The organism is Microbacterium sp. ZW T2_14 (genome assembly GCF_044987405.1).
Lineage (GTDB): Bacteria > Actinomycetota > Actinomycetes > Actinomycetales > Microbacteriaceae > Microbacterium.
Map to the genome: position 1 here is coordinate 1 of NZ_JBJDRK010000015.1, position 56,404 is coordinate 56,404.

At 71.3% G+C, this 56,404-nt stretch carries 50 protein-coding genes and 1 pseudogene; 21 read left to right on the forward strand and 30 right to left on the reverse strand.

Features of this window, described 5'->3' with window-relative positions; genetic code table 11:
* The 4 genes and pseudogenes from fbiC to cofC all read left to right on the forward strand — a co-directional run.
* Positions 1-357, forward strand: a pseudogene (fbiC, locus tag ACI3KY_RS07160) (7,8-didemethyl-8-hydroxy-5-deazariboflavin synthase); the annotation flags it as partial.
* Complete coding sequence (locus ACI3KY_RS07165) at positions 354-1,910, forward strand: flavin-containing monooxygenase (RefSeq protein ID WP_404929490.1); 1,557 nt, start codon at positions 354-356, stop codon at positions 1,908-1,910. The pseudogene fbiC and the gene ACI3KY_RS07165, both read left to right, overlap by 4 nt.
* A 10-nt stretch (positions 1,911-1,920) precedes the next feature.
* Complete coding sequence (gene fgd / locus ACI3KY_RS07170; protein WP_404929491.1) at positions 1,921-2,934, forward strand: glucose-6-phosphate dehydrogenase (coenzyme-F420); 1,014 nt, start codon at positions 1,921-1,923, stop codon at positions 2,932-2,934.
* Complete coding sequence (gene cofC, locus ACI3KY_RS07175; protein WP_404929492.1) at positions 2,931-3,707, forward strand: 2-phospho-L-lactate guanylyltransferase; 777 nt, start codon at positions 2,931-2,933, stop codon at positions 3,705-3,707. Before fgd ends, cofC begins: the two co-directional genes overlap by 4 nt.
* Here cofC and ACI3KY_RS07180 read toward each other — a convergent pair.
* The 7 genes from ACI3KY_RS07180 to ACI3KY_RS07210 all read right to left on the reverse strand — a co-directional run bounded on the left by ACI3KY_RS07180 (position 3,682) and on the right by ACI3KY_RS07210 (position 11,108).
* Positions 3,682-4,386, reverse strand: a complete 705-nt coding sequence (locus ACI3KY_RS07180) for a hypothetical protein (RefSeq protein ID WP_404929493.1) — start codon at positions 4,384-4,386, stop codon at positions 3,682-3,684. The genes cofC and ACI3KY_RS07180 overlap by 26 nt on opposite strands.
* A gap of 84 nt (positions 4,387-4,470) precedes the next feature.
* Positions 4,471-6,123: an extracellular solute-binding protein gene (locus tag ACI3KY_RS07185; RefSeq protein WP_404929494.1), complete on the reverse strand. Its 1,653-nt coding sequence runs from the start codon at positions 6,121-6,123 to the stop codon at positions 4,471-4,473.
* Between the two features lie 57 nt (positions 6,124-6,180).
* The gene (locus ACI3KY_RS07190; protein WP_404929495.1) at positions 6,181-7,110 is read right to left on the reverse strand and encodes a carbohydrate ABC transporter permease; all 930 of its coding nucleotides are present in this window, start codon (positions 7,108-7,110) and stop codon (positions 6,181-6,183) included.
* Entirely contained in the window at positions 7,104-8,132 is a 1,029-nt protein-coding gene (locus tag ACI3KY_RS07195; RefSeq protein ID WP_404929496.1) for an ABC transporter permease, read from the reverse strand. The genes ACI3KY_RS07190 and ACI3KY_RS07195 overlap by 7 nt, the downstream gene beginning before the upstream one ends.
* A 59-nt stretch (positions 8,133-8,191) precedes the next feature.
* Positions 8,192-9,253, reverse strand: a complete 1,062-nt coding sequence (locus tag ACI3KY_RS07200) for a Gfo/Idh/MocA family protein (protein ID WP_404929497.1) — start codon at positions 9,251-9,253, stop codon at positions 8,192-8,194.
* Complete coding sequence (locus tag ACI3KY_RS07205; RefSeq protein WP_404929498.1) at positions 9,250-9,978, reverse strand: cupin domain-containing protein; 729 nt, start codon at positions 9,976-9,978, stop codon at positions 9,250-9,252. The genes ACI3KY_RS07200 and ACI3KY_RS07205 overlap by 4 nt, the downstream gene beginning before the upstream one ends.
* Complete coding sequence (locus ACI3KY_RS07210) at positions 9,978-11,108, reverse strand: Gfo/Idh/MocA family protein (RefSeq protein WP_404929499.1); 1,131 nt, start codon at positions 11,106-11,108, stop codon at positions 9,978-9,980. The genes ACI3KY_RS07205 and ACI3KY_RS07210 overlap by 1 nt, the downstream gene beginning before the upstream one ends.
* Before the next feature lie 116 nt (positions 11,109-11,224).
* On the opposite strand from ACI3KY_RS07210, the gene ACI3KY_RS07215 reads away from it, so the two are divergent.
* From ACI3KY_RS07215 to ACI3KY_RS07225, 3 genes are all read left to right on the forward strand, one after another.
* Positions 11,225-12,214: a LacI family DNA-binding transcriptional regulator gene (locus ACI3KY_RS07215; RefSeq protein ID WP_404929500.1), complete on the forward strand. Its 990-nt coding sequence runs from the start codon at positions 11,225-11,227 to the stop codon at positions 12,212-12,214.
* A gap of 101 nt (positions 12,215-12,315) precedes the next feature.
* Entirely contained in the window at positions 12,316-12,747 is a 432-nt protein-coding gene (locus ACI3KY_RS07220) for a cupin domain-containing protein (protein ID WP_404929501.1), read from the forward strand.
* Complete coding sequence (locus ACI3KY_RS07225; RefSeq protein WP_404929502.1) at positions 12,738-13,379, forward strand: class I SAM-dependent methyltransferase; 642 nt, start codon at positions 12,738-12,740, stop codon at positions 13,377-13,379. Before ACI3KY_RS07220 ends, ACI3KY_RS07225 begins: the two co-directional genes overlap by 10 nt.
* On the opposite strand, the gene ACI3KY_RS07230 is transcribed toward ACI3KY_RS07225, so the two are convergent.
* From ACI3KY_RS07230 to ACI3KY_RS07260, 7 genes are all read right to left on the reverse strand, one after another.
* Positions 13,361-14,104, reverse strand: a complete 744-nt coding sequence (locus ACI3KY_RS07230; protein WP_404929503.1) for a sulfite exporter TauE/SafE family protein — start codon at positions 14,102-14,104, stop codon at positions 13,361-13,363. The genes ACI3KY_RS07225 and ACI3KY_RS07230 overlap by 19 nt on opposite strands.
* 1 nt (position 14,105) lies before the next feature.
* On the reverse strand, positions 14,106-15,104 hold the full coding sequence (gene cofD / locus ACI3KY_RS07235) for a 2-phospho-L-lactate transferase (protein WP_404929504.1): 999 nt from the start codon (positions 15,102-15,104) through the stop codon (positions 14,106-14,108).
* A 6-nt stretch (positions 15,105-15,110) separates the two neighbouring features.
* On the reverse strand, positions 15,111-15,956 hold the full coding sequence (locus ACI3KY_RS07240; RefSeq protein ID WP_404929505.1) for a uroporphyrinogen-III synthase: 846 nt from the start codon (positions 15,954-15,956) through the stop codon (positions 15,111-15,113).
* A gap of 184 nt (positions 15,957-16,140) precedes the next feature.
* On the reverse strand, positions 16,141-16,419 hold the full coding sequence (locus ACI3KY_RS07245; protein ID WP_404929506.1) for a hypothetical protein: 279 nt from the start codon (positions 16,417-16,419) through the stop codon (positions 16,141-16,143).
* A complete protein-coding gene (locus ACI3KY_RS07250) occupies positions 16,409-16,810 on the reverse strand; it encodes a phage holin family protein (RefSeq protein ID WP_404929507.1) in 402 nt (133 codons plus the stop codon). Before ACI3KY_RS07250 ends, ACI3KY_RS07245 begins: the two co-directional genes overlap by 11 nt.
* Positions 16,811-16,814: 4 nt before the next feature.
* Positions 16,815-17,204: a hypothetical protein gene (locus ACI3KY_RS07255; RefSeq protein WP_404929508.1), complete on the reverse strand. Its 390-nt coding sequence runs from the start codon at positions 17,202-17,204 to the stop codon at positions 16,815-16,817.
* Between the two features lie 100 nt (positions 17,205-17,304).
* Complete coding sequence (locus ACI3KY_RS07260; protein ID WP_404929509.1) at positions 17,305-18,918, reverse strand: protoporphyrinogen/coproporphyrinogen oxidase; 1,614 nt, start codon at positions 18,916-18,918, stop codon at positions 17,305-17,307.
* A gap of 61 nt (positions 18,919-18,979) precedes the next feature.
* Between ACI3KY_RS07260 and ACI3KY_RS07265 the strand changes: the two genes are divergently transcribed.
* The 3 genes from ACI3KY_RS07265 (at position 18,980) to ACI3KY_RS07275 (ending at position 23,086) form a co-directional block, all read left to right on the forward strand.
* Positions 18,980-19,558: an HhH-GPD-type base excision DNA repair protein gene (locus ACI3KY_RS07265; RefSeq protein WP_404929510.1), complete on the forward strand. Its 579-nt coding sequence runs from the start codon at positions 18,980-18,982 to the stop codon at positions 19,556-19,558.
* The gene (locus tag ACI3KY_RS07270) at positions 19,558-19,980 is read left to right on the forward strand and encodes a DUF1801 domain-containing protein (protein ID WP_404929511.1); all 423 of its coding nucleotides are present in this window, start codon (positions 19,558-19,560) and stop codon (positions 19,978-19,980) included. Before ACI3KY_RS07265 ends, ACI3KY_RS07270 begins: the two co-directional genes overlap by 1 nt.
* Before the next feature lie 64 nt (positions 19,981-20,044).
* Entirely contained in the window at positions 20,045-23,086 is a 3,042-nt protein-coding gene (locus ACI3KY_RS07275; RefSeq protein ID WP_404929512.1) for an ATP-binding protein, read from the forward strand.
* A 91-nt stretch (positions 23,087-23,177) separates the two neighbouring features.
* On the opposite strand, the gene ACI3KY_RS07280 is transcribed toward ACI3KY_RS07275, so the two are convergent.
* From ACI3KY_RS07280 to ACI3KY_RS07295, 4 genes are all read right to left on the reverse strand, one after another.
* Positions 23,178-23,999, reverse strand: coding sequence for an ABC transporter permease (locus ACI3KY_RS07280; RefSeq protein ID WP_194412553.1), 822 nt, complete (start codon positions 23,997-23,999; stop codon positions 23,178-23,180).
* On the reverse strand, positions 23,996-25,012 hold the full coding sequence (locus ACI3KY_RS07285; RefSeq protein ID WP_404929513.1) for an ATP-binding cassette domain-containing protein: 1,017 nt from the start codon (positions 25,010-25,012) through the stop codon (positions 23,996-23,998). Before ACI3KY_RS07285 ends, ACI3KY_RS07280 begins: the two co-directional genes overlap by 4 nt.
* 213 nt (positions 25,013-25,225) lie before the next feature.
* Positions 25,226-29,041 carry a S8 family serine peptidase gene (locus ACI3KY_RS07290; protein WP_404929514.1) on the reverse strand — a complete coding sequence of 1,272 codons (3,816 nt, stop codon included), beginning with the start codon at positions 29,039-29,041 and terminating at the stop codon, positions 25,226-25,228.
* Between the two features lie 291 nt (positions 29,042-29,332).
* Positions 29,333-30,115: an SDR family NAD(P)-dependent oxidoreductase gene (locus ACI3KY_RS07295; protein WP_404929515.1), complete on the reverse strand. Its 783-nt coding sequence runs from the start codon at positions 30,113-30,115 to the stop codon at positions 29,333-29,335.
* A 62-nt stretch (positions 30,116-30,177) separates the two neighbouring features.
* Between ACI3KY_RS07295 and ACI3KY_RS07300 the strand changes: the two genes are divergently transcribed.
* On the forward strand, positions 30,178-30,777 hold the full coding sequence (locus ACI3KY_RS07300) for a TetR/AcrR family transcriptional regulator (protein WP_404929516.1): 600 nt from the start codon (positions 30,178-30,180) through the stop codon (positions 30,775-30,777).
* 154 nt (positions 30,778-30,931) lie between these two features.
* On the opposite strand, the gene ACI3KY_RS07305 is transcribed toward ACI3KY_RS07300, so the two are convergent.
* On the reverse strand, positions 30,932-32,317 hold the full coding sequence (locus ACI3KY_RS07305) for a glycine--tRNA ligase (protein WP_404929517.1): 1,386 nt from the start codon (positions 32,315-32,317) through the stop codon (positions 30,932-30,934).
* A gap of 178 nt (positions 32,318-32,495) precedes the next feature.
* Between ACI3KY_RS07305 and ACI3KY_RS07310 the strand changes: the two genes are divergently transcribed.
* From ACI3KY_RS07310 to ACI3KY_RS07330, 5 genes are read left to right on the forward strand one after another with little or no spacing between them, the layout of a single operon-like run.
* Positions 32,496-32,822 carry a hypothetical protein gene (locus tag ACI3KY_RS07310; protein ID WP_404929518.1) on the forward strand — a complete coding sequence of 109 codons (327 nt, stop codon included), beginning with the start codon at positions 32,496-32,498 and terminating at the stop codon, positions 32,820-32,822.
* Complete coding sequence (locus ACI3KY_RS07315; RefSeq protein ID WP_404929519.1) at positions 32,822-34,141, forward strand: putative T7SS-secreted protein; 1,320 nt, start codon at positions 32,822-32,824, stop codon at positions 34,139-34,141. The genes ACI3KY_RS07310 and ACI3KY_RS07315 overlap by 1 nt, the downstream gene beginning before the upstream one ends.
* On the forward strand, positions 34,138-34,785 hold the full coding sequence (locus tag ACI3KY_RS07320) for a hypothetical protein (RefSeq protein ID WP_404929520.1): 648 nt from the start codon (positions 34,138-34,140) through the stop codon (positions 34,783-34,785). Before ACI3KY_RS07315 ends, ACI3KY_RS07320 begins: the two co-directional genes overlap by 4 nt.
* On the forward strand, positions 34,782-35,834 hold the full coding sequence (locus ACI3KY_RS07325) for a hypothetical protein (protein WP_404929521.1): 1,053 nt from the start codon (positions 34,782-34,784) through the stop codon (positions 35,832-35,834). The genes ACI3KY_RS07320 and ACI3KY_RS07325 overlap by 4 nt, the downstream gene beginning before the upstream one ends.
* Complete coding sequence (locus tag ACI3KY_RS07330; protein ID WP_404929522.1) at positions 35,831-36,850, forward strand: hypothetical protein; 1,020 nt, start codon at positions 35,831-35,833, stop codon at positions 36,848-36,850. The genes ACI3KY_RS07325 and ACI3KY_RS07330 overlap by 4 nt, the downstream gene beginning before the upstream one ends.
* A 43-nt stretch (positions 36,851-36,893) precedes the next feature.
* Here ACI3KY_RS07330 and ACI3KY_RS07335 read toward each other — a convergent pair whose 3' ends face one another.
* Positions 36,894-37,916: a hypothetical protein gene (locus ACI3KY_RS07335; RefSeq protein WP_404929523.1), complete on the reverse strand. Its 1,023-nt coding sequence runs from the start codon at positions 37,914-37,916 to the stop codon at positions 36,894-36,896.
* A gap of 10 nt (positions 37,917-37,926) precedes the next feature.
* Positions 37,927-39,786 carry a substrate-binding domain-containing protein gene (locus tag ACI3KY_RS07340; protein WP_404929524.1) on the reverse strand — a complete coding sequence of 620 codons (1,860 nt, stop codon included), beginning with the start codon at positions 39,784-39,786 and terminating at the stop codon, positions 37,927-37,929.
* A 98-nt stretch (positions 39,787-39,884) separates the two neighbouring features.
* On the opposite strand from ACI3KY_RS07340, the gene ACI3KY_RS07345 reads away from it, so the two are divergent.
* Positions 39,885-40,556 (forward strand): hypothetical protein, encoded by a 672-nt coding sequence (locus ACI3KY_RS07345; protein ID WP_404929525.1) that lies wholly within the window; start codon positions 39,885-39,887, stop codon positions 40,554-40,556.
* Positions 40,557-40,561: 5 nt separating this feature from the next.
* Here the strand turns inward: ACI3KY_RS07345 and ACI3KY_RS07350 are convergent, their stop codons facing one another.
* From ACI3KY_RS07350 to ACI3KY_RS07375, 6 genes are all read right to left on the reverse strand, one after another.
* Positions 40,562-41,947 (reverse strand): alpha-hydroxy-acid oxidizing protein, encoded by a 1,386-nt coding sequence (locus ACI3KY_RS07350; RefSeq protein WP_404929526.1) that lies wholly within the window; start codon positions 41,945-41,947, stop codon positions 40,562-40,564.
* 221 nt (positions 41,948-42,168) lie between these two features.
* Positions 42,169-43,041, reverse strand: a complete 873-nt coding sequence (locus tag ACI3KY_RS07355) for a hypothetical protein (protein WP_404929527.1) — start codon at positions 43,039-43,041, stop codon at positions 42,169-42,171.
* A 132-nt stretch (positions 43,042-43,173) separates the two neighbouring features.
* Positions 43,174-44,307, reverse strand: coding sequence for an o-succinylbenzoate synthase (menC, locus tag ACI3KY_RS07360; RefSeq protein ID WP_404929528.1), 1,134 nt, complete (start codon positions 44,305-44,307; stop codon positions 43,174-43,176).
* A 54-nt stretch (positions 44,308-44,361) separates the two neighbouring features.
* Entirely contained in the window at positions 44,362-45,702 is a 1,341-nt protein-coding gene (locus ACI3KY_RS07365; RefSeq protein ID WP_404929529.1) for a phytase, read from the reverse strand.
* A 176-nt stretch (positions 45,703-45,878) separates the two neighbouring features.
* Entirely contained in the window at positions 45,879-46,043 is a 165-nt protein-coding gene (locus ACI3KY_RS07370; RefSeq protein WP_404929530.1) for a hypothetical protein, read from the reverse strand.
* A gap of 73 nt (positions 46,044-46,116) precedes the next feature.
* A complete protein-coding gene (locus ACI3KY_RS07375) occupies positions 46,117-47,037 on the reverse strand; it encodes a cyclase family protein (RefSeq protein WP_404929531.1) in 921 nt (306 codons plus the stop codon).
* Between the two features lie 153 nt (positions 47,038-47,190).
* Here ACI3KY_RS07375 and ACI3KY_RS07380 point away from each other — a divergent pair, with 153 nt between their 5' ends.
* Positions 47,191-47,997 (forward strand): SDR family oxidoreductase, encoded by an 807-nt coding sequence (locus ACI3KY_RS07380; protein WP_404929532.1) that lies wholly within the window; start codon positions 47,191-47,193, stop codon positions 47,995-47,997.
* A gap of 2 nt (positions 47,998-47,999) precedes the next feature.
* On the forward strand, positions 48,000-48,206 hold the full coding sequence (locus ACI3KY_RS07385) for a hypothetical protein (RefSeq protein WP_404929533.1): 207 nt from the start codon (positions 48,000-48,002) through the stop codon (positions 48,204-48,206).
* 3 nt (positions 48,207-48,209) lie between these two features.
* Here the strand turns inward: ACI3KY_RS07385 and ACI3KY_RS07390 are convergent, their stop codons facing one another.
* Positions 48,210-48,929 carry a GNAT family N-acetyltransferase gene (locus ACI3KY_RS07390; protein WP_404929534.1) on the reverse strand — a complete coding sequence of 240 codons (720 nt, stop codon included), beginning with the start codon at positions 48,927-48,929 and terminating at the stop codon, positions 48,210-48,212.
* A gap of 208 nt (positions 48,930-49,137) precedes the next feature.
* On the opposite strand from ACI3KY_RS07390, the gene ACI3KY_RS07395 reads away from it, so the two are divergent.
* Complete coding sequence (locus ACI3KY_RS07395) at positions 49,138-50,541, forward strand: MFS transporter (RefSeq protein WP_404929554.1); 1,404 nt, start codon at positions 49,138-49,140, stop codon at positions 50,539-50,541.
* A gap of 84 nt (positions 50,542-50,625) precedes the next feature.
* Here ACI3KY_RS07395 and ACI3KY_RS07400 read toward each other — a convergent pair whose 3' ends face one another.
* Positions 50,626-51,879, reverse strand: coding sequence for an FAD-dependent oxidoreductase (locus tag ACI3KY_RS07400; protein WP_404929535.1), 1,254 nt, complete (start codon positions 51,877-51,879; stop codon positions 50,626-50,628).
* A 108-nt stretch (positions 51,880-51,987) separates the two neighbouring features.
* On the opposite strand from ACI3KY_RS07400, the gene ACI3KY_RS07405 reads away from it, so the two are divergent.
* On the forward strand, positions 51,988-53,610 hold the full coding sequence (locus tag ACI3KY_RS07405) for a peptide MFS transporter (protein ID WP_404929536.1): 1,623 nt from the start codon (positions 51,988-51,990) through the stop codon (positions 53,608-53,610).
* A gap of 23 nt (positions 53,611-53,633) precedes the next feature.
* Here ACI3KY_RS07405 and ACI3KY_RS07410 read toward each other — a convergent pair whose 3' ends face one another.
* A complete protein-coding gene (locus ACI3KY_RS07410; RefSeq protein ID WP_404929537.1) occupies positions 53,634-56,360 on the reverse strand; it encodes a family 78 glycoside hydrolase catalytic domain in 2,727 nt (908 codons plus the stop codon).
* Positions 56,361-56,404 lie beyond the last annotated feature (44 nt).

Genomic DNA, 56,404 nt, shown 5'->3' on the forward strand with positions numbered 1-56,404 from the left:
GGGCACCCCCCCGGCCCGGCCGGCGGGGTGCCCCTCGTCCCCGGCCGCACGCCCCTCGACGAGCACCGCGCGATGGTCGCGGTGTCTCGCCTGATGCTGTCGGGCAGCATCCCGCACGTGCAGATCCCGTGGACACGCGTCGGGCGCGAGGCGTCCGTCGTGCTCCTGCAGTCGGGGGGCGACGACCTCGGCGGCACGCTGCTCGACGGCCGCGTCAAGCCCGTGGCGGGCATCGAGCACGGCCTCGAACTGCCGGTGACGGATGCCGCGGCCATGGTGGCGCGCATGTTCCGGCCGTTCCGCCGGCGCACCACCGTGTACGGCGCCGTCCGGCAGGTTCCGGGGTCGAACGGATGACGCGCGTCGAGGTGGCGATCGTCGGCGCCGGGTTCGCGGGCATCGGCATGGCGATGGCGCTGCGCCGAGCGGGCCGCGAGGACTTCGTCGTGCTCGAGCGCGCGGCATCCGTCGGCGGAACCTGGCGCGACAACACCTACCCCGGCGTCGCGTGCGATGTGCCGTCGCACCTGTACGGCTTCGCGGCGCATCCGAACCCGTCGTGGTCGGGCACCTACGCGAAGGGCGCGGAGATCCACGCCTACCTCCAGCACGTCGCCGACGCCGAGGACCTCGGCGACCGGCTGCGCCTGTGCACCCCGATGCGATGGGCCGAGTGGGATGCCGAGCACGAGGTCTGGCGCATCGGCATCGGCACGTCGGGCGCATCGCCGTGGCCGGCCGCGCCCGGTGCCGGGGCTTCCCGCCCCGGCTCCGCGGGCGGCGGCTCTTCCGACGCCTTCCGCGGCGAGGACGTCCTCCTCGCCGACGTGCTCGTGCTCGCGTGCGGGCGTCTCACCGAACCGACCATCCCGCGGGTCGCCGGGCTCGAGACGTTCCCCGGGCCGATGTTCCACTCGGCCCGGTGGGATCACTCCGCCGAGCTCGCGGGCGCGCGCGTGGCCGTAGTGGGTACCGGCGCCAGCGCCGTACAGATCGTGCCCGAACTGGCGCGCACGGCCTCGCACGTCACGCTGTTCCAGCGCACCCCCGCGTGGATCGTGCCGCGCGAGGGCAGCGAGTACTCCGACGCGGACCGCGCCGGTTTCACCGCCGATCCCGCCTCGCTGGAGGCTCTGCGCGCCGAACTCTACGCCGAGGGCGAGGCGCGCTTCGCGTCGCGCGCGGGCGATTCCGACGCGGCCGCGGAAGCGGAAGCCGTCGCCCGGGCGCACCTGGAGCGCCAGGTCCGCGATCCCGGGCTGCGCGCGGCGCTGACGCCCGACTACGCGTTCGGCTGCAAGCGCGTGCTGCTCTCGGACGAGTTCTACCCTGCCGTCGCGTCGGACGCGGTCTCACTCGTGACCGCCGCGCTGTCCGCCGTGGAGGGCTCGACGCTGATCGCCGCGGACGGCTCGCGCCACGAGGTCGACGCGCTCGTGCTCGCAACCGGCTTCGCCTCGACGCGTCAGCCGTACGCCGACCTCATCACCGGCGAGGAGGGGACGACGCTCGCCGAGCATTGGTCCGGCGGGATGACGGCGTATGCCTCGACCGTCGTCGCGGGGTTTCCCGGTCTCTTCGTGCTCAACGGCCCCAACGCCTCGCTCGGCCACTCCTCGTCGGTGCTCATGATCGAGGAGCAGGCGGGCTACGTCGCGCGCGTCCTCGATGCCCGCGCCGGACGGGTGCTGCGGGTCGACCCCGCCGCCGAGCGGGCGTACACCGACGAGATCGCCCGTGCCGCGGCATCCACCCGCTGGATGACCGGCGGATGCCGCAACTGGTACGTCGACGAGCGCTCCGGCCGGCTCACACTCCTGTGGCCGGGCACCGTCGACGCCTTCCGTGCGCGGCTCGCCCGCGCCGACGGCTCGGAGTTCCTGCCCCAACCCGCCCCCCTTGCCCGCTGAGAGGAATCGCATGACCGTTCCGCTGCGCTTCGGATACAAGGCGTCCGCCGAGCAGTTCGGCCCCGCCGAACTGCTCGACTATGCCGTTCAGGCCGAGGAGGCCGGGTTCGACTCGGTGTTCATCTCGGACCACCTGCAGCCCTGGCTCCACGACGGCGGGCATGCCCCGGCATCCGTCCCCTGGCTCGGCGCGCTCGGCGCCAAGACGTCGCGCGTGCTGATCGGCACATCGGTGCTGACCCCGACGTTCCGGTACAACCCGACCGTCGTGGCTCAGGACTTCGCGACGCTCGGCGTGATGTATCCGGGGCGCGTGATCCTCGGTGTCGGCACCGGCGAGGCGCTGAACGAGGCGAACCTCGGCATCGCGTGGCCCGACCCGCCGGAGCGGTTCCAGCGGCTGAAGGAGGCGATCGGCCTCATCCGGCGGCTGTGGTCGGAGGATCGCGTCAACTTCGACGGCACCTACTACCACGCCCGCAACATCACGATCTACGACAAGCTGCCCGAGCCGGTGCCGATCTACATCGGCGCCGCCGGGCCCGCGGCGACCCGCCTCGCGGGCCGCATCGCCGACGGCTTCATCACGACATCCGGCAAGAAGCGCGAGCTCTACACCGACACGCTGCTGCCCGCGCTGCACGAGGGTCTGGAGAAGGCCGGCCGCCCCGCCGACGGGATCGACACGCTCATCGAGGTCAAGGTGTCGCTCGATGCGACGCTCGAGGCCGCCCAGGAGAAGACCCGCTTCTGGGCGCCGCTGGCCCTCACGCCCGAGGAGAAGATGGGCGTCGACGACCCGATCGAGATGCAGCGCCTCGGCGAGCAGCTGCCGATCGAGCGTGCGGCGTCGCGGTTCATCGTGTCGGACGACCCCGACGAGCACGTCGAGCGCATCGCCTGGTACATCGAGCTGGGCTTCCGGCACCTGGTCTTCCACGACCCGGGCCACGACCAGAGCGCCTTCCTGGGGCTGTACGGCGAGGAGATCCTGCCGCGCCTGCGCGCGCGGTTCGGCGCGTGACCCCGCTGTTCGGGCGACGCCGCGAGGCCACGACTCCGCCGGAACCGGGTGTCGCCGGCCGCCGCGTGGGCGAGTCGGCGACACCGGCCGGGGTCGAGGCGGAGTCACGGACCGCCCCGGGAGCACAGCCCGCGCGATGGGTCGTCGTGGTTCCGGTGAAGCCCTCGGCGCACGGCAAGTCCCGGCTCGACGTGCCGGGGGTCGCCCGCAAAGACCTCGCCCGTGCGATCGCGCTCGACACCCTGGAAGCGGCCACCGCGTGCGACGTCGTCGCGCAGGTCGTCGTCGTGACCGACGACGCGACCCTCGCCCGTGAGGCCGCGCGGATCCCGGCGCTCCGGTTCGTGCCGGAGGGCGACGCCGGCGGGCTCGACGCGGCCGTCGCGGTCGGCGTGGCCGCGATCGATCCGGACGGACGGATGCCGCGCGCGGCCCTCCTCGGCGACCTGCCCTCGCTGCGGCCCGACGATCTGGGCGAGGCGCTGCGGGCCGCGGCATCCCTCCCCCGTGCCGTCGTGCCCGACGCGGAGGGCACCGGCTCGACGCTGGTCACCGCGGGAGCGGGCGTGGTGTGGACGTCGTCGTTCGGCGAAGGCTCGTTCGCGCGTCACGTGACGCTGGGGTGCACGGCGCTGGAGATTCCGGATGCCTCGACCCTGCGCCGCGACGTCGACACCGCCGCCCAGCTCGAAGCCGCGCGCGCCCTGGGCCTCGGCCCGCGCACCGCGGCGCTCCTCGCCGGCGGGCTCAGTCGGAGGCACCCTCACGCGTGAACCTGTGGGTGACTTCGTCGATGACGGGCCGGGCCATGAGCGTGAGGAGGACGGCGAACGCCCACAGGAGCAGGAGCAGGACGAGCTCGGATGCGGCGAGGACGACGAAGGCGCCGACCACCAGCAGCGCGAGGATGCCGACGGAGAAGCGCCAGCGCGGCAGCAGTTGGACGAGGGCGATGCGGGCGGAATCGCGGGTGCGGAACCGGAAGACGGCGGTGAGGACCACCATGTGTCCGCACCAGACCACGATGGTCGCGGCGACGAGGAGCATGACCGGCCGGAGCGCCGCCCCGCCGTCGACGCCCCCGAGATGGGTGAGGTTGAAGCTCAGCACGGCGAGGGCGACCGCCGCGGGCACGGCCCAGCGCAGCGTGGGCACCAGATCCCGTCGGTACGCGCGGAGGAAGTGCCGCGCCGGCGCGAGATCGGGACTCGCCGCTGCCGCGCGGACGGCGGCGACGCCGGCGACGAGTGCCGGAGCGACGGGGATGAGCGCGAGCAGGAACAGCGGAAGGTTGGACGCGTCGCGGTCCAGCAGCACGACGACGAGTGCCGTGGGGAGCATCGCGAGCAGCAGCTGCGCCTCGAGCACCAGCATCCGGTAGATCACCGCGGCACCGCGCGACAGCGGCCCGCGTCCGATCTCCGTCGCCGCGTCGTTCTTCGTCTCAGTCATGTGTGTCCTCCTCCCGCTCGCGAGACTTCGCAGATGTCACCCGATCGGTGCGACAACGCGACACCTGCGAAGTCTCGGCCGGTGTCACCTGTTCAGTGCCGTGTTGATGGTGTCGATGAGCTGGGTGGACCCGAGCCCCTCGATCTCAGCGACGTACGCGTCCCAGTCCGTGTCGATCGAGCGCTGGCCGGTGATGAACGCCGCCGTCGCCGCATGCACGGCGTCGGTCAGCTGGGTCTGCAGCAGCGACGTCTGCTCCAGCTCGATCTCGTCGAGCAGCGGGGCGGGAGGGACCGGCAGCTGCTTCTTGGAGTCGAGCTGCTCCGCGGTCCACGCGGCGACCTCCTCCGTCATCAGCGAGAGCAGCAGCTCCTTCGATGAGCCGTTCGCGGGCAGGAAGACGCCGTTGCTGTAGCCGAAGTCGGCGTTCAGCTTCTTCGGTGCGCCGGAGTTGACGGCGCTCCAGCCGATGTCGTCCTTGAGCGTGCGAGTGCCATCGGCGTCCTTCGTGTACGTCTCACCCTCGACGCCCCACTGTGCGAACTCGATGCCCTCGTCGGAGTAGTACAGCCAGTCGACGAACTGCAGCAGCGCCTTGAAGTACGGCTTCTCGGCAGCATCGCTGCTGAGCATGAGTCCGGAGGTGAAGCGTCCGCTCGCAAGGTTCGACCCGGCGGGCCCCGCGGGGATCGAGATCAGGCGGATCGGCACATCCGGCTGGCCGGCGTCCGCGAACTTCGTGCGGTACTCGGTGAGCGTCTGGGTGTTGCTGGAGATCGCTGCCGACTGGCCCGAGATGAACTTCTGGGTCGCCTGGTCGTCGCTCTGCGTGATCTCGGGGTCGAGCAGGCCGTCCTCGACGAGCCCGGCGACATCGGAGACGAGGTCGCGGTACTCGTCGGTGGTGCCGGTGAAGACGTACTCCTCGGCATCCTCGTCATACCAGGTGTTGGCGTACTGCCAGCCGGCGGCGGTGCCGTAGTTGGGGCCCATCACGTTGAGCAGCGAGCCGAGCGGCGTCGAATCGGTCCAGCGATCCGACATCGCGTAGGCGAGCTCGGGGTTGGCCTCCTGCACCTTGGCGAGCTGCTCGGCGAACTCCTCCCAGGTCTCGGGGTCCTCGGTGATCCCGGCCTTCTCCCACAGGTCCTCGCGGATCGCGACGCTGTACTCGACGTTCGGCGTCTCGCGCAGGCCGGGAAGGAGATAGATCTTCTCATCGGCCTGGCGGCGGTTGTCGAGTTCGTCCTTCAGACCCCACTTCTCGACCTTCTCGCTGTAATTCGGCATGTACGCGAAGTAGTCCGAGACCGGCAGGATCGCCCCGCCCGAGACGAACTTCGTCTCGCTGCCGGAGTACGACACCGAGATGATGTCGCTCGCCTCGCCGCTGCCGATCAGCAGCGACTTCTTCTGCTCGAAGTCCGACATGGGGATGTCGGTACGCGAGAACGACACGTTGTGGTCGTCCGCGAGGTGCTGGAAGACGGACCAGTCGTTCTTCACCGGGTATCCGGGGTGGTCGCGGTACATCAGCGAGAACTCGACCGGTTCTGTCGCCTTGAAGGTCGTTCCGGCGTCGAAGTCCTCCATGGCGCCGACCGACTGCGCGTCGTCGATGGTGACGGCGTCGGTGGCGTCGGCGCCGCCGGTCGGTGCGGACGAGCACGCCGTCAGCGCGACGGCGAGAGCCGCGACGCCCGCGAGGCCCGCGAGGCGATGGCGAGTGATGGTCATTGTTGTCTCCTTCGTGTGAACGTCGTCGTTCGACGTGGGTGTTGTGCGGGGGGATGTTCAGCCTTTGACCGACCCGAGCATCACGCCCGAGACGAAGAACCGCTGGATGAACGGGTACAAGCAGATGATCGGGAGCACGGTGAGCAGCATCGTCACGGCCTGGATGTTCGAGGCGATCTGGACCGATTCGCCGCCGGAGATCTCCGACGTCCCGGTGGCCGCGGCGATCAGGTTGCGCAGGTAGATCGTCACGGGGAACAGCGACTTGTCGTCCATGAAGAGGAACGCGTTGAACCATGAGTTCCACAGAGCCACCGCGTAGAACAGGGTCATCGTCGCGAGCACCGCCTTCGACAGCGGCAGCACGATGCGGAAGAAGATCCCGTACGTGGACAGACCGTCGATCGCGGCGGCCTCCTCGAGCTCGACAGGGAAGCTCTCGAAGAAGGACTTCATCACCAGCAGGTTGAAGACGCTCAACGCGCCGGGGACCACGACGGCCCAGATGCTGTTGCGCCAGCCGAGGTAGTTCGCGATCAGGATGTAGTTCGGGATCAGTCCCCCGCCGAAGAACATCGTGAAGACCGCGATCCCGACGAAGAACGTGCGTCCTTTGAGATAGGGCTTGCTGAGGGCGTACGCGTACGTGGTCGTGATGACCATCGCGATGATCGTGCCGACGATCGTGTACAGGAACGTGTTCCCGTAGTTCGTCCAGAACAGCCCGTCGCCCATCACGGCACGGAAGGTGTCGATGTTGAACCCGCGCGGGATCAGGTTCACTTCGCCCGCCGCGATGTAGCCCTCGGAGGAGAAGGCCTTGGCGACGAGGTTCACGAACGGGTAGAGCGTGACCCCGCAGATCAGCACGAGCGCGATCGCATTGACGACCCGGAAGGTGCGGTGGCCCCGCGACTCACGGATCACGCCGGTCTGGCGGCGGACGTGCGCCACGTCGGGCGCCGGGGGAAGGGCTTCGGTCACCATAGCGAGGTTCCAACCAGTCGACGTGAGATGAGGTTCGCGAAGAGCACGAGGACCAGACCGATCAGGGCCTCGAACAGCCCGATCGCCGTTCCGTAGGAGAACTGCGCGGATTGGATGCCGACGCGGTAGAGATACGTCGAGATGACGTCGGCCGTCGAATAGATCAGCGGATTCTGCAGCAGCAGCACCTTCTCGAACCCGACCGACATGAACGAGCCGATGTTCAGGATGAGGAGCACCATCATGGTCGGGCGGATGCCGGGCAGGGTGATGTGCCACGTCTGCTGCCAGCGGTCGGCGCCGTCGATGCGCGCAGCCTCGTACAACTGGTCGTCGATCGTGGTGAGCGCCGCGAGGTAGAGGATCGTGCCCCAGCCGACGGTCTGCCAGGCCTCGGAGGTCACGTAGATGGTGCGGAACCACTCCGGTCGCTGCATGAACGGCACGGGATCACCACCGAATGCCTCGACCACCTGGTTGATCGTGCCGTTCAGCGAGGTCAGCTGCAGCACCAGGCCGGCGACGATGACGATGGACATGAAGTGCGGCAGGTAGGAGACCGTCTGCACCAGCCGCTTGAATCGCCGGGAGCGGAGCTCGTTCAGCATCAGCGCGAGGATGATCGGCAGCGGGAAGCAGATCAGCAGGGTGAAGGCACCGAGGATCACGGTGTTCCAGAACACCGTCCAGAACTGCTGGTTCGTGATGAACGCCTCGAAGTAGTAGAAGCCCACCCACTCGTCGCCGAAGATCGACCCGCCCGGGCGGAACCTCCGGAACGCGATGATGTTCCCCAGCATCGGGATGTAGCGGAAGATCAGCAGGAACAGGATCGGGGCGATCAGGAACGTGTAGATGCGCCAGTCCCTGGCCAACGCCCGGCGCCACGACTGTCGGGCACGCGGGGTGCGGTCGCGTCGGAACGGGCGGCGCGGGGGGCGCGCCGTCGTGATTAGCCGCGTCTCGCTGCTCGGCTGAGCGGTGTCTCTCAGCAACGGGGGCGCTTCGACGGTTTCAGGCATTCAGCTCCACCTCCTCGTGGGTTCTGTGCGGGTCGGCGCTCAGTGCCGGCCATCTCTTGTCAGGGCGTGAGCACTTCCGCGAGCGCCTGGGCCTGCAGGCTCAATTCGGCGGCCTTGAAGGCATGCGCCTGGGTCATCGCGTTCTCGGTCCGGTCCAGGCAGTCACGGATGAGCTGACCGAAGTACGGGAAGCCGGTCATCCCGTTGGCGTTGAATCGGTACTGGCCGTCGTTGTTCACCAGCAGGACCTGCCCGCCGCCGTTGTCGGTGCCGATGTCGGTGTACTTGCGCAGCTCGAGGTAGCCGTCGGTGCCCAGGATGATCGTGCGCCCGTCGCCGAAGACGTCCAGCCCGTCCGGGGTGAACCAGTCGACGCGCACATACCCCGATGTGCCGTTGTCGAGCACGACGTGCGCGTCTCCGAAGTCCTGCAGGCCGGGGGTGTCGGCGTGCGCGTAGTTCGCGACCGTCGAGCTGACGATCCGACCGTCGGAGGCGCCGGTGTACGAGAGGATCTGGTCGAAGTTGTGGCTGCCGATGTCGCAGAGGATGCCGCCGTACTGGGCGGGATCGTAGAACCAGTCGGGTCGCCCGGTGCCGACCCGGTGCGGACCGAACGAAGCCACCTGCAGCGCCCGCCCGATCGCGCCCTGCTCGATCAGCTGACCGGCGAGGATGGCCGACTCGGTGTGCAGGCGCTCGCCATAGTAGACGGCGTACTTCCGCCCGGTGCGAGCGGTCGCCTCCCTCGCGGCCTCGAGCTGGTCGAAGCTCGTGAGGGGTGCCTTGTCGACGAACGCGTCCTTGCCGGCTTCGATGGCGCGCAGGCCGATCGGCGCGCGCTCGGACGCGATGGCGGCGGTCGCCACGAGACGCACGTCCGGGTCGTCGAGGATCTCCTGCTCGTAGGCCGCGACGCGGGCCGTCGGGTAGCGCTTCGCGAATTCGGCCGCCTTCGCGGCATCCCGGTCGAACACCCACGTGACGGTCGCACCAGCGCCGCGAAGGCCGTCCGTCATGCCGTAGATGTGGCCGTGGTCGAGGCCGACCGCGGCGAAGCAGAACTCGCCCGATGCCACGACGGGCTCGGGCAGCGGGTCGAACGTGTAGGGGTGGTTCACTTCTGGTTCTCCTGGTCGGTCACGTCATAGGTGCGAAGGCGGCCGCACATTCCGAAGCCGCGCTCGCCGGTGGATGCCGCGGCCTGATGCACCCTCGCTTCGCCGAGGTGCGCGACGTCGCCGCCCTCGACAGCCAGGGCGAGAGCCAGCGACCGCTCGGCCTGGGCGAGCGGTCGCTCGCGGATGAGGTCGCTCCAGGCGGCCGCGCGATCGCGGACCAGTGCGCCGGCGGCGGTCCGGAACGCTTCGAGCGGGGACGGGTCGCCCGCGATCACCGCGTCGCGCAGCGCCTCGAACCCGGCCACCGCGAGGTCGCGGCGACGCGATGCCCGCTCTGCGCGCCCTTCGGGCTCACCCAGCGATGCCGCCTGCGCGTAGGCCGCAGCATCCGACACGATGTCTGCGGGAAATGTCATCACCGCGTCGCCCGCTTCGGGCAGCCCGGCGTTGCTCATCAGCACGACGACCTTGAGTTCGTCGTGGTTGACCGCACGGTGGACGGTGCCGGGCGTGAACCACACCACCGATCCCGCCGAGAGCGGTGTCTCGCGGAATCCCTCGCCGTCGATGGTCTGGAGCGCGCCGGATCCTGACACCACGACGTACGCCTCGGTCGAGACCAGGTGCATGTGGGGACTGCCCCCGCAGACGCCGTCGGGGGCGGCGTCACCGTAGACGTCAAGGTGAGACAGCGAGGTGCCGCCGGGAAAGGAGGACACGCTCATCAGGCCCCGACCTCCGCGAGCGAGAGGTGCTTCGCGTTGAGGTGCGGCGCGTGGGCGACGAGATGGCCCGCGCGGTAGTACGGGTCGTCGGCAGCGAGCGGCAGCGCCACCAGCTGATGCTCGATGCCCGCCTTGTAGATCGCGGTGACCACCTCGATCGCGTCACGGCCGTCCTGTCCGTCGGCGATCGGCGCGCGGCCGTCCCTGATGGCGGCGAGCAGGTCGCCGATCTGGCCCTGGTGACCCACGTGCGCCAGCGGCTCTCGTGCGGCAACGACCTCCTGGATGGCCGCGACCCGGTCGGGATCGCCGCCCTTGGCGGGGAAGCCGCCGGCGTCCGACCGCTCCGCCACGACCCTCCAGGGCTGCGAGACGCGGGCGTGTTCGCCCTGGATAACGATCTCCTGCTCCTCGCCGTGATGCACCACGGAACTGGTCAACTGGGCGAGGCCCCGCTCGTACCGGAACACCGCCACCGAGATGTCTTCGACCTCGCTGTTGTCGTGCAGCGCGTTGGCGAGCATCGCGGAGATCTCGGTGGGGCTGCCCAGCAGCCACAGCAGCAGGTCGATGTGGTGGATGGCGTGATTGAGCGTGCAGCCGCCGCCTTCCTTCTCCCACGTGCCGCGCCACCAGAGGTCGTAGTAGGGCAGGCCGCGCCACCACGCGGAATCCACGCGAACGTGCGCGATGCTGCCCAGCAGGCCGGAGTCGACCACGGCCTTGAGGGTGGCGAGGTCTTCGCGGAAGCGGTTCTGTGCGACGACGGACAGCAGCCGGCCCGAGCGCTGCTGCGCCGCGAGCATCGCATCGCATTCCTCGAGCGACGGGGCCATCGGCTTCTCGACGAGAACGTGGATGCCCGCGTCGAGGGCGGCGATGGACAGCGCGGCGTGCGTGGACGGCGGCGTGGCGATGCTCACCAGGTCAAGGCGCGCCTCCGCGATCATCCGGAGAGGATCGTCGTACCCGACCGCCTGCGACAGCCCGAGATTCTCGGCCGTCGCCGCAGCCTTTCCCGGCACGACATCGGCGAGCGCCACGATCTCGACCTGGCCGGGGAACGCGAGATAGCCGTTGATGTGGGCACTCGCGATGCTGCCTGTGCCGATGATCCCGATTCTGAGCATTGCTTCCTCGCAGTGATTAATACGTATGACTAAGACGTAGTAGGTAGTATCGGTGTGGGGCCATCCTCCGTCAAGCGTTTTCCAAACGGTTTTTGGGAGGAAGTGAGGAGTCGATGATGGACAGGCGGCCGACCAGCCGGGATGTGGCGGCGCGGGCGGGGGTGTCGCAGTCCACGGTGTCGTTCGTCTACACCGGGCGCGACGGCATCTCCGAGGCGACGCGCAAGCGTGTGCTCCTGGCAGCGACAGAGCTCGGCTACCGACCCAATCTCGCTGCACGCGCGATGCGCACACGGCGGACCGGCCGGCTCGCCGTCGTGATCCCGGTGAGCGCGCTGAACCCGCTCACCATGCTGCGCGGAGCGACGGCGGCCGCACAGGAGACCGGATATGTCGTGGAGGTCGTGAGTCTTCCCGACGACCCGATCGAGCGCACGGCGCGCCTCGCGGAGATGGTCGACGCGCGTCAGCACGAGGGAATCCTCTCCTTCACGCCCTTGCAGGTGCCCGAAGTGACCGGGGAAGACGCCCCGATCGTGCTCTCCGTGTCGGAGTTCGATGATGAGATGCACGCGACGGGGCACCTCACCGACGCACAGCCGATCGTCCTGATGATGGAACGACTCGTCGAGCTCGGCCATCGCCGTTTCCTGCACATCACGGGTCCGCTCGAGTTCCCCTCGGCGGTCGCACGGCGCGACGCGTACATCGCGACGGTCGAACGCCTCGGGCTCGACTCCCTCGGCGTGATCGAAGGCGAATGGAGCGGCGAGGTCGGCATGGCGGTCGTGGGCTCGCTGCCGGACGATGCGCCGCCGTTCGCCCTGATCGCCGCGAACGACTATGTCGCCGCCGGCGCCATCCGTGCGGCCACTCTCCGTGGCTGGTCCTTGCCTGGAGACATGAGCGTGACCGGGTGGGACGACATCGGGCTCAGCGCCTTCCTCGTCCCCTCGCTCACCAGCGTGGTGCAGGACCGCGAGCGCCTCGGAGACTACTCCATGCGCCGGCTCATCGCCGCGGTGCGAAGCGAAGAGCCGCCGGAGCGGCCGACCGACCTTCAGCGGATCATCTGGCGGGAGTCGATCGGCGCGCCGCGCGCCTGACACCGCCGTCGGAGGAAGCCCGCAGGCGGAGCGGGCGGAGCGGGCGGAGCGGGCGGAAGGCAGCGGATCGAGACGGACTCCCCCGCCGCTAGCCTGGGCGAATGAGCGACTACCAGGTGCTGGAGATGGGCGGTCTCGACGAGTGGCGGGCGCACTACGGCGGGTTCCGGCCCGACAGCTCCCGTGACGGACGCCGCGTGGTCGACCACGAGTTGGCCATGCAGTACATCGGCATGACCGCGAATGCGTACGAGCCGGGCGAGGAAGCGGGCTACTGGCACGTCCACTCGGAGGTCGAGGAGGTCTACGTGTTCCTCGCCGGGCGCGGCCAGATGGCCCTCGACGACGACATCGTCGACGTCGGCCCCGGTACCGCGGTGCGGGTCGGCCAGGGTGTGCTGCGCACGTGGCGCGCGCTGCCAGACAGCCCGGGGGAACTGCGTTGGCTCTGCATCCGCGCGGGCGGGCGCGAGTTGCCGCATCTCCCCGACGACAGCCGGCGTGCCCCCGAGCGCCGGTCCCCGTGGTCCTGAACCCGCAGGACGCCACCCTCGCGGCCTACGAGCGCGGCGCGCGGCAGTACGCCGAGCGCACCGCGGCGGCCCTCTCTCCCGAGGTCGGTGTGCTGCTGGCCCGGGTGCCCGCCGGTGCACACGTGCTCGAGCTCGGCAGCGGACCGGGAAGGGATGCCGCGGCGCTCGAAGCGGCGGGCCTCACTGTCGACCGCACCGACGGCGCGAGGGCGTTCGTCGAATCACAGCGAGCGGCGGGTCATGAGGCACGCGTGCTCGACGTCCGCGCCGGCGACTTCGGCGGCCCGTACGACGCCGTCTTCGCCAACGCCGTGCTGCTGCATGTGCCACGGGCCGATCTGCCGGGCGTGCTCGTGACCGCGCGGCGCGCGTGCCGCGCCGGCGGCGTGCTCGTCGCGAGCTTCAAGAAGGGCAGCGGCGAGGCCTGGACACAGGTCAAGCTCGACGACCCGCGCCACTTCACGTACTGGGACGAGCGCGGCCTCGAGGGCGCCCTGACCGCCGCGGGCTGGACGCCCGAGCAGGTGACGGAGTCGACGCTCCCCGAGTCGGCCGAGCTGTGGATCACCGCGATCGCCCGGAACGAGGCATCCGTCCCCGCCTCAACCGGCGCTCAGGCCAGGAGCAGGTAGACCGCGCCGACGATCGTGAAGACGATCACGAGCTTCTCGAACACGGATTGCGGCATGCGGTCGGCCAGCCAGCGGCCGAGGAAGGCGGCGACGACGACGAGGGGCACCAGGACCAGGTCGATGAGCAGCCCGGGCACCGTGATGATCCCGATGCCGATCGAGAACGGCACCTTGAAGAGGTTGACGATCGCGAAGAACCACGCCGCGGTGCCGAGGAACGCCTTCACCTCGAACCGTGCGGCGAGGAAGTACATCGACATCACCGGACCCGCCGCGTTGGCGACCATCGTCGTGAATCCGCCGAGCGACCCGTAGGTCGCCGCCGCGACTCGATGCGGTCCGGCGGTGTCGACCTGGGACATGAACCGGCGGCGCAGCAGCGTGATGGCGATGACGACGAGGAGGATCACGCCGATCGTCTTCTTCACCCAGACGTCGTCGGCGAACCACAGGAACACGACGCCGAGCAGCACCCCGATCACGACCGCCGGCGCGAGTCGCGCGAGCGTCCGCCAGTCCGCATGGCGGCGATACATCGTGACGGCGAAGATGTCGGCGACGATCAGGAGCAGCAGCAGCACGCCTGTCGACTGCTTCGCGGGCAGGACGGCCGCGAAGATCGCGACGGCGATGGTGCCGGCTCCGGGCACGGCCGTCTTCGAGAGTCCGACGACGAGGGCGCCGATCCCCAGCAGCGCCCAGGCCCACCAGGCGAGGTCGGGCACGTCAGCCGGCTCGACCGTCGGCCGTGGCAGCGGTGAGCGCGGCCTCGCCGAGCGCCGTCCGGCGCGCCTCGTCGGTCATCCACAGCGGACGGACGAGCGCGCGGATGCCGAGCCCGGCCACGTCGGCGGCGGCGGCCTCGTCCTCCTCGGCGATCAGCCAGGTGTCGAGCAGGCCGCCGTCCGCCCTGGCGCCGTAGAGGCCGGCGACCGCCGTGGCGGACGTCTCGACACCGATCGCCGTGAGACAGACGTCGGCCATACCGCGCACGACCTTGCCGCCGATGATGGGCGAGACCCCGACGATCGGAGCGGCCGTCGCACGGAGCGCCTCGCGCACGCCGGGAACGGCGAGGATCGGGCCGATCGACACGACGGGGTTCGAGGGCGCGAGGAGCACCACGTCGGCCTCCGCGATCGCCTCCGCCACACCCGGCGCCGGGGCCGCGTGCTCGATGCCCGGGTTCTCGAACCGAGCCGGCGTGAGGGTCGCGCGGTGCCGCGTCCACCATTCCTGGAAGTGCAGACGGGAGTCGTCCTCGAGCACGACGACCGTGTCGACCTCGGCGTCGGTCATCGGCAGCAGGCGCGCGCCGAGGTCCCAGCGGTGCGACATCCGCTCGAGCACCTGTGTGGGCGTGAGGCCCTCGCGCAGCCAGCCCGTGCGGGCGAGGTGCGTGCCGAGGTCGAGGTCGCCGAGGGTGAACCACGGCCACCCCGCGCCCCACGCCTGCAGCTCCTCGTTCACGCGCTCGCTGTCGCCGTGACGACCCCAGCCTCGTTCGGCGTCGTTCACGCCCGCGAGGGCGTAGGTGATCGAGTCGACATCGGGCTGCAGGCGGACGCCGGAAAGCCAGAGGTCATCGCCGGTGTTGACGACGACGGTGAGCGCCGACGCGGTCTCGTCAAGGCCGCGGGCGCGCAGGGCCGCGCGGACGCCGAGCACGAAGCGGGAGCCGCCGACGCCGCCCGCGAGCACGACGATGCGGGGCGTGCCGGTCATCCCGGGTCAGCCCCGGCTGTCCATGCCGAGCCGCGGGAGCGCGCCGGTGCGCGGCGCGAACTCGTCGGCCGCGTGCGGCAGCGAGAACTTGGCGACGGCGTCGATGAGGGCGTCGACCGTCTGGGCCTCGGCGACGACATCGACGTCGAGGCCGGCTCGGCGCGCGTCCTTGGCGGTGCGAGGACCGATCGCGGCGATGAGAGTGGTGGCCGGGATGTGCGCGAACTGCTCGTGGACCTGCTCTGCGACCGAGCCGCTGGTCACGAGGATGGCGTTGATGCGACCGGATCGGACGTCCTCGGCGATGCGGTCCGTCACCGGCACGCCGACCGTGCGATAAGCGACGACGCTGCGGACCCGGTGCCCGGCGTCGGTCAGCATGCGCGTGAGCACCGGCTTCGCGATCTCGCTGCGGAGGGTGAGGATGTCGCGGGGCTGAGGCTCGAGCCCGATCATCTGCTCCGCCATCCCCGCCGCCGAGTTGTCCCGGTCGGGTACGAGGTCGACGTGGTATCCCACCGCGAGGAGCGCCGCCGCCGTGGTCTCACCGACCGCCGCGATCTTGGTGCTCGCGGGGACGACCGCGCGGTATGCGTACAGCACGTCGACGGTCGTGGCGCTCGTGACCGTGAGCCAGTCGAACCGGCCGGCCGCCAGATCGGCGAGCGCCTGCTCGAGCGCGGCCTGATCGTTCGTGGGAGCGAAGTTGATGAGGGGGGCGATGACCGGGGTGGCGCCCTGCCGGCGCAGAGTGGCCGCGACGCCGTCGCCCCAGGGACCGCCCCGGGGGACGAGAACGCGCCAGCCGGTCAGAGGTTTGACGGACTGGTGCTGTGCTGCGGCGGTGTTCATAAGGGGGTCGACTCTCGATGGTGCTCAGCCGGCCGCCCACTACGTTCGAGCAGCCGATGCGCGATGGGAATCGGGTTCGCGCGATCGGCAGCATACGCACCGTTGCACTGCCTTGTCTCCCGAGCATACCCCTCATCCCGGAAGCGGTGTCCCTCCCCTGTGGAGAGCATGCCCCGAGGCGGTCTCAGCGCGTGTAGAGGCGGACGAAACCCCAGACGGCAGCACCGATCGCCACGGCGCCGACGACGACCGCCACCGCAGTGACCGCGGGGTTGCGCCGCTGGAAAGCACGCGCCTGCTCCACACCGTCGTCGACCGCACGGCCGACGCGCCGGGGCACGTTGGCCTTCTCTTCGATGGCGGCGAGCGCGGCCTTCAGCTCGGTCCGGGCCTGCACGACGGGATCGCCGATGCCGAGCGGAACGGCCGTGCGCGGCACGGGTACGACGGCATCAGAGCTCATCGCGCACCTCCTTCACATCCAGGGCGATCGACTGCACGGGGTTCTGTCGCTCGCCGATCTTCTTGAAGCGGAGGATACCGAGCCAGGCCAGCACCGCCGTGATGACGAGCATCGCGAAGAACACGACGAGTGCCGACAGCCAGACCGGCCACCACGACGACAGGCCGGCGATCACGAAGGTGCCGAGCACCGGCACGGACCAGAACAGCACGAACAGCGCGGCGAACGCCCACAGCGCTCCCCACCCGCCGTCCTTCGCTGTCCGGGAGAGCCACGCCTTCGCCGCGTCGACCTCCGCGATGACGAGGTTGCGGATGAGCTCCGGGATCTCACCGACGAGGGTGAGCAGGCTGTCGTCCGAGCGGTCGCGGAAGCCACGCGGCGTGGTCATCACGTCAGGCCCCGCCGCGTCCGTTCTCCGACACGTCGTCGACCACGTCGTCGACCGCGTCCTTCACCGCCTCCGTGGAGGTGCGCGCAGCCTTCTGCACGTCGTCGGCCGAGTCCTGTCCGACCTTGAGCGCCGCGTCGAGCTTCTGCCCGGGGGTTCCCTTGGCGCCCGCGGCCTGAGTGACCTTGACCGCCGATTCCCACAGCGTCGACGGCAGAGCCATCGCCTGGGACTTGGCGAAGTCCTTCACCTTGTCGACCTGCGTCTGCACGGGCTCGGCGTTCCACACCTTGAGCCACTGCGACTTGATCTGCTCGTACCGCTGTCGGCCCGCCCGCGTACCGAGGACGTATCCGACTGCAAGTCCGAGGACGAGTCCTGCCTTGCCCCTCATGAGGCCTCCTCACGCTTGGTGTGCACCTGACGATCATCCCCAGGTTAGCCCTGTATGCCGATTCCGGCATCCACCCTTGACACGGATCGTCGCCGCGTGCTCATTCCGCCGCCGACGCACCCCACAGGACGCGCCGGCGCAGCCGGTCCGTCTCTTCGCGGGCGTCGCCGACGACCTGCGCGAGCCCGCTTCCCGACAGCCACGCGCCGACCGCCGCGATGCCGTGCGCCCGTCCGATCGCGGCACGGGCCGCGGCGGTGCGGTCGCCGTGCCCGAGAGCCGACGCGGGGGGTGCGAGGGTGAACGCGTCGCGGTGGGCGTCGACGATCCGCGCACCACCCGATCCAGCCGCACCTGATCCCGCACCATCGAGCGGGATGCCGAGGAGAGCGGATGCCTCGGCCACCGCGAGCGCGGCGGCGTCGGCGTCCGTGAGCGTCGCGGTGGCGGGGGCGACACCCGGCCCTCCGAAGGAGACGCGGAGGATGTGGCGCCCGTCGCCGGCCGCACGCGCGAGCCACGCCCAGCGCGCGGTCTCGTGTACGAGCCCTGTCGCGCGGAGCGCCCCGGGCACCGCGTGCACGTGCGCACCGCGGGGCGCCGCGCCGAGTTCCGGCGCATCGACGACGAGCGTGACGACCTCGCGGGCGATCCCCGCGGGCGCCACGTCAGCGAACGCCGGATGCGCGAGGGCCGACGCGAGCAGCGCACGCGCCGCGGCTTCGTCGGTCGCGACGATGACGGCATCGGCTCGCAGCTCCCCCGGCGCCTCGGCACGCGACGGGTCTGCCACCACCTCCGTCTCCGGCTCGGCCGCGTCTGATGCGGCCGTCAGAGTCGCGAGTCCGACGGTCCACCCGTCGCCCGCGCGCACCAGCGCCGTCGCCCGCGCGCCGGTGTGCACCACCGCCCCGCGCTCGGCGAGCCGCTGCGCCAGGGCGGCGACGAGCTGCGGCATCCCACCGTCCAGCCCCTCGATCGCAGGGCCGCCGGCGCCGACACGCACATCGGCGACCGCGCCGCCCAGCCACCCGGTGCGGGTGAGGGCGTTGCTGAGCCCCGGCGCGGCGATCTCGACGTCGACCTCGTCCGGGTCGAGCCCGAACCGATCGACCGTCAGTGGTGCGACGAGCCGGTCACGCACCTTGGCCCCCATGCGGCTGCGGACGAGGCGGCCGAGGCTGCGCTGGGCGCCGATCGTCAGGGGCGGTCGCAGGCGATCCACGTACGCCCGCCAGGTGCCGCCCCAGCCGATCACGCGGCGCACGCTCTCATCCCACGGGTTCGCCGGGATGCCGAGCACCTGCTCGGCTGCGAGCGGCGCGGCGGCGCCCTTCGGCAGGCCGGCGATCCACTCGCGGTCATCGCGCGGCGTCACGATCCCGGCGCCGGGGAGCACCTCGTCCACGAGCCGCCGCACGGCGCCGCCGCGGGTCGACCAGCAGGTGACGCCCGTCTCGACATCGAGGCCCGCGAGACGGGTCGACCCGATCGTGCCGCCGAGGCGATCGGATGCCTCGACCAGCGTGACGCTCATCCCGACCTTCGCGCACTCCCACGCGGCGACGAGCCCTGCGATGCCCCCGCCGATCACCACCACGCGTGTGTGCTGCGCCTGGTCGACGAGGTCCTGGAGCGGTTCGGCGGCCGGGCTCACCCGGCGGGAGACTCCCGGCGGCGCGTCGGCGTCGGCAGGTGGCGTGGGGTTGCTCACGGCATCCATCCTCCCATTCGCTCCCTGCCGCGCCGCGGGCCGCGGGTGCCAGACTGAATCCATGACGCTCCACATCACCGGAGACGACGCGGCCGATCGCCTGCTGACGGACGACCCGCTCGCCCTGCTCATCGGCATGCTCCTCGACCAGCAGGTCGCCATGGAGACCGCGTTCGCCGGCCCGCTCAAGATCGCAGAGCGCGCCGGGACACTGGATGCCGCGGCCCTGGCGAGTTTCGACCCCGAGGCGTTCGCGGGGCTGTTCTCGGCGACCCCCGCGGTGCACCGGTTCCCGGGATCGATGGCGGCTCGCGTGCAGGCGCTGTGTGCCGCGGTGGGCCAGGACTGGGACGGCGACGCCTCGGCGATCTGGACCCGCGACGACCCCGACGGAGCCACCGTCCTCAAGCGGCTCAAGGCCCTGCCCGGTTTCGGCGAGCAGAAGGCGAAGATCTTCCTGGCGCTGCTGGGCAAGCAGTACGGGTTCGACGGCGACGGGTGGCGCGAGGCATCCGCCCCGTATGGAGAGGATGGGTCGTTCCGCAGCGTCGCCGACATCGTCTCGCCGGAGTCCCTGGCGAAGGTGCGCGAGCACAAGCGGGCCATGAAGGCGGCAGCCAAATCCGGCGGCGGCGTCTGATGAAGAAGACGGGCGGTGACGTCGACGAGTTCCTCGCCGCCGTGCCCTCGCCGAAGCGCCGACGCGATGCCGCGACCATCGTCTCGCTGATGCAGGATGTCGCGGAGCGCGAGCCCGAGATGTGGGGCACGATCGTCGGCTTCGGGTCGTGCCACTACCGCTACCCCACCGGCACCGAGGGCGACGCTCCGATCCTCGCGTTCTCACCGCGCCGCCAGGCGACGACGGTCTACCTGCTCGATGCCGGCGCCCAGGCCGAGCGGCTGGAGGCACTCGGTCCTCACGAGAGCAGCGTCGGCTGCCTGTACCTCAAGGACGTCGAGGCGATCGACCTGGGCGTCCTGCGAGAGATCCTCGTCGAGGAGGTACGTCGGGTGACCGCAGGCGACACCGGTTCCGCGGTGTTCACGGTCACCGGCTGACGCGCCGGACGGTGCCCGTTCGTGCTCCGTGGCACCGGCGGCGGCGGGTCCTAAGGTTGACGACGTGCGGCTGAGGTTCTTCGGTGGACTCGAGGCGGAGGCGGACGACGCCCCGATCGAGATCCGCGGTCGCGGCCAGGAGGCGCTCCTCTTCCGCCTCGCGCTCGACGCGGGCACCACTGTCGCATACCGCTCGCTCGCCGAGGACGTGTGGCCCGACGACCTGCCGGACGACCCGCGCGCCTCGCTCCAGTCGCTCGCCTCGCGCCTGCGCCGCGCCGTTCCCGCGGGCACGCTCGAGGCGGTGCCGGGGGGATACCGGCTCGCGGTCGCGCGTGAGCACGTGGATATCGCGCTGTTCCAGGACCTCGTGGCCCGCGCGCGGCACGCCGAAGACCCGGTGGTCGCCGTCGCGGACGCCCGCGCCGCGCTGGCCCTGTGGCGCGGGGAACCGTGGACCCCGGGCGAAGGCTTCGACTGGGTGGTCCGCGATCTGCTCGAGGACCGCGCGCATGCCGAGCGGATCGCGGGCGCCGGGGCCGGAGACCCGATCCACGGCGCAGCCCCTACGCCGCGCGCCCCCGCGGCGGCCGTGGCACCGGCAGCGTCGGCGTCCGAGGGTGTGACGCCCGCCCGGGCGACAGCCCCCACCGTGCCCGCGAGCCTCACGCCACTGATCGGGCGCACCCGCGAGCTGGAGCTGATCGAGTCCCAGCTGCGCGCGGAGCGCCTCGTCACGTTGATCGGGCCCGGCGGCGCCGGCAAGACCACCCTCGCGTTCGAGACCGCGCGGCGCACACCCGGGTCGATCGTCGTGGAACTCGCGCCGGCGGCGCCGGGAGAGGTGTGGGCTGCCGTCGCGGGGGCTGTGGGCCGCAGCATCCGTGTCGGTGAACTCGTGTCGACGAGCGCGCGCGACCGGGTCGTCGAGGCTCTCGCCGGACGATCGGTGCTGGTCATCCTCGACAACTGCGAGCACGTCTCGGCCGAGGCCGCGGGGGTCGCGCTCGATCTGCTCGGCAGCGCGCCGGGATCCCGCATCCTCGCGACCAGTCGCGAACCGCTGGGTCTCGCCGGCGAGGCGTTCGTCGATCTCGGCCCGCTTCCCGGCGCTGACGCCCGCGAGCTCTTCGCCCGCCGCGTCCGTGCGGCGCGGGGCACCGCCCCCACCGGCGACGAGGCGGCCGCGGTCGACCGCATCGTCAGCCGGCTCGACGGACTGCCGCTGGCACTCGAGCTCGCAGCGGCGAAGTCCCGCACGCTCACGATCGCCGAGATCGACCGCGGCCTCGACGACCGTTTCGCGCTCCTCGCGACCGGCCCACGTGCCCTTGAAGCACGCCATCAGACACTGCGCGCACTGATCGACTGGAGCTGGGAGACGCTGACGGATGCGGAGCGCACCGCCCTCCGTGCCACTGCGGTCTTCCCCGACGGCGTCGATGCGCGTGATGTGCCGGCCATGGCCGCCGCGTTCGAGGTCGACGGCGCATCGTTCGAATCCCTCGTCGACAAGTCGCTGCTGCGGCGGTCCGAGGGGCGCCTGCGCATGCTCGAGACGGTGCGCGAGTACGGCATCGACCGGCTGCGCACCGAGGGTCGCGAGGCGGAGTTCCGAGCGCGCGAGGCGAGAGCGATGAGCGAGCTCGCGGCTCGCCAGGACGCGCTGCTGCGCGGGCCGCACGTGCGTGAGGGGCTCGCCTGGTTCGACGCCGACGAGGAGAACCTCACCGCAGCCCTGCGGACGTGTGCCGAGCAGCCGGGCCTCGAAGACGTCGGCATCCAGCTCGTGCGGGCGTGCTTCTGGACGTGGATCATGCGCGAGCGCTTCACCGAGCTGCAGTCCGGCATCCGACGGTTCGGCGATGCCGCGGCGGTGCTCGACTCCGAGCCGGCCGTGGTCGTGCGGGCGATCGCGATCCTCGGTCTCGCGTTCAGGCCCGATCCCGGCGGGGCGATGTCCGCTCCCGTCGCGACAGCGCCGACTGCCGGCGGTGCGCCGGACGCCGCCATCCAGAGCGCACGCTCTGCGTCCGAGGAGTCCGCCGCACACCCCGGTGAGCCGACGCCGAGCGGTCTGGCGCGTCTCGAGCGGGAGGCGCCGGCCGTCGTCGCGGCCGCGGCGGTGCACCGCAGCGAGCTCTCGGCCGCGGTCCCTCCGCTCCTCCACGGGCTCCTCGAGGAGGCCCGGCGGCACGTGCCCGGCGCCCCCTGGACGCGCAGCTTCACCATCCGCGACGAGGGTCTCGAGGACGCCCCCGCGTGGACGCGCGCGTTCCTGAGCATGGTGCGCTCGGCCCTCGCGCAGAACACCGGCGACAGTGAGACGCTCGGGGCGGAGAGCGACCGCGCGCTCTCGATGTTCCTCGAGCTCGGCGACGTGTGGGGAACCGCGTTCGCGAGCCAGATGCGCTCGGAATGGCTGCAGCTCGCGGGGCGGCTCGAGGAGGCCCTCGCCGTCGCAGACGCATCCACCGAGGGGCTCGCCGGGCTCACCTCGACCACCGACCTGGTGCAGCAGCGCTCGCAGAGCATCGGCCTCCTGCTGCGCCTCGGCCGCATCGACGAAGCACGCGAGCGGCTGGCCGGCAGCCGTGAGCTCGCCCGTTCGTACGAGTCGCCGCGCGCTCTCGCGCAGACCGACATGGACGCGGCGATGATCGAGATCGCCGTGGGAGACGGCGCCGCGGCCCTCCGTCATCTCGACGCGATCGACGCAGAGATGCTGCCCGCGTTCCCCGCCCAGCTGACCGCGTGGTCGCAGTCCCGCCGCGCGCAGGCGCTGCTGCTGGATGGGCGGGCCGACGAGGCGCACGACGCACTGCGCCGGGCGTATCCCGCTGCGGCGCGCAGCGGGGACCAGCCGATCGTCTCTGACGTCGCCGTGTCGATCGCGGGCTGGCTCGCGGTGACGGGAAGGGATGCCGACGCCCGGCGCGCCCTCGTCGCGGCGGCCCGCCTGCGGGGCGGCGTCGACACCACCGATCCGTTCCTGCGCGTCATGCGCGCCCGGCTGGACGGCGACGCCCTCCTGCCGCACGCCGCCGACGGCGTCGGCTCCGACGGCGCCGACGAACTCGCCGTGCTGGCCGCACTCCTCGGCTGACCGATCCGCGGCCCGCGAGTCGACGCAGGAAGGAGCCGGGGCGGCTCATGCCAGCCCGGCTCCTATCACGGCCGCGGGTCGCGGCATCCCGTCATGCCTTGCGCATGTAGGCGCGCACGGTGAGCGGTGCGAAGACGGCCACGATCACCGCGGCGCCGAGGAGGGCCGTGAAGACGTCCGTGGTGACCGCGCCCTCGTTGACCAGGCCGCGCACCGCGGTGACCAGGTGCGAGACCGGGTTGATGTCGACGAACCACTGCAGCCAGTCGGGCATGGTGTCGGCGGGCACGAACGCGTTCGAGAGGAACGTGAGCGGGAACAGGATGAGCATCGAGATGCCCTGCACGCTCGACGCGGTGCGTGCGATGACGCCGAAGAAGGCGAAGATCCAGCTCATCGCCCACGAGCAGGCGATCACGAGGAGGCCGGCCGCGATGACGCCGCCGAGTCCGCCGCCGGGGCGGAAGCCCATGATGAAGCCCATCGTGAAGGTGAGCGTCGTGGCGATCGTGTAGCGCAGCGTGTCGGCGAGCAGCGCTCCTGAAAGCGGCGCGATGCGCGCGATGGGCAGCGAGCGGAACCGGTCGAACACGCCCTTGTCCATGTCTTCGCGCAGCTGCACGCCGGTGACGACGGAGGTCGTGATGACGGTCTGCACGAGGATGCCCGGAATGATGATGGGCAGATAGCTCTGCACGTCGCCGGCGATCGCGCCGCCGAAGATGTACGTGAACATCAGCGTGAAGATGATCGGCTGCACCGTCACGTCGATGAGCTGCTCGGGCGTGCGGCGGATCTTGAGGATCCCCCGCCACGCCATGGTGAGCGTGTTCTGAACCGTGAGCGCGAGGCTCGTGCGGTTGGAGAGGTGCCGGTCGGCGACCGGGACGATGGGGGTGGCGAGCGCGGTCATGCGCGGACTCCTTCGAGCTGGTCGGCCGTCGCGTGGGCGGCCTCGTCGTCTTCTGGCACGCCCTTGCCGGTGAGGGTGAGGAACACCTCGTCGAGCGTCGGCTGCTGGACGCTGAGCTCCTCGAGGTGCAGATCGGCGTCGCGGAGCGCGACGAGCAGGTCGGCGACCCGGTCCGGATCGCTCATCGGCACCGTGAGGCGCGCGGCCTCGGGCGACACGATCGCCGGAACGCCGAGCACCCGAACGATCTCGCGCTGCGCGGCGGCGATGTCGGAGCCGGCCCGCAGACGCAGCAGCAGCGACGCCTGGCCGACCGACGACTTGAGCTCGAGCGCCGTGCCTTCGGCCACCACGGTGCCCCGATCGATCACGGCGATGCGGTCGGCGAGCTGGTCTGCCTCGTCGAGGTACTGCGTCGTCAGCAGCACCGTCGAGCCGGTCGCCACCAGACGGCGGATGGTGTCCCACATCTGTCCGCGGGTGCGCGGGTCGAGGCCGGTGGTCGGCTCGTCGAGGAAGATCAGCGGCGGCTGCGCGATGAGGGATGCCGCGAGGTCGAGGCGGCGGCGCATGCCGCCGGAGAACTTGGCCAGCGGCCGCGTGGCGGCCTCCGTGAGCGAGAACTCCTCGAGGAGCTCGGCGGCCTTCCGCTTGGCGTCGGCGCGCGACAGTCCGAGCAGGCGCGCGAAGATCACGAGGTTCTCGGTGGCCGAGAGCGTCTCGTCGACCGACGCGAACTGGCCGGTGAGGCCGATCAGCTGGCGGACGATCTGCGGGTGACGCACGACGTCGTAGCCGAAGATCTCTGCGTGGCCGGCGTCGGGCTTGAGGAGCGTGCCCAGCATGCTGATGGTGGTGGTCTTGCCCGCGCCGTTGGGACCGAGCACGCCGTAGACGGTGCCGGCTTCGACGGTCAGGTCGACGCCGTCGACCGCCCGGTTGCTGCCGAAGGTCTTGACGAGGCCTTCGGCGCGGACCGCGGGGGTGCGGGAGGTGGAAGTGGTGATGGTCATGGGATTCGCCTTTCGACGTCACCCAGAGTGCGCCCCGCGCACTGTCGCACCGCTGTCGTTCTCGCCCCCTCGCTGCCGTCGCGCTGTCACGCCGCTGTCACGGGTCGGCTGAGCCGGTTCGGGCGGGTTCTGGCACAGCGGCAGGACGACGGATGCCCCGACCCGGGTGGCCGGGTCGAGGCATCCGTCGGCCTCACTGCGGTGTCGGGCTCGTCACTTCACGGCGATCGCGTCCAGCACAGTCTCGTTGAAGGTGCTGCCGGCGGCGTCCCACGCCTCGGACTTGAGCGAGATCTTCGTCGTGCCCTTCGGCGGCGTGATGGCGGCGGAGTAGGCGCCGGCAGAGCCGCTCACCGTGACGGCCGTCCACGTCTTGCCGGTGTCGTACGACGCCCACAGCTTCAGGCCCTCGATCGCCGCGCCGGTCGAGCCGTCCTGATGCGACACGGTCGGTGTGAGCGTGACCTTCTTCGCCGGAGCGACGTTCAGACCCGACAGCTGCTGCACGCCGTAGTCGAGCTGCAGCAGCGGCAGCACGGTGGGCAGGGACGTCGCCGCGCTCGTGAAGCTCCATTCGGTGCTGACGCCCGTGGACTGCGTCCACCAGCGCTCGAAGCGGTGGGTGTCGAGGGTCACCCGGAACGTGTGCTCCTCTGCCGGGAACGTGCCCCAGCCGCTGGCGTACTCGCTGCTTCCCACGGGCGCCCCATCCATCCAGATCTGCATCAGGCTGTCCGTTCCGCCATCGGGACCCGCGACGTTCGGGTGACCCTCTCCGTCCACGCGGTAGGGCAGATCGATCGAGAGGACGTCCCCGTCGCGGCGGACGGATGCCTGAGCCGGCGACTCCGGATCGGGCAGGAGCCCGCCGTGCACGACCTGCCCGAGCAGCGTCTCGCTTCCCGTCTCGCCGGGTGCGTAGGAGCGGAACGCGCCCGCGAAGTCCGTGGGGAACTCGTCCGCAGCGTTGCCCCCGCCGCCGGAATACGGCTCGGCGGTGTGCTGGTACTTCGCCGCCGGGTCGGCGAAGTAGGTGATGGTCCGGTCGGCGACCGGCTCGTCGAGCCAGCGGTTGAATCCGATGTAGCTGTCTGCCGTGACCATCCGGTGCCACTCCTGGAGCGACGAGCCGGCGGTCTGTCCCTTCACCGCGCTGGTGATGGACGCGGTGTTGGTCGAGTCGAGCCGGTAGTCGAGGCTCGCAGGAATGCCGTCCTCGACCTTGGCGAACGCGTAGTCGTTCGGCGAGTATCCGTAGCCGGTGCCCACGATCTTCGCGCCCTTCTTCGCGGTCGTGAGGGCCAGCACCTCCAGGCCCCTGTCGCGCGGCAGCGTGAGCGTCGGCAGCACCTTGTCGGGGAAGTTGCCCATCGCCACGAACTCGAGGTCCTCCCAGTACGGGCCGTCGGCGGCGCCGTACACGATGAGCGCGAGGGCGCCGGCATCCTTGGCCGCCTGGGTCTGCGCGTTGAGGAGACCGTCGACCGCTCCCACACGGCCGGGTCGCGCCTCGACGAGCGCGATCCTGCCGTTGACCCCCGCCGCCTGCAGCTCGGCGGGCGTGCCCGTGCCGGCCGGGACGACGGCCGTGTTCACGCGGCCGTACAGCTCGGGCGACGTGACGGCGTAGCGCAGGTCCTCGGAGAGGTCGATGGTCTGCGATCCCGCGGTGACCTCGACGTCGAGCTCGGGTGCGCCGAGCAGCCAGCTCTCGGTGAGCGTCTCCTCGCCCGCAAGCGCACCCTCGGCCAGCAGGTAGACCTCGTCCGGCACGCCCGGACTGCTGATGTACGCGCTCCCGCTCGTCGCCTGCGTCACCTCCCAGGAACGACCGGGGAGCGCGCGCTTGAGCACCTGCTCGAAGTTGGTGACCTGCGACTTCTTCTCGGTGGTGATCGTGACCGGCTTCGCCTTCGTCCCGTCGATGACGACCGGATACTCGCCGGGCGCCGTGAGATCGAGGTCGCGGGTGAAGAGCGTCGAGCCGCTGATGAGCGCTGCGCCGGGCTCGGTGTTGATCAGCGTGCCGAGGATCGCATAGCGGCCGACCGGCACGCGCACGTCGGCCGTGCCGCCGGAGATCGTGAAGCTCTGCTGGAACGACGGGTCGTCCAGGCCGTACAGCGTCGCGTAGCTCTGGCCTCGCACGAGAACACCGTCGGGCTGGAGGGCCTGCAGGTGCAGGCTCGCCATGTCGGTCTCGACCTGGTAGCCGAGCACCGTCCTGACGGGCGGGAAGCCCGGCCCGGCGGCCGTCACGACGCCCGTGTAGAAGTCGGGGTCGTCGACACGGGGATCGACGGTGACCTCCACGGATGCGGTCCCCCGCGCCGGCACCGTGACGACATCGCTCGACAGCGCGATCATGCCGTCCGGCACCGGTGCGCCGTCCGAGCCGGAGCCCGCCAGCGTCAGGTAGAGCGTGAGGTCTGTCTCCTGCGTGTTGGTGTACTCGATCGACGTCGTGCGCGGCGTCTGCGAGGCGCGCGGCGACTCGAACACGCCGATCGACAGCGACGCCGGATCGGCGTACAGCGGCTGGCTGATGGCGCTCGGGATGAGGATCTTGCCCGCGCCCTCCTTCCACACGTTCCCGACGGTCGGCTGCGCGGTGCCCATCAGCAGGGCCTTCAGCGCCTCGCCGTCGAGCTCAGGACGCGCGGCCTTCAGGATCGCCGCTGCGCCCGCAACGGCGGGCGCAGCCATCGAGGTGCCGCCGTCGTAGACGTACTTGTCGTCGGCGGGCACGTCGGGGCGGGTGCCCGCGGCTCGCGCCGCGAGGATCCACGCGCCGGGCGCCGTCACATCCGGCTTGACGCCGGCGTTCCCGAAGCGCGGGCCGGTCGACGAGAACGAGGCGAGCTGGTTCCACTCGTCCACCGCGCCGACCGTCAGCGCGCTCTGGGCGGTGCCGGGCGTCGTGACCGTCGTCGAGCCGAAGTTGCCGTCGTTGCCGGCGGCGACCACGACGAGCGTGTCGTAGCGCGACGAGATCCAGTCCACGGCGAGCGCGCCGGGATCGGTCCCGTCGGTGTAGTCGCCCTGCACGCCGAGACTCATGTTGATGACATCGGCGCCCTCCTCCGCCGCCCACTCCATCGCGTCGATGATCCACGACTCCTGGCCGTACCCTTCGGCGTTGAGCACACGCCCGTTGAGGAGCTTCGCGCCGTACGCGACACCCCGATTCGCACCGCCGGAGGCCTCACCCGTGCCGGCGACGATCGAGGCGACGTGCGTCCCGTGGCCCTTCTGGTCCTTCGTCGAGCCGCTGCCGGTGAAGTCCTTCTCGGCGATCACCACACCGTCGTCGAGGTCGGGATGCGTCGTGTCGATGCCCGTGTCGAGCACCGCGACCACCGCGCCGGTGCCGTCGAGTCCGGCCTCCCACGCCGCGGGAGCGCCGATCTGCGGCGCGGAGACCACATCGAGCGCTTCGACGGGGGCGTCGAGCCAGACCCGTTCGACCGCTCCACCCGCGGCCGCGGCCGCGACGAGGGCCGGAGCGCCGGTTGCAGGCACCTCGCCCGAGACGGCGTCGATCGACTCCAGCGTGCGGTCGGTGTCGACATCGAGTGCCTGCCACTCCGCCGCGTCGGCCTTCGCATCCGTCGGCTCGTCGGACTGCACGATGATCGGCACGCCATCGGTGGGGTCGAGGGCGGCGAGCCCCTTCACGTCGAACAGGCTCAGATCGAGCTGATCGGGCACGAGGCCGACCACGTCCGACGGCACCACGTAGTAGTGCTCGGCGTCGCCGTACGCGGCGTACGAGACGGGCTCGTCCGATTCGCGCGGCGCCGCGGTGAACTCCACGATCGGGGCGCCGTCGGCGCCCTCGTGGAGCGTCACCGTGTCGCCGGTGATGAGCGTGACCGGCTCTGCCGGTGCGGTCGACACCCATTCCGGCGACGTCGCCGGCGCTGTTGCCGTCGGCGCTGCTGCCGCGGCGGGCGATGCCACCGCCGTCGCTGCGGCGATCATGCCGGTGACGACGAGCGCGCCGCTCTTCCTGGCTCTGAATCTCACGTCTGTGCTCCTGTGCCTCGAGGGACGCAGCGGCGCAGGGCGGACCGTGGTGTTCGAGGGACCGGATGCCGCACATCGCCGTCAGCATCCCTGCCGATCGATGCGTCGACTCAAGCAGTGCTGGGAGCGCTCCCGCAACCATCTCCGCCAGGAATTTACATACGTTGTAAATGAGCTTCGCTCGCGCGTCCGGCTAAATATGTTGTGACCAGCCACTTAGCCGAGGCACCGTATACGATCCGGCGGGGCGGTCACAGAGTCGTAACACGGGCGACTCGTTCCGCCGGCGGCTCAGCGCAGCACGCGCCCGCTCACGGCCAGCGTCAGCCGCCGAGGCATGAGACCGGCGAGCTTCGCGCTGACCGCATTCGCCCAGCCCGACACGACGCTGGCGCGTCGCCCGCGATCGAGCTCGCGCAGCGCGAGGCCGACCACCTCGGCCGGCGTCTGGAAGCGCCCGACCGCGGCATCCTCCGTGCCGACCACGTCGAAGAACTCGGTGCGCGTCGCCCCCGGGCTCAGCGCCAGCACCCGCAGTCCGCTCTCCCGGGTCTCGTACGCGAGCGCTTCGGTGAAGCTCAGCACGAAGGCCTTCGTGGCGCCGTACACCGCCATGTTCGGACACGGCTGGTACGCAGCCGTGCTCGCGATGTTCACCAGGGCTCCCCGGCCCTCGGCCATGAGGTCGGGCAGCAGCTCCCGCGTCACCGCGACGAGGTTCGCGACGTTGACCTGCACCATCTCGCTGATGCGACCCGGATCGGCGTCGGCGAAGGCACCCTTCATGCCGAAGCCGGCGTTGTTGATGAGGGTGTGCACGCGGATGCCGCGCTCATCGAGTGCCGTGCGGAGGGCGGTGGCGGCATCCGTTCGAGAGAGGTCGAGCGCGATCACCGTCGCGCGCACGCCGTGGGCCGCTTCCAGGCGCTCCGACAGCTCGCGCAGGCGCTCCTCGCGCCGGGCGACGAGCACGAGGTCGGCGCCACGAGCGGCGAGCTGTTCGGCGAACTCGGCGCCGAGCCCGGCGCTGGCACCGGTGATGAGGGCGGTCATGCCGGAGTAGGTGATGGTCATGGGGCCAATGTAGACACTGACAGCATTGTTGTCAATGCCAACTTGCGGCTAGGGTGAGGAGCGTGACGGAGCGCTCGTATCACCACGGCAATCTGCGCGCGGCGCTGCTCGACCGCGCGTGGCAGGTCGTCGACTCACAGGGCGCCGAGGCCCTGTCGCTGCGACAGCTGGCTCGCGATCTCGAAGTGAGCCACGGGGCATCCGCGCGACACTTCCGCGACAAGCAGGCCCTGCTCGATGCCCTCGCCGTGCTCGGATTCGCGCGCCTGAACACGGCGCTCGCGGATGCGGTCGACACCGCGGGGCCGTTCGCCGGCCGCTTCCGCGCCGCCGGCGACGCCTACGTGGGCTTCGCGGTGCGGCATCCCGAGATCCTCCGGACGATGTACTCCACCAAGCACCACCCGGCCGCCTCGCCCGACCTCATCGAGCTCAGCCACGTCGCGATGCCGGCTCTGGTCGCGCTCTTCCGCGCCGCGCAGGACGCCGGGGAGCTGCCGCCCCGTCCACCCGAGGAAGCCGCGCTCGTCGCGTTCGCCGCAGTGCACGGGGTCGCGACTCTCGCCACCGACGACCTCCTCGACGGCGTCCCGTGGGAGGACGCCACGGCCGCGACCATCACCGCCGTCTGGCGCGGCCTCGCCTCTCCGCCGGTCGGCTGAAGCGGGCGACGCCATCGGGTGGTCTCCCGAGAGCGGGACGATCCGCTCCGAACCGACCTGCGTCGCATCGGCTGTTCCGGGGACACCCGCCCAGGGTGCCGGAGACGACGGATGCCGCGACCCGGCGAGGTCGCGGCATCCGTCGTTCTGCGGGTCAGGCGCCGCGCAGGCGGTCGGCGAGGTAGGCGTGCAGCCCCTCGAGGGGCACCCGCTCCTGGCCCATCGTGTCGCGGTCGCGCACGGTGACGGCGCGGTCCTCGAGCGAGTCGAAGTCGACGGTCACGCAGAACGGCGTGCCGATCTCGTCCTGGCGACGGTAGCGGCGGCCGATGGCGCCGGCATCGTCGAAGTCGATGTTCCACTCGCCACGGAGGTCCTCAGCCACCTCGCGGGCGATCGGCGACAGCTGCTCGTTGCGCGACAGCGGCAGCACCGCGGCCTTGACGGGGGCGAGGCGCGGGTCGAGCTTGAGCACCGTGCGGGTGTCGGTGCCGCCCTTCGCGTTCGGCGCCTCCTCCTCGTGGTACGCGTCCACGAGGAACGCCATCATGGCGCGGGTGAGGCCGAAAGAGGGCTCGATGACATAGGGGATGTACTTCTCGCCCGACGCCTGGTCGAAGTACGACAGCGACTGACCGGAGGCCTCCGCGTGCGAGCCGAGGTCGTAGTCGGTGCGGTTGGCGACACCCATGAGCTCGCCCCACTCCTTGCCGGCGAAGCCGAAGCGGTACTCGACGTCGATGGTGCCGTCGGAGTAGTGCGCGCGATCCTCTTCGGGCACGTCGAACCGGCGCATGTTGCCGGCGTCGATTCCGAGGTCGATGAACCAGTTCCAGCACTCCTCGACCCAGTGGTCGAACCACTCCTGGGCATCGGCCGGCGGCACGAAGTACTCGATCTCCATCTGCTCGAACTCGCGGGTGCGGAAGATGAAGTTGCCGGGCGTGATCTCGTTGCGGAACGCCTTGCCGACCTGGCCGATGCCGAACGGCGGCTTCTTGCGGCTCGCGGTGAGCACGTTCGCGAAGTTCACGAAGATGCCCTGGGCCGTCTCGGGGCGGAGGTAGTACAGGCCGCTCTCGTCGTCGACGACGCCGAGGTACGTCTTCACCAGACCCGAGAACTCCTTGGGCTCGGTGTACTGCCCCTTCGTGCCGCAGTGCGGGCACGGCACGTCGGCGAGCCCGTTCTCGGCCTTGCGGCCCTTGCGCGCCTCGAAGTCCTCGATGAGGTTGTCGGCGCGGAACCGCTTGTGGCAGTGCAGGCACTCGACCAACGGGTCGGTGAAGGTCGCGACGTGACCGGATGCCTCCCACACGCGCTTGGGGAGGATGATCGACGAGTCGAGGCCGACCATGTCGCCGCGGCCGCGCACGAACGTCTGCCACCACTGGCGGCGGATGTTCTCCTTGAGCTCGGTGCCGAGGGGACCGTAATCCCACGCCGACCGGGATCCGCCGTAGATCTCACCCGCCTGGAACACGAACCCGCGGTGACGGGCGAGGGCGATGACTTTGTCGAGGCGAGACTGCTCGGCCACGGTGGCTCCAATGGTCGGGTGGGGATGCACGAGGGTGCGGATGCCACGGACCGCGGCATCCGTCGATTCTATCGAGCGGAGCAACGTGCTTGTCCGTCGCGAGCGCAGCATGGGGAACTCTCCCCATCGAGCGCCCGGACGGGCCGACCTAGGATGATTCACGTCGATCGGAGTCACAGTGGACGGTGTCCAGCTCAATCTCGCGCGGCTCCTGGAAGCCGGGTCGAGACTCACCTCGGTGAAGGGCGAGTTCGAGAACGCGTCGGCGAACGCCCGGGGACTCGCGGACGCCGTCGGCCACGACGGACTCGCGGACGCGCTCGTCGACTTCGCCGACAAGTGGGACGACACGCGCAAAGACATGGTGGCGAACATCGGGACCCTGGCCGAGGCGTCGACCGGCATCGCCGAGGCGTTCGGGCAGCTCGACACCGAGTACGCGAACGCCCTCTCGGGCGACGGCGCAGCGCCCCCCACCGGTGGACATCGGCCGGAGACCCTGTGATGTCCCGGCCCTTCGACTGGACGCCGCTCGACCGCGGCTCGGACCCCATCCCCGGCGAGCCCGATCGCGTCCGCGATGGTGGCCGTGACTACGTCGACGTCGCCGGCGCCATCGGCCGTGCCGTGCGCGCCCTCCGAGCGATGGAGCTCGACGGCGATCGCTCCGACGCGACCGACGAACTCATCACCAACGCCGGCGACGTCGCGGACGACATCGAGCGTGCGCAGGAGCGCTACCGCGAGACGGGGCTCGCGCTGCTCGCGTACGCGCCACGCCTCGCGAGCGCGCAGCAGACGTCGCTCCGGGCGCTCACGATGGCCGAATCGGCTCGTGAAGCGGCCGCGGACGCTCAGCAGTCGCGTCAGCACTACCTCGACCTCGCCTCCGACGCCGAGAGCGCGGACGGCGCCTCCGACTACCGCGATCGCGCCCGGGGATACGAGGAGGCCGGCGACGACGCCGCCGGCGCGCTGCGGAGCGCTCGCGCCCTGCTGGAGGACGCGATCGACGAACGGGACGGCGCCGCGCAGGACGCGATCGACCGCATCCGCGACGTCATCGACGGCGACGGTCTCAACGACTCGTGGTGGGACGACTGGGGAGCGGATCTGCTCGCCGCCATCACCGACATCGCCGGCTGGGTCGCCACCGTCGCCGGCGTCTTGGCGCTGTGCGTGTCGTGGATCCCCGTGATCGGCCAGGCGCTCGCCGGCGTCCTGCTGATCGTCGCCGGTGTCGCCGCCGTGATCAACGCGATCGGCAACGTCATCCTGGCCGCGAGCGGAGAACGCAGCTGGACCGAGGCGGTCATCAGCATCGCCGGAGCGGCCCTGTCGGTCATCGGACTGGGCGCGGTCGCCCGGTCGCTCGGCAAGCTGGCCACCGTCGCGCGGATCAACAGCGCCGCCCGACTGCAGCCGCTGCGCCAGGGCGAGACGATGATGCTGATCCCGCTGCGCAACGCCAATCGCTACTCTGTCGCCTCGCTGCGCGAGTCCGAAGCGCTGTGGCGGTCGCCCGTCTCCGACCTCGCCGCCGACACGCCCCTCTACCGCCTCTACAGCGGAAGCAGCCAGCTGGGCTCATCGTTCGGCAGTGTGCCGCCGACGACGCTGCGCTTCCCCCACAACTCGCTGGGGCTCCCCGCCGCGAACACGATGGAGCGCATGGCCACGTTCCAGATCGACGACATCGGACAGCTCGCGCTCCAGCGGCACGCGCTGCCCTACGAGGGCACGCTCGGCGGTGCGGCGGAGTACGTCTTCCCCCGCGCCGCGGGCGTCAGCGTCGTGAACGACGTGCCCTTCGTGATTCCATGACGCGCATCGACCGGCTGAGCTTCCCGTATCCCGCGGCCCTGTACCGCGGCGACGGGAGCGGTGCCGCCATCGTCCACCGGCAGGCCGCGATCGACACCGGCCCGTCCTGGGCGAGGGTGATCGAGCCGGGAGCGGGCATCGGTCCGGGCTTCGTGTACCTCCAGTACCACGGCGGGGATGTCGCCGTCTTCGCGGTCGACGGAGCGGCGTCCGACGAACCTCCCGCACAGACGCACCTCGATCCTCGACTGCGCGCCGTGGGCGAGTACTTCGAATCGGCAGACCCCGACGAGGCGCGTCGCTCCGACATCGCGAGCGGGGCGAAGCGTCGTGCAGACCTCGCAGCGATCCGAGCGGCCACCTTCGCCGTCGCCGGAGACGCCGACGGCCGCCGCTGGTCGGTGGAGGTCGGCCCCACGGTGGGGAACAGCACGCAGCTCGTCCTGCGGAGCGATGCCGGAGAGGTTCGGCTGATGGACACGACCGCGCCGCGCGAACGGCTCGAGCAGGCGCGGACGACGACCGTGGCCATCCAGGCGACGGAGATGGTGAACCGCCGCTTCGGGTTCGGCACGGGGCGACGTCCGAACACGGTGCAGCTCACGCTGCGCCCGGCGGAGCAACCCGCCGAGGGTGCCGAGTGATCAGCGCCCGGCCGGTCGCCGCGTCCGCGGACGTCGGATCGCCCGAGCTCGCGGCCGCACTGGCCGCATCCGACCCGGTGGCGGTCGGTCGCGCGCTGCAGTCAGGGTGGGTGATCGTCGCCGTCACCCGCCACGACGACCGCACCGACATCCGGCTGTTCGAGGGCCTCGATGCTGAGCCCCCGGGCTGGGAGCTGCCGCTGTTCTCGACGACCGCCCAGCTCGGCGACTTCCTCGCCGACGATCCGGCGCGCGAGTTCGACTTCGTGCGGGCGGCATCGCTCGCCGGATTCCTCCAATCGGCGCGCGAGACGATCGCCCGCGTCGTGTTCGACCCGGCGAGCCCGCATGCGGTCGCGGCATCCGTCGACGACATCCTCGACGCGATCAGCGATCCCGCCGGCGAGCCCCGGCCGTCGGCGCGCGGCATCGCCGACACGGATCGTGCGCTGGATCTCGAGCTGCCGCTGGGCGACGACTGGTTCCGGATCGATCTGACCGACCTCGCCGGCCGTGAGGAGCGGGTCTCCGAGCTGGTCGACCGCCAGCTCGCAGGGCTCGATGCCGGACCGGTGCTCCGGACCCAGCTGTCGCAGTGGCTGCGCCGCATGATCCGCGTGGCCGACGGCGGCCGCGGTCGCGAGACGGCGTTCCTGACACGCCGCAGCGACACCGCCGCGCTCGCGCTGTCGATGACGCGCTACTGGCAGCCGCTGGGTCCTGCGCTCGGGGGGCGCGACCACCTCGACGCGCTCGCCGACCGCCTGCGAGCCCATCCCGGCGAGGACGAGCTGGTCACGGCCCAGACGCCGACCGGCAGGCTTCTTCGGCACACGCATGAGTCCGAAGGCAGCGCCGAGCTTCGCGCCCAGTCGATCCCCGTGCTGACGATCGACTACTGGCTGGAATTCCCCGACCGCCGCGGCCTGTGCCTGGTGAGCTTCTCGACGCCGCATAGCCCGCTGCGCGAGGCGATCAGCGAGCTCACCGACGAGATCGTGGTCGCGTCGTCGTGGGTGGTCGCGGGCACGGATCCGGAGACGCCATGACCGATCCCGAGTCGATTCCGGTCACGCCGGCTTCGGCGGTCACCTCGGCCCGCCTCGCCGCCGCGCTGGCCTCCGGAGATGCCGACGAGATCGGCAGGGCACTCCGCCACGACATCGTCGTGGTGCCGCTGCTGCGCGGCGCCGACGGCACGGCCCAGATCCGCGTGTTCCAGCCGGAGGGGGGCGGCACCGACCTCGCGCTGTTCTCGTCCTCCACGGCTCTGGCTCAGTTCCTCGCCGGCGACGGGCAGCGCGAGTTCGACGTCCGTCGGGGCGGTGAGCTCGCCCCGTTCCTCGCCCAGCATCGGGCGACGCTCACGCGCGTGGTGTTCGATCCCGCCGGTCCCCATCCGGTCGCGGCCCCGGTCGACGCCGTCATCGACGCGCTGCGACCGCGGGCCGATGACGACGACCTGGCCTGGATCGCCGGCGCCGAGCAGGGTCCGGGCGACGTCGTCGACTTCCGCCTCGCCATGCCGCTCGGCGCGTGGGAGCGCGCGGTTCCGGCCGACCTGCTCCCCGCGAGGTCTCATGCCGCGGCGCAGTTCGTCAAGCGAGTGCGCAAGGGGGCGCCTCCGGCACGTGACGTGGTGGCGGCGTGGGTCTCGGACACCGCGCGCGCATGGGCGGCGCTCCCCGCCGTCCGAGAGGTCGATCTTCATGTGAGCGGCCGGGGCGGCGACGCCCTCGTCGTGCTCGCCTCCCGCTCGTGGCACGTCGGCCGGATGGACCCGGACGGCGAGGCCGGTCGAGCCCTCGCCGCTCACGGCGAAGGCTTCACCCGGTTCGACGCGGGGGGCGCGATGCCGGGCGTGCGCGGCATCCATCCCGTTCCCGCACCGGGCGCACCGGGAGGCCGTGCCGTCACCGTGGACTACTGGCTGCCGTTCCCCGACGCGCAGGGCGTCTGCCTCGTGCGCTTCGGCTCGCCCCAGCCCGAGCGCGTCGCCGATGTGGTCGCCGTCTGCGAACCCGTCGTCGCGAACGGAGCCTGGGCGGAGCTGCGGCGCGACTGAGCGCGCGTCGGCCGATGCCGCGAAGCTGAGCGCTCGCTCCGGGCTAGTCGCCCCGCGGGGACGGGCCGTTCTCGCCGTCCGCGCTCTCGAAGGCGCGGTCCCAGTCCTGGAGCTCCTTGCGCCGGCCCATGAGCCCGTCGAGCGACACCTGGAAGTGGAGCCCGCGGCGCGCGTTGACCTGCTTGATGTTCTCCACCAGCTCCGTGGAGAAGGACGCGAGGGCGGTGCGGACTTCTCGGACGCGCTCGTCGGGATCGTCCCACAGATCCGGGTGCGTCAGGATGTCGAGCAGGTAGTCCCGGTCGAGCGCACCCGTGAGCTTGCGGAGGGTCTCGCCGTACTCCACCGCCGCGATCGAGCGCTGGCCCTCTTCGCCCTTGCGGTCCAGGCGGTCGAACAGCTCCGTGGTGTTCTGGGCGATGAGCCCGACCTGCGCGGCGACCTCGCCCGCCTGGGCGACGCCGGCCGAGCCCGCGCGCGCGTACTCGGCGGTCAGCGCCTGCAGGGTCTGCACGTGGGCGCGCACGGGCTCGGGGAGGGCGTGGCGAGCGGGCACCGGCCGGTTGCGGCGGCGCGCCCTCAGCACGCCCCACACGGCGCCGCCGGCTGCCACGAGCACCGCAGCGCCGATCGCGATACCGAGGAACGGCCCCCCGTCGCCCGATCCGGCCGGATCGGGCGAGACCGCGACGACCCCCTGGATCGTCTCGGTGAGTGCCGCATCGAGGTCGCCGCCCGGCATCTCCGCCTGGTTCGCGATCCGCATCGCCTCGCCCTGTTCGAGCACCCGCGAACCCGCCGAGAGGTCGTCGCCCACCGCCACGATGATGGTCTCGCACTCGGGATGGGCGGCGGCGAGCTGCGCCACGATGTCGGGACCGGATGCCTCGAATGACGCGTTGTCGGAGAACACCGCGACGCCGATCGACTCCTCGCCGATCTGCGCCTGCAGCTGGTCCTCCAGAGCCGCCGCGCCCGGCACCTCGGCCGACACGTAGACGCCGTCCGCCCCGATGCCGTCGACGGCATCGTCGACGTAGCCCTGCCCGTCCGTCGCCACGATCATGCGGTCACGCCTAGAAGTTGTTGATCACGGACGCGAACACCAGGTCGATCTTCGCCGCGTCCGACGCGTCGAACCACTGCCCGCCGGTCGCCTCGGCGATGCGCTGCAGCGCGGCCGTGTCGGCGCCCTCGCCGTACGCGATCGGGAAGATGCGCACCGGAGCCTCGTCGCCGCCCTCCTTCGACGCGGCGCCGATCCTGGCGACGAGGGAGTCGAGCGAGATCGACGAGTCGGTGTCCTGCCCGTCCGAGAGCACCACGATCGCGTTGATGCGACCGGGCTCGGCGCGCGCCGTCATCTCCTCGTAGGCGGCGGCGATCGCGTCGTACAGCGGCGTGCCGTCGCGGTGGGCGTACCGCAGGTCGTCGAGCGAGGCATCCACCGACTCGCGATCCGAGGCGAGCGGCTCGACGTCGCGCAGCACGACGATGTTCTGGCCCGCCTCCGACTCCACGCCCGTCGTGAAGGCCCAGACCCCGACCTCATCGGACGAGCGGAAGTGCCCGAGCGTGGACTGCGCGCCCTCGATGGCGCCGTCGAGCTTGGAGCGGCCGTCGCCGATCCCTTCGTCCATCGAGCCGGAGATGTCGATCACCTCGAGCACCGACGACGGCTTGCGGATCTGGGTCCACTGATCGATCGCCGCCGACACCACGTCGACCGCGGGCTTGGGCAGCGTGACCGCCGGGCCGGCAGGGTCGACCCCGTACTCGGCGGTGAACAGGTCGCCGAGAGGTGCGGCGGCATCCAGCGGCCGGAACCCGTATTCGGGCAGGATCTTCTGCGCGGCATCCGTCTGCAGGAAGGCCGCGAAGGCCGCACCCGCGGTGGCCTGCACGTCGGTCACCCAGTCGGCGCCGAGCACGGTGATCGGGTTGTCGGACCACATCGAGCCGCCCGACGGGTAGACCGCGACCAGCTTCTCCTTCGGCGGCGTCAGCGTCTCGCCGGGCTGCACCGTGTGCGAGTCGGGGTTGCCCTGGTTGTAGTTGAGGAGCGACGTCTCTTCCAGCGCCACGGCCGACACGTAGCCCGATCCCCCGGCGCCGTTCTGCGTCTCGTCGTAGAGGCGCGTCAGCACCTTGCCGGTGGTGTCGCCGTAGTGGATCACGCACTCCTCGAAGACGCGCGAGAACTCCGAGGCCGCGGCGACATCGGCGGCCGTCAGATCGGACGTCTTGCCGGATGCCTCGTACGACTGCATCAGGATCGCCGAGAGCCCGGTGGTCGAGGTGTTCGGGTTGGTCTTCGAGATCTTGAACGATCCCCACAACGGCTTGCCGACGCTCGCCCAGCCCTGCGGGTCCTGGCAGAGCGCCTCGAAGTCGGCGATGCCGATCTCGGTTCCGGGCCAGCCGAGGGCCTTGGCCATCGTCTCGGGCACCCCGAACACGACGGGCGTGTGGGTGAACGACTCGGGTTCACCGACGAGGGAGGGGGATGCCGCGGCCGCGACCCGGTCGGTCCAGACCGTCGACGCGGGCGACCACATCGTCGGCCAGCGGCGCTGGTTCTCGTCGGGCCAGTCCGCGCCCGAGGTGAGGAACCGCGTCGCGTCGCCCGAAGAGACGTTGACCGGGTGCACCGTGGCGCACTCGTCGAGCTGCTCGTGCTGCGGCGACTCCTTGAAGGCGTCGGCGAGCGCGTCGAGCATGTTGACCTTCTCGGACGAGGTGGCGACGACCACGCTCGTGCACCCGTCCTCGGCGAAGTCGCCCTCGCCGAGGTCGCCGCCGTCGGGCGTGCTGCCGGTGCAGGCGGCGAGCGCGATCGTCGCGGCGATCAGCACCGCCGTCGCCCCCAGTGCACGCGGTCGAGTCCGGGCGAACGGGGTGCTGTCGGCGGACGAACGCCGGGCTCGTGCAGGCATGGCAGAAGCCTACGGCCCCGCACCCCGGCCGCACAGACGCCCGGCCCCGGCAGGGACGGCCGCGACATAACCTGGACGCGTCGATCGGAGGAACAACGATGATCGAGCAGACTCCAACCCCGTTGCAGCGCACGCAGGGGTGCGCGCAGCGGTGCCGCCGGCGGTGGGCCGCCGTCGCCGTGGGAATCGCCCTGGTGGGCGCCCTGGCGGGCTGCGCGACGAGCGGCGCGGACGACCTCTACGACGCCGCGCGCCAGACCAACCTGCTGTTCAAGTCGGCCGTCGGCACCGTCCAGCTGCATCTCTACGACGGCGACTGGCAGGTGCAGGAGTACGGCGATGCCCCGGTCGACTGCGGCAGCGGGTACTCCTTCGTCATAGGCCGCACCACACCGGAGGGCTGGACCCTCGACGCCGACGCGATGTCGACCGCGCACCACCTCGCGGGCTGGCTGACCGCGCGGGGCTGGACCACGACGGATGCGGAAGCCTCCGGCGACGGGATCGCCGTGGTCGAGGCATCCAATCCCGCCTTCGCCATCGCGTCGCTCGTCGTCGAAGTGCGGGACGGCCAGGTGCCCGATGGAGAGGCTGCCGCCGACGCGATCGGCGTGCACGCCGAGGCAGCCTGTCAGGATGGCGACGCCGATGCGCTGGCCGCGGTCCTCTTCCCCGGATCGCCCGACGCGGCGCACGACGCGCTCCCCGTGGCGGAGCCGGCAGGCGCGGTGCCGGTCTTCGGCTTCACGGCGGACGGCCATCCGCGCTGACGGGCTCAGACCTCGCGCAGCGCCTGCCGGTCGACATCGGCGATCGAGGTGAACCCCGCGAGGCCCAGCGTGATGTCCAGCTCGGCGAGGACGTTGCGCACCACCTCGGCCACACCGGCCTCGCCGGCGATGCCGAGTCCGTACGCGTACGGGCGGCCGAGGGCCACGGCGGTCGCACCGAGAGCCAGCGCGATGAAGACGTCTGAGCCCTGGCGCACGCCCGAGTCGAAGACGATCGGCACCCGGCCCGCCACCCGCTCGGCGATGGTCGGCAGCACCTCCAGCGTCGGGACCGACTGGTCGATCTGGCGTCCGCCGTGGTTCGAGATCCAGATGCCCTCCATCCCCGCATCGAGGGCACGGATCGCGTCGTCCGGGTGCACGATGCCCTTCAGGATGATGGGGAGCGATGTCCACTGCCGGGCCTTGGCCAGGTCGTCCCAGGTCAGCGCGGGTGTCGAGAAGACATCGAGGAACGTCTCGACGGCGGCGCGCGGCAGCGGCGAGCGCAGGTTCTCGCGCATGCTGGTGGAGCCCGTCAGCGCGGCGCCCTTGCGGGCGATGCGCACCCCGGCGGCCACGGCTTTCGGAGTGAGCCTGACCGGCGGCGCGGCATCGGCCGCGGCATCCGGTTCCCTCATCCCGGTCGCTGAGCCTGTCGAAGTGCCCGCCGCCGAGGCCCGCGAGCGCTCGCGCACCAGCTGCTGGAAGACGGGGTCGCTCGTGTACTGCGCGATGCCCATGGCGCGCGTGAACGGCAGGTACGCGAGGTCGAGGTCGCGCGTGCGCCAGCCGAGCAGGTGGGTGTCGAGCGTCACGACGATCGCTTCGCAGCCGGATGCCTCGGCCCGCCGCAGCAGCGAGGCGTTGAGATCGTCGGAGGCCGACCAGTAGAGCTGGAACAGCCGGGGCGCGGTGGGCGCCGCGTCTCGGATCTCCTCCATCGAGAAGGACGCCTGGTTCGACAGGGTGTACGGAATGCCGTGGGATGCCGCGGCCCGCGCCACGGCGAGGTCGGCGTCGGCGTGGGCGAGTTCCATGACGCCGAGCGGGGCGAGCAGGAGCGGCGTCGGGCGGCGGACGCCGAGGAACTCGATCGACAGGTCGCGAGACGACACGTCCCGCAGCGGTCTCGGCCACACCTGCCAGCGGCCGAACGCGGCGCGGTTGGCGGCGACGGTGCGCTCGGCGCCCGCGCCCCCGGCGAGGTAGGCGAATGCCTCCGCGCTCAGGGCCTTGCGGGCGGCGGCTTCGAGCGCCGCGGCGTCGACCGGAACGCGCGGGCGGGTGCCGCTGATGCCGGCGCGGTAGATGCTGGACTGCGCCCGGCGCGAGATGCCGCGCGAGGTGGCGGCCGGGTCTTCGGGGGGAGCGGCGCTTCCTTGAGCCATGCGGTCAGCCTACGCACCGGCGCCGGCGGCACACCGCGCGGGTTTGGGGCGGGTTCGGTTTCTTCGGGGCGGAAGAGACGCGCCCCAAACGGAGAACACGCGCCCCAAACCCGATGGTGCGCGCCGAGCCCCGCCGCCGGGCGGAGGCCGATCCCGTCGGTCCCCGCACCGAGCCCGCCGGTGCAAGCGCCTTCCGTGCGCGCAATTCCCCTTCGCGAGGGTCAGCTGCCGAATCGGCACCAGTCGGCGACCCAGGTGAGGATCCGCGCGCGCATCTCCTCCCCGACGAACAGTTCGAACTCGCCGGGTTCTCCATCGAGACGGACCCGCACGTCGAAGATCGTGCCGCGCTTGTCTTCCAGCACCGCGTGGGGATCGCAGCGGAACGGCGCGAGCGGAAGCTCGAGCACGATGGGATCCGCCTTCGCGGCGGCGATGTCCAGGTCGAGCCGGTAGAGGTCCTCCTCGGGGGGCACCCCCGCGAAGCTGAGGAGGTTCGTGCCCTCCACCCCGACAACCGTGACCGCACCCGTTCCCGTCGGTGTCACTGTCAGCTCCAGCGCGGCAGGCTGGCCCGGCGGCGACGGCTCGAACCCGGTGAACGAGAGCGTCGCGGCATCCATCACCCGGTCCATCAGGCACTCGCGGGCATGCAGGCCCTCGAGGAACCCGAGCGCGTCGGGAGCGGATGCCGTCGCCTCGGCCGTTCGAGAGTCCGAGACGATCTCCAGCACCACCGTCCCATCGCCTTCGTCGGGCGCCGGGCACGCGACGGGCGGCAGCTGAACGCGGATGTCGACGGACGCGCCCGCGGGGATCGTGCTCGTGCGATCCGCGATCACCCGGGTCGCCGGGCCGTCGAGCCGAGGATCTTCGACCCGCACCTCCCCCACCGCGATCGCAGTGTCGGATCCGTTCGTCACGCGCACCTGCGCCTGCCGCGGCCCCACATCGGCGCGAAGCTGCGCGAGCTCGACGGTCACGCCGGCCGGCAGGGTCGGCGCAGGGTCGGGGACCGGCGCCGGCGGTCCGGCGCAACCCGCCAGCACGAGGCCGGCAGCGGCCACCACCGCGCCCGCCGCGACAGCCCGCATCGACCTCGTGACCTGTACCGTTCTCAGGACCGGTGCGCGCCGCGGGCCCGCAGACGCGGCGGGTCGCGGCATCCGTCCCCCCTCCGTCCTGAGAACGGTACGCATCACGGGCATGGATCGCACTCCCGCGGCCTAGCGGGTGAGGGTCTCGCGGGCGACGGTGAAGTCGTCGAGCGCCACCGGGTCGATCTCGACCCCGAGGCCGTGGCCAGTCGGCACACGCACGTGGCCGTCGTCGAGCACCGCCGGCTCGGTCACGATGTCGCGCGTGTAGAAGCGGCTCGACGCCGATACGTCGCCGGGCAGTGTGAAGCCCGGCAGCGCGGCGAGCGCCGCGTTCGCCGCACGGCCGATGCCGGTCTCGAGCATGCCGCCGCACCAGACCGGCACGCCGGCCGCGAGGCAGCGGTCGTGGATGCGGACGGCCTCGAGGTAACCGCCGACGCGGCCGGCCTTGATGTTGATGACGGATGCCGAGCCCAGCGCGAGCGCGTCGGCCGCCGCCTTGTCGGAGACGACGGACTCGTCCAGGCACACCGGCGTGCGCAGCCGCCGCGCCAGCGTCGCGTGGTCGACGAGGTCGTCCTCCTGCAGCGGCTGCTCGATCAGCAGCAGGTCGAAGCGGTCGAGCTCGGCCAGGGTGTCGGCATCCGCCAGCGTGTAGGCGGAGTTCGCATCGACCTGCAGCGGGATCGTGCCGAAGGCGTCGCGCACCGCGGCCGTGTCGGCGACGTCGCGCCCAGGCTTGATCTTGATCTTGATGCGCACGTACCCCTCGTCGAGATAGCCGCGCACGGTCTCGACGAGGGTCGCGGAGTCGCGCTGGATGCCCACGGACACCCCGCTCGGCACACGGTCGCGCACCGCGCCGACGTACTCGCCGAAGCTGCGCCCCTCCGCCCGCAGGGCGGCGTCGAGCACCGCCAGCTCGAGCCCGGCCTTGGCCATGCGGTGGCCCTTGAACGGCTCGAGCGCACCCGCGACGTCCTGGGGCGCGACGCTTCCCCGATCCAGCAGCGCCGGCACGAGGAAGCGCAGTGCGACGTCCCACGCGCCCTGCGTGTACTCGCTGGAGTACAGCGGATCGGCCTGCGTGACGATCTCGCCCCAGCCACTCCCGTCGCCGGTCAGCGCGCGCACCAGGATGACCTCTCGCACCGTCTCGGTGCCGAACGACGTCGTGAACGGGGCGACGAGCGGCAGGTGCAGCACCCGCAGCTCGAATCCTTCGAGGGCGACGGATGCCGCCGGCCGGGCGATGGGCATGCGCTCAGCGTACGCCCGGCCGCCGCCCTCGCGACGGCAGCCGGGCGCGGCGCATCAGCCGAAGCGCGGGTCGTTGCGCGCCGCCGTGTCGACCTTGAGGCGCAGCGCATCGGCGACCTCGCCCCACGACACGTACGAGAAGTTCGTCGCGTCGCGCTGATCGTCGACCTCGGGACCGCTGTCGGGCTCGTCGTGGGTCACCAGCAGACCCTCGCGGTAGTCGCCGACCGGCCGGTTCGTGACCGCCAGCCCGTCGGAGCCCTGCACGTCGTCGACGCCGTCCACGCCCTCGATGCGGAAGGTCCCGACGAGGTCGTTGCGGCCCTGCGTGCGGTAGACGGCGTACGTGTCGTCGCCCTGGCTCGACACGATGACGTAGCCGGTCGCACCCGGACCGTAGTAGAGGTCGACGCCCTCCGCGTCGGCCTCGAGCGCCGTGCCGCCGAAGCCCTTCGCCGCGGCATCCACCGGCTCGCACTCCTCGGACTCCGGGTCGAACGCGTCGTGGATGCCGAAGTCGCGGACGCGGTCGATGAGCGTCGGCTCGCTCGAGCCGAGCGGCAGCGCCACGCGCCACAGCCCGACGTCCTCCTGCGCGGCGTACAGCACGCCCGTCCGCTGGTCGACGCTGAGTCCCTCGAGCTGCGGCAGCCCGCCGGGCTCGTCGCACGGCTGCCAGGTCGTGCCGTCGGGGAGCGGGAAGGATGCCGGGAAGTCGAAGCTGTCGATGCGCTCGTAGCCCACGCGCCCGTCCGCCACGGTGAGCTCGGCGGTCGCCACCGTGGTGGTGCCTTCGCGCGTGACGACGGCCACGGCCGCACCGTCCGCAGGCTGCCAGACGGCGAGTCCATACGCGGTGTGGTCGTCGCTCACCTCGTCACGATCGGCGCTGAAGAGGAAGGGCTGTTCGGCAGCGGTGATCTCGTGCACCGGGGCCTGCGCCTCGGCACCCGCCGGGTCGATCGCGAAGAAGCGCAGCTGGTCGTTGTAGCGGTCCGAGACGACAGCCACGTCGACCGGCCCGTCGCCGAGATCGAGGCCGTACGCGATGTCGACGTTGTTGTAGCGGCCCGCCACGCCGTCCGCGCGGGGCGCCGGCTCGGCGGCGAGGGACTGGAGCTCGGCGCCGTCGAGGTCGTAGACCCGCAGCCCGCCCTCCTTGGCGGTGGTGATGACGATCGAGTCCCGCGCGTCACCGGGGGCGACCCAGATCGCCGGGTCGTCGCCCGACGCACTGCCGCCTTCGGCGTCGTCATAGAGCGCGGGCGTCTCGACGGCGGTGGTGACGACGGCCGGCGGCACCGGTTCGCCGCCCGGGCGGGCGGTGGCAGAGAGCGGAACGGAGGCGACGAGGACCGCGGCGAGCGGCACCGCGAGCAGCAGACGGTGAGACATGCGCCGAGGCTGACGGGCCCAGGCGAACGCCGAGTGGCCGCCGGGTGAACGGCCGCTGCGCGCGCGTGGGGGTGCGACTCCTCCGGCGCCCGTTCACGCCGAAACCTCCCCGACCGCTGTTCGGGCGGCGTCCGTCAGCGAGCGTGCGGTGGCCGCGGCATCCGTCACGCCAGGCGTCAGTAGGCGAAGCGCGCGTCGGCGCGCTCGCGCCGGACCGGGATGTAGGTCGAGCGGGCGACCCGCGGCCGGCGGCGTCGGGGCTCCCGCGGTTCCGTGCGCACGTCGGCGCGCGCCGCTCGGCCACTCAGGGCGACGATCAGTGTCTCGATGTGCTCGCGCATGGCTTCTCCTTGTTCCCTGGAGAAGAGATGGTCCTGCCCGGGCTGATACGTCACGCGCATCGATTCCTGAGCGTCAGCCGGGGATCTCGGCGAAGGCGCGGACGGGGAACGTGCCGAAACCCTCGACGGCGGGCGGGGCGGCCGTGAAGCGGGCGCCGCGCGGCGGCAGCTCGCCCAGGCGGGTGAGGTGCTCGACGACATGCACGCCGGCATCCAGCAGCAGACTGTGCGCCGGACGTTCGCCTCCCGACTCGGTGTCGTCGATGTTGAGCGAGTCGATTCCCACCAGCACCGCACCGGCGTCGATGAGCCACTGCGCGGCCTCGCCGGTCAGGAACGGGGCGCCGGCGCCGTACTCCGGGCGGCCGAACCAGCGGTCCCATCCGGTGTGCAGCAGCACGGCCGCGCCGCGCACGTCGCGATCGGCGAGCGTGGCCGAACGGATGCCGCGGCGCGAGGCATCCCACGCATCCTCGAGGTGGAAGACCTCGGCGCGGAGGCCCACCAGCGACGACAGGTCGAGTCCCGCGAGGTCGCGTCCGTCGGCGTAACGGTGGAACGGGGAGTCGAGGTAGGTGCCGGTGTTGCCGATCATCTGGATGACGTCCATCGCGAACTCGGTGCCGGGCGCGTAGCGGGCGCGCGAGTCCTCGCGGGTGAGGTGCGGCGTGATCGTCGGCGCGGGGAGCCCGGGATAGGTGACGAGACCGGCCCTGATGGGGTGGCTGAGGTCGATGATGCGGCGGCTCGCGGCCTCGGCCTCCACCGCCTTGTCCACGCCGCGGCTGCCGCGATGCGGCTCCTCGACGACCCGCAGTCCGCGCAGCGCGACCTCGTCCACGAGGGCGAGCCCGAGATGCGCGACCAGCAGGCGTGCGATCCCGTCTTCGGAGATGTCGGCGGTCGGAAGGTCCAGCCGGAACCCGGTGCCGGCGAGGCCGCCCCCGTTGGCGAAGCTGATGTCGAAATCGAAGTGGGCGCGATACTCGGGCATGCGAGCGAGCCTAGGGCCGCGGCATCCGCCGGTCGCCGTCCGCGACCGCCATCGTCCGTCGGATTCCGGTCTAACCGACGGCGCCTCTAGCGGGGCCGCTCCGGGCATGCAACCCCGTGCCCCGAGAAATGCGGTCCTCGTACCGTCGGGCACATGGACACTTTCGACTTCGCACCGCGGCACGCGATCGTGACCGCTTCGGACTCCGGTATCGGACAGGCGACGGCGCTGGCGCTGGCGGACGCCGGACTGGACGTCGGCATCACGTGGCACAGCGACGAGGACGGGGCGGAGCGCACCGCCGCCGGCGTCCGCGAACGCGGTCGCCGTGCCGAGGTCACGCGCTTCGACGCCACCGCCCTCGACGAGGTCGCCGGCACGATCGACGGACTCGTCGAGCGCCTCGGCGGCCTGGACGTCTTCGTCAACAACGCCGGCGGCGGATCGGGCGGGCCGTTCCTGGACCTCTCGATCGAGGACTGGCGTCAGGTCGTCGCGCTCAACCTGGACGGCGCCTTCGCCGGGCTGCAGGCGGCGGCGCGCCACATGGTGCGCGCCGGCCGCGGCGGGCGCCTCGTCGCGATCACGAGTGTGCACGAGACCCAGCCGCGCGTCGGATCGGCCGCCTACGTCGCCGCCAAGCACGGCCTCGGCGGCCTCATCGAGACGATGGCCCAGGAGCTCGGGGAGCACGCGATCACGGTCAACGCCGTCGCTCCCGGCGAGATCGCGACCCCGCTCACCAACCAGGATCCGGAGGATGCCGAGCACACGCGTCGCCCCGGCATCCCGCTCGGTCGACCCGGAAAGCCCGACGAGATCGCGGCGGTGGTGGCGTTCCTCGCCTCGCCGAGCGCGAGCTACGTGACCGGCGCGAGCTGGACCGTCGACGGCGGGATGCTGCAGATGGGCCCCCAGGCCGGTTCGCACCTGAAGAGCGACGAATGGCGGGAAGGATGAGCATGAACGAGCACGACGAGACCGACTCCACCGGCATGACCGACGAGGAGAAGCGGCGCGATCAGCTGACGTCCGCGCCCGATGCGGTCGAGTCGGACGCCGACCCGCGCATCGACGTGACGCACCGCGACGGCGTCACGCGCATCGACATCCGCGACGACGCCGACGTGCGGCCGGGAGACCCCACCACGGAGCCACCCGATCGGTGAGGGTCAGCGATCAGGCCGGACGAGCAGGTAGCCGCGCGCGTCGTCGAAGCCCCCGATCGCGAGACCCGCGGCGAGGTGCCTGGTCAGCTGCTCGCGCACGTGTGAGCGCCAGACCGCGGCATCCACCGGCGTCTCGCGACGGAGCGTCTCGATGTCGTGCGGGATCTCGACCGACGCGACCACCCGCTCGTCGCCGGGGGTGGGCACGGGCGGCGCGGCGAGCGCCCACGACACCATGATGCGGTCGGTCTCGTCGCCGCGATTGACGCCGTCGTCCATGGGCCCGTAGTGGTTCACGAGGTACTCGGTGACCCGCGTGCCGAGCACGCGCAGGTTGAAGTGCGCGTTGCGGGCGACCAGCGGGTCGAACGTCCAGGTGATGTTCCCGACCTCGCGCGCGAGCGCCCATTCCCGCTGGTGCTGCTTGAGCACGCGTCCGAGGCCCTGCGACTGGTGGCCCGGCAGCACGCCGGTGATGTGACTGTGCATGGAGCGCGCCGCCGGAACCGCGAAGAACGCGACGGATGCCCCGACCATGCGATCGTCCTCGTACAGGCCGACCGCGTAGTTGCCGGAGTGCGCCAGCGCCCGCAGCAGGTTGGGCGGCATGCCGCCGCGGTCGCCGCCCCACACCTCCGCGAGAACATCGGAGGCGCGGTGGACCTCGTCGACGGTGTCGAGCGGGCGGATGTCGACGCCGGGCGGCGTGGCGGTCTCGGCCATGCCATCACGGTACTCCGGCGCGTCGGTCCGGACGCCCGACGTCGACACCAAGTCGGTGAGAGTGCAGCTGGTGGACGAGGAGGAGGGAAGCCGCCTCCCTCTCGTCCGCCGGCTGCACCTTCGCGGGCCGGGGCCCCGAAGGCCGCAGCGCCGATAGCCTGAAGCGATGGGCACGGGTGATGAGGACGCGAGAAGACGACTCACCCGGATGCCGCGTCAGGGCGCCATCGTGGCGGTGCTGGCCGTCGCGGGCCTGTGCTCGTCGTTCATGTTCACCCTCATGGTGCCCATCCAGTCGAAGCTGCCGGAGCTGCTGAACTCCAGCCGCGAGGACACCGCGTGGGTGGTCACGTCGACGTTGCTCGCGGCGGCGGTGATCACCCCGATCTCGGGGCGACTCGGCGACATGTACGGCAAGCGCCGCATCGTGCTCGTGCTCGTCGCGGTGATGGTCGCCGGCTCGGTGGTCGCGGCACTGTCGCCCGGCATCGTCGGCATCATCGTCGGGCGCACGCTGCAGGGCGCCATCGTCGGCGTGGTGCCGCTCGGCATCTCGATCATGCGCGACGTGCTGCACGAGGACCGCGTCGATTCCGCGATCGCCTTCATGAGCGCGACGCTCGGGGTCGGCGGCGCGCTGGGCCTGCCGATCAGCGCGCTGATCACCGAGCGGAGCGACTGGCATCTGCTGTTCTGGATGGCCGCGGGGCTCGGCGTCATCGTGTTCGCGCTCGTCCTCTGGATCGTGCCGGTGAGCGTGCTGCGCACCGCCGGCCGGTTCGACTACGTCGGCGCCGCAGGACTCGCGGTCGGCCTCATCGGCATCCTCCTGGCGATCTCGCGCGGCAACGAGTGGGGCTGGGGCTCGCCGCCGGTGCTGGTGTGCGGGCTCGGCGGGCTGGTCGTGCTGCTGCTGTGGGGATGGTTCGAGCTGCGCATCGACGAGCCGCTGCTCGACCTGCGGGTCGCCGCGCGGCCCGCGGTGCTGCTGACGAACATCGCCTCGGTGGCGATGGGGTTCTCGCTCTTCGCCTCGAACGTCGTGTACCCGCAGATGCTCGAGCTGCCGGTCGCGACGGGGGCGGGGTTCGGCCTGTCCCTTCTCGTCGCCAGCCTGATCGTCATGCCGTCGGGACTGGTCATGATGGTGCTGTCGCCCATCGCCGGTCGCATCGCGTTCCGCACCGGCCCGAAGCTCCTGCTGCTGCTCGGCGCGCTCTCGCTGATCGCCGCCTACGGCTTCACGCTGCTGTTCTCCTCCGAGGTGTGGCACATCCTCGTCGCGAACATCCTCATCGGCGCGGGCATCGGCTTCGGGTACGCCTCGATGCCGATGCTCATCATGCGCTCGGTGCCGCAGAGCGAGACGGGCGCGTCGAACGGGCTCAATGCCCTGTTCCGCTCCCTCGGCACCAGCACGGCGGCCGCGGTGATCGGCGCGGTGCTCGCCACCTACACCGTCGACTTCGAGGGGATGCCGGTCCCCACGACCACGGGCTTCACGCTGTCGCTGATCCTCGGCGGGGCCGCCGCGATCGTCGCCCTCGTGGTGGCGCTGTTCATCCCGCGCCATCACGCGCCCGAGGAGCAGCATCCGTCCCTGCGCGAGTAGCGAGCGCGGCACTTCGCTGCGACCGCTGCGACACACGATGGCGCGCTCGCACGAAACTGCCGCGCCCGCTTCAGGGGGCGTGCGTCACGCCCGCAGCAGGGCGAGACGCGGCGCGTCGGGGGCGAGGCGTTCGGCCACGGCGACCGCCGACAGGATCGCGCTCTCGTGCGAGTCGGCGTCGGCGGTGTACAGGCCCGCAAGCGAGATCCCGTGCCGCCCCTGCAGCGGGCGCAGCCGTCGCTGCGCGTCGAAGTAGGCCGTGTCGATCAGCCCGTGCTCGTAGGTCGCCGTGGCGTAGAGCGGCTCCGGCAGGACGTCGTCGTAGGTCACCCAGCTCTTGAAGACAGGCGCGTGGCGTGCCGGATCCCAGATCGACAGCGCGCTGTGCGCCGCATCGGCGCGGATGTTCACGACCGACCACGCCGCCGCGTCACGCGGCATGAGCCGGCGATCGCCGTGGATCGCGATCGTCGTCGTGAAGTACTCGAACCTCGCGAGCTGCTCCACCAGCTCCGCGAGTTCGGGTCGGTGCGCGAGCAGCGCATGCGCCTGGCGCGCGTTGCACGCGAGGACGAGATGGTCGAACGGATGCCGCATCCCGCCGGCCTCGATCGACAGGACGCCGTCGGCTTCTCGCGTGACGGATGCCACCCGCGCACCGGTGAGCACCGTCGCCCGCTCGAGGGAGGCGGCGAGGGCTTCGACGTACACCCGGAGGCCGCCGGGGATCTCACTCTGCTCGGGCGGCCGCAGACCCCTCGGGAGATTCGCACCGAGGTAGTAGAGCGCGTTGTACGCGGCGAAGCGGCGGAAATCGGCCAGCTCGACGCACCAGAACGCGAGGAGCATCGGGAAGAGGAAGTCGTCGACGAATGAGCGTGGCAGCCGCATGCGCTCGACGTACTCCGCGATGGTGACGGTGGTGTCGTGTTCGGCGAGGAACGCCGGAATGTCCGAGAGGAAGGATCGGAGTCGCAGGAGGTGCCCGATCGCACGCGGCGTGAGCGACGACCAGACCGGGCGGCCCCGCCGGAACGGCGGCATCGCGATCGGACGGGTGCCGTCGGCACGGGCGACGGTGAGCGTGGCCGGGTAGGCCGCCCGAGTGACCTCGAGCGCGTCGAGCAGCCGGTTGAAGGTGGCGTACGCGGCGCTCGGGGCGAAGAACTGGAAACCCGAGTCCACGGCGAGCGTCTGTCCGTCGACCTGGATGTCGACCGTGTGCGCATGGCCGCCGAGCCGGTCGTCCTGCTCGAACAGGGTGACGTCGTGGTCGCGTTCCAGCAGCCACGCGGTCGCGAGGCCGGCCGCGCCACCGCCGATGATTCCGATCCGCATGGTCCCCGTCATCCGAGCCGGGCTTGGGACCGAGCTTCTCTCGACAGGTCTATCGGCTCGTGCGCTCGATCGCTAGCCTGACGTCAACCGGGGCGACGGGAGCGAGCGATGGACGGGCGTGATCAGGGCTTTCAGGGGGACGGCAGCGGCCGGCACGGCAGGGGCGAGCCCGAGCAGGTACCCGTAGGGCCGCCGGACGGCGCGAGGGCGGCGGCCGATGCGACGCGGACCGGCACCGTCGCCGCGGCGAGCGGCACGGACGCGGCCGGGACGACCGCTCCCGACGACGGCGCCGACCACGATGCCCGGTTCTTCGGACAGCCCTGGGCACTCGCGCACATCTTCGGCGTCGAGATGTGGGAGCGGTTCAGCTTCTACGGCATGCAGGGCATCCTGCTCATCTACATGTACTACTCGATCGCCGACGGCGGTCTCGGGATCCCCGAGGCGACGGCGACCGGCATCGTCGGCGCCTACGGCGGCACCGTCTACCTCTCGACGATCCTGGGCGCCTGGGTCGCCGACCGCCTGCTGGGCTCGGAGCGGGTGCTGTTCTTCAGCGCCTGGGTCATCATGGCCGGCCACATCGCGCTCGCCGTCCTCCCCAACATCTGGGGCCTCGGCGTGGGGCTGGTCCTCGTCGCGATCGGTTCGGGCGGCTTGAAGGCCAACGCGACAGCCGTCGTCGGCACGCTGTACACCCCGAAGGACCCGCGCCGCGACGCCGGTTTCTCGCTGTTCTACCTCGGCATCAATCTCGGCGCATTCCTGGGGCCTATCGTCACCGGGTTCCTGCAGAGCAACGTCGGCTTCCACTGGGGCTTCGCCGCGGCCGCGATCGGCATGGCGATCGGCCTCATCCAGTACTCGTTCGGGCGCAAGCAGCTGCCCGCGTCGTCGCGCATCGTCGCCAACCCGCTCCCCGCGAACCGTCGGCTGGTCGCGATCGGCGTCGGCATCGCGGGGCTGCTGGTGATCGTGGTGCTGGTACTCACCGGCGTGATCCGCGCGGACAACCTGGCAGGCGTCGTGATCATCGTGACGCTCGGGGCGGCGATCGCCTACTTCTGCGTCATCATCGCGTCGCGCCACATCAGTGGCGACGAGCGCTCGCGCGTCATCGGCTTCATCCCGCTGTTCATCGTCAACGTCGGGTTCTGGTCGCTCTATCAGCAGCAGTTCACGGTGCTGACCATCTACTCCGACCAGCGCCTGAACCGCTCGATCCTGGGCTGGGAGATGCCGGTGTCGTGGGTCAACTCCATCAACCCGATCTTCGTCATCATCCTCTCCGGCGTCTTCGCCGCGATCTGGACGAAGCTGGGCACACGAGCGCCGTCGGCTCCCGTGAAGTTCTCCCTCGGCGCGATGATCATGGGCCTGGCATTCCTGCTGTTCCTCCCGTGGGCGAACGGTGCGCCCAACTCGACGCCGCTGCTGGCCATCGTCCTGATCCTGCTCGTGTTCACGATCGCCGAGCTCTTCATCTCTCCCCCGGGCCTGTCGGTGACGACGAAGCTCGCGCCGGAGCGGTTCCACACGCAGATGGTGGCGCTGTACTTCCTGTCGGTCGCCCTCGGCACCGCGATCGCCGGCTGGCTGGCACAGTTCTACGACCCGACCGACGAGGTTCCGTACTTCACGATCATCGGCGCCATCGCGATCGTGCTCGGCCTCGCGCTGCTCGCGTCGGCGCGTCCCGTGCTCAAGCTGATGCGCGGAGTGCGCTGAGGTTCAGCGGCCGTCGCGGCCGGTCAGGAGACGGGGAGCCGGATCGCGTGGGTGCTGCGACCTGGCTCGAGAGTCAGATCCGCCCCTCCGGCGCGCAGGCGCGCAGTCATGCCGTAGGGGACGTCGGCCGTCACGGTCGCCACGTCGTCCATGCGGGTCCACTCCACGGCGAAGCGACCGAAGGGGGTTCCGACGTGCGCCCGCACCTCGTCCACGCCCGCGTCGAAGTCGGGCTCGATCACGGCGGTGCGATAGCCGGGTGAGGTGGAGCGGATGCCGGCGACCCGGCGGTACAGCCAGTCGTCGACGCTGCCGGGCGCGTAGTGGTTGAACGACATCGGCCGGATCTCACCGCCCGGCGAGATCGCATCCCATGCCTCCCAGATCGTCGTGGCTCCGCGGTCCACCTCGTAGAGCCACGACGGCATCTCGGACTGCCAGAGCAGCGTCCGCGCGACATCCGGGTAGCCGGTGTCGCACAGCACGTCGAGCAGATACGGCGTGGAGAGGAAGCCGGTGTCGAGCCGGTTGCCGCGCTCCCGGATCAGATCCACGAGCCGCGCCGCCGTGCGAGCACGCACCTCGGCCGGCGCCAAGTCGAAGGCGAGGGCCAGCACGTACACACCCTGCATGCGCACGGGGAGGTCGCCGTCGGCGTCGATGTACTCTGCCGCGAACGCCGCCCGCACGTCGGCGGCACGCTCGGCGAAGGCTGCGGCATCCGCGTCCCGTCCGAGAACCGCCGCCGCCTGCGCGGCGATCGTCAGGGTCTGCGCCTGGAACATGGGCGCCAGGTACTCGCTCGTGAGCGCCGGCGCGATGCCGATCGCCTCGTGCGTCGGGCGGCCCTCCATCGTGCTCGGCGTCAGCCAGTCGCCGAAGTGCAGGCCGGTGTTGTAGAGCAGCGATTGCGCGCGCCGACGGTCGTCCGTGAGATCGGCGCCGGCAAACGCCTCCGGCAGCTCCGCCGCCGCGGTCTGCCGCTGATACTCGATCCACCGGGACATGGCGTCGTAGTTCTCCTCGAGCACACGCCGTTCGCCGGTGCGCTCGTAGAGGGTCCACGGCACGATGTCGATGGCATCGCTCCAGCCGGCCGCGGCGACGATCGAGCCGATGCCCTGCGCCGTCGCGGCCGCCTCGGCGTCGAACGGCGAGCGCGGCGAGAAGATCGGGATGCGCCCGTCGGGCAGCTGGTCGGCGCGCAGGTTGTCGAGCCAGCGCGAGAGGAACGGCACGACCTGCGCGTTGTTCGCGGCCGCACCGACGAAGGCCTGGATGTCACCGGTCCACCCGGCCCGCTCCCGCTGCGGGCAGTCGGTGGGCACCGAGAGGAAGTTGCCGCGCTGACTCCACACCACGTTCTCGTGCAGGCGATTCAGGCGGCGATCGGATGAAATGAACGAGCCCGTCTGCTTCAGATCGCTGCTGAGCACCACCGCGACCACGTCGTCCGGGCCCAGCGGCGAGGTCAGTCCGCTGATCCTCGCGTACCGGAAGCCGTGGAACGTGAACTCCGGCTCCCACTCCTCTGCGCCATCTGCCGCACCCTCACCGCGACCACCCGCGGCGAGGTACACGTCGGTCTGCTCCTTGTTGATGCCGACGATGTTCGTGAACCACGAGCCGTCGGCCGCGAGCGTCTCGGTGTGCTCGATCACGACCCGCTGCCCGGGCGCCGCGTCGCGCAGGCGCAGCCGCACGCGTCCGACGAGCACCTGGCCGAAGTCCACGATGGTGCCGTCGGGTGTCTCGATCAGCGCAAGGGCAGCCACCTCGAGCACGCGGCGGATCGGCTCGCCGCGGAACGGCACGAGCACCCGGGCGTCGGCGTCCGCCTCGGCCACCGGCATCCAGTCGCCGTCGTCGAATCCCGGGCGGTCCCAGCCCACCGGCACGGCCCGCCGGTCGAAATGCTCGCCGACGAACAGGTCGGCGAATGTCCAGGGCCCCGGCGCACTGCGGACGTTGGAACCGGATGCCACGACCTGCGTCGAACCGTCGGCATAGTCGATGTGCAGCTGCCAGATGGCCGACGTGCGGGTGCCGAACTGCGCGCTCGACCCGGTGAGCCCGATGCGTCCGGCCCACCAGCCGTCGGCGAGCGCCACCCCGAGCACGTTGTCGCCCTCGACGAGCGTGGCGGTGACATCGGATGACGAGAACGAGATGCGGTGCTCGTAGCTGTCGTAGCCCGGCGCGAGCACCTGGTCGTCGGCCCGGCGGCCGTTGACGAACGCCGAAAACACGCCACGCGCTGTCGCGTACAGCCGGGCGCGGACCGCGTCCGGACCGACCTGGAAACGCTGGCGCAGCAGCTGCGGCGGACGCAGCCGCTCTTCGGGCGCCGAGTCGGGACCGAGTCCGCGGATCCAGTCGACGATGCTCCACCGCTCGACGACGGCCTCGTGCTGGGCCGGCTCGACCCATGCCGCCGACCAGTCCGACGGGTCGAGCAGCGACGTCTCGAAGGTGGATGCCGTCCAGTCCGACCAGGCGCCTGCCGACGACCTGCTGCGCACGCGCCATTCGAAGGCGTCACCCGAGGTCAGGCGCCCGCCCGCGTACGCGACCAGCTCGCCGTTGGCGCCCGCGCGGGGGCCGCTCGCCCAGACGACGCGGCCGCCGTTCGACACCTCCAGTTCGTACGCGGCCTGGACGTGGTCGACCAGCCACGAGAAGCGGGGCTCGCGGGTGCCGACGCCGATCGGCGCACGCAGGTACTCGACACGCAGGTCGTACGGGGTCATGTGTCCTCACAGGGTGTCGGGCGCTTCCGGCTGCGGTCGTTGAG

Coding starts and splice junctions, on each gene's coding strand:
- ACI3KY_RS07285 (WP_404929513.1), bottom strand. CDS start 25,012: ATGACCATCACCACTTCCACCTCCCGCACCCCCGCGGTCCGCGCCGAA.
- ACI3KY_RS07345 (WP_404929525.1), top strand. CDS start 39,885: ATGATCGAGCAGACTCCAACCCCGTTGCAGCGCACGCAGGGGTGCGCG.
- ACI3KY_RS07340 (WP_404929524.1), bottom strand. CDS start 39,786: ATGCCTGCACGAGCCCGGCGTTCGTCCGCCGACAGCACCCCGTTCGCC.
- ACI3KY_RS07330 (WP_404929522.1), top strand. CDS start 35,831: ATGACCGATCCCGAGTCGATTCCGGTCACGCCGGCTTCGGCGGTCACC.
- cofD (WP_404929504.1), bottom strand. CDS start 15,104: ATGACCGGCACGCCCCGCATCGTCGTGCTCGCGGGCGGCGTCGGCGGC.
- ACI3KY_RS07210 (WP_404929499.1), bottom strand. CDS start 11,108: ATGCTCAGAATCGGGATCATCGGCACAGGCAGCATCGCGAGTGCCCAC.
- ACI3KY_RS07180 (WP_404929493.1), bottom strand. CDS start 4,386: ATGACTGAGACGAAGAACGACGCGGCGACGGAGATCGGACGCGGGCCG.
- menC (WP_404929528.1), bottom strand. CDS start 44,307: ATGCCCATCGCCCGGCCGGCGGCATCCGTCGCCCTCGAAGGATTCGAG.
- ACI3KY_RS07295 (WP_404929515.1), bottom strand. CDS start 30,115: ATGACCATCACCTACTCCGGCATGACCGCCCTCATCACCGGTGCCAGC.
- ACI3KY_RS07280 (WP_194412553.1), bottom strand. CDS start 23,999: ATGACCGCGCTCGCCACCCCCATCGTCCCGGTCGCCGACCGGCACCTC.
- ACI3KY_RS07240 (WP_404929505.1), bottom strand. CDS start 15,956: ATGAACACCGCCGCAGCACAGCACCAGTCCGTCAAACCTCTGACCGGC.
- fgd (WP_404929491.1), top strand. CDS start 1,921: ATGACCGTTCCGCTGCGCTTCGGATACAAGGCGTCCGCCGAGCAGTTC.
- ACI3KY_RS07395 (WP_404929554.1), top strand. CDS start 49,138: ATGCCGCGTCAGGGCGCCATCGTGGCGGTGCTGGCCGTCGCGGGCCTG.
- ACI3KY_RS07185 (WP_404929494.1), bottom strand. CDS start 6,123: ATGACCATCACTCGCCATCGCCTCGCGGGCCTCGCGGGCGTCGCGGCT.
- ACI3KY_RS07355 (WP_404929527.1), bottom strand. CDS start 43,041: ATGCGGGCTGTCGCGGCGGGCGCGGTGGTGGCCGCTGCCGGCCTCGTG.
- ACI3KY_RS07380 (WP_404929532.1), top strand. CDS start 47,191: ATGGACACTTTCGACTTCGCACCGCGGCACGCGATCGTGACCGCTTCG.
- ACI3KY_RS07265 (WP_404929510.1), top strand. CDS start 18,980: ATGACGCTCCACATCACCGGAGACGACGCGGCCGATCGCCTGCTGACG.
- ACI3KY_RS07335 (WP_404929523.1), bottom strand. CDS start 37,916: ATGATCGTGGCGACGGACGGGCAGGGCTACGTCGACGATGCCGTCGAC.
- ACI3KY_RS07370 (WP_404929530.1), bottom strand. CDS start 46,043: ATGCGCGAGCACATCGAGACACTGATCGTCGCCCTGAGTGGCCGAGCG.
- ACI3KY_RS07220 (WP_404929501.1), top strand. CDS start 12,316: ATGAGCGACTACCAGGTGCTGGAGATGGGCGGTCTCGACGAGTGGCGG.
- ACI3KY_RS07410 (WP_404929537.1), bottom strand. CDS start 56,360: ATGACCCCGTACGACCTGCGTGTCGAGTACCTGCGTGCGCCGATCGGC.
- ACI3KY_RS07270 (WP_404929511.1), top strand. CDS start 19,558: ATGAAGAAGACGGGCGGTGACGTCGACGAGTTCCTCGCCGCCGTGCCC.
- ACI3KY_RS07315 (WP_404929519.1), top strand. CDS start 32,822: ATGTCCCGGCCCTTCGACTGGACGCCGCTCGACCGCGGCTCGGACCCC.
- ACI3KY_RS07245 (WP_404929506.1), bottom strand. CDS start 16,419: ATGAGCTCTGATGCCGTCGTACCCGTGCCGCGCACGGCCGTTCCGCTC.
- ACI3KY_RS07400 (WP_404929535.1), bottom strand. CDS start 51,879: ATGCGGATCGGAATCATCGGCGGTGGCGCGGCCGGCCTCGCGACCGCG.
- ACI3KY_RS07405 (WP_404929536.1), top strand. CDS start 51,988: ATGGACGGGCGTGATCAGGGCTTTCAGGGGGACGGCAGCGGCCGGCAC.
- ACI3KY_RS07390 (WP_404929534.1), bottom strand. CDS start 48,929: ATGGCCGAGACCGCCACGCCGCCCGGCGTCGACATCCGCCCGCTCGAC.
- ACI3KY_RS07190 (WP_404929495.1), bottom strand. CDS start 7,110: ATGGTGACCGAAGCCCTTCCCCCGGCGCCCGACGTGGCGCACGTCCGC.
- ACI3KY_RS07250 (WP_404929507.1), bottom strand. CDS start 16,810: ATGACCACGCCGCGTGGCTTCCGCGACCGCTCGGACGACAGCCTGCTC.
- ACI3KY_RS07255 (WP_404929508.1), bottom strand. CDS start 17,204: ATGAGGGGCAAGGCAGGACTCGTCCTCGGACTTGCAGTCGGATACGTC.
- ACI3KY_RS07365 (WP_404929529.1), bottom strand. CDS start 45,702: ATGTCTCACCGTCTGCTGCTCGCGGTGCCGCTCGCCGCGGTCCTCGTC.
- ACI3KY_RS07195 (WP_404929496.1), bottom strand. CDS start 8,132: ATGCCTGAAACCGTCGAAGCGCCCCCGTTGCTGAGAGACACCGCTCAG.
- ACI3KY_RS07320 (WP_404929520.1), top strand. CDS start 34,138: ATGACGCGCATCGACCGGCTGAGCTTCCCGTATCCCGCGGCCCTGTAC.
- ACI3KY_RS07165 (WP_404929490.1), top strand. CDS start 354: ATGACGCGCGTCGAGGTGGCGATCGTCGGCGCCGGGTTCGCGGGCATC.
- ACI3KY_RS07385 (WP_404929533.1), top strand. CDS start 48,000: ATGAACGAGCACGACGAGACCGACTCCACCGGCATGACCGACGAGGAG.
- ACI3KY_RS07215 (WP_404929500.1), top strand. CDS start 11,225: ATGGACAGGCGGCCGACCAGCCGGGATGTGGCGGCGCGGGCGGGGGTG.
- ACI3KY_RS07350 (WP_404929526.1), bottom strand. CDS start 41,947: ATGGCTCAAGGAAGCGCCGCTCCCCCCGAAGACCCGGCCGCCACCTCG.
- ACI3KY_RS07205 (WP_404929498.1), bottom strand. CDS start 9,978: ATGAGCGTGTCCTCCTTTCCCGGCGGCACCTCGCTGTCTCACCTTGAC.
- ACI3KY_RS07375 (WP_404929531.1), bottom strand. CDS start 47,037: ATGCCCGAGTATCGCGCCCACTTCGATTTCGACATCAGCTTCGCCAAC.